We start from the raw sequence: 57,671 nt of genomic DNA, 5'->3' as shown, positions 1-57,671 counted from the left end.
TATGGGAGTTATTCAAGCAACCCAAAAAGACATTGAATTACTTGCTCGACTCATGCGCGCTGAGGCTGAAAGTGACGGAGACATGGGAATGTTACTCGTCGGAAATGTTTGCGTAAATCGGATTTTAGCTAATTGCCACGATTTCAAAAACATTAACACCATTCCATCAATGGTTTATCAATCACCTGGGGGGTTTGAAGCCGTACAATTCGATTACTTTTATCAACGCGCAAGGGATAACGAAATAAGATTGGCTAAAAGGGTCATTAACGGAGAGCGTTTCGAACCCGCAACGACTGCGTTATGGTTTTACGATCCTTTTCAACCATCGTGTCCCGCCCAGTTTTGGGGACAATGGAATTCAGGTCGATATGGAGATCACTGCTTCTACATTCCGCTTGAATCCGAACATTGTTATGACTAATCGTATCTTGAAAGGAGAGACACTATGAATTATTATTATTCTTATCCTTACGGGGGACCCGTTCCAAATCCAAATGATCCATATTGGAGATATCAACAACCAAATCCTATGGGGGCTAATTACACAAACGTAAACCCTAGCACAGTGGAACCACCATTCCCATCTGGAGCACCAATTACGCCTCAAACACCTACAGAGCCAGGTCAAACACCTGCAGCCTCTAGTGGAGTAAGCTATGCAGGATTCGAACTTCCAGTAGGAAATGTCATTTCAATGGCTCAAGGTAGCAGTTATTTCAGTCAAGTTTTAAGACTTAACCGCGGAAAAATGGCTACCGTATACATGACATTTAGCGGAAATGATGCGGCAACTGCGCAACGTAGCTTCTTTGGTGTGATTGAAGCAGCAGGACGCGATCACATTATTTTAAGTGATCCAAATACTGGGCACCGTTTCGTCTTATTAACTGTTTACTTAGATTATGTTGAATTCCCTGAAGAAATCAACTATTACTATCCACAAGATAACACAATCAACATTGTTGATCCTGATTTATTTGAAAAATTCCCATCATTAGGGGCACTTTACAACTATCAAAAACAACAAGATGAACTTTACAAACAAAAATATCCTTACTATAACCAAATGCCTGAAACACAACACGGGTATGGAAATTCTGATCAACACTAAATAAAAAAAGACTCCTTTTAAAAAGGAGTCCTTTTTTTATTTAGTTAAGGTCCAATCAATAGGGTGAATCCCTTTAGAAACTAAGAATTCATTAGTTTTTGAAAAGGGGGCACTTCCGAAGAATCCACGATGCGCCGACAATGGAGAAGGATGAACCGATTCTAGCACTAAATGCTTCCTTTGATCGATTAATCTTTTTTTACTCCGTGCATGATTTCCCCATAAAATAAAAACAATAGGGGCATCCTTCTCATTCAAACAACTTAGAATATGGTCTGTAAACCTTTCCCACCCCATCGAAGCATGGGACATCGGTTGGCCTGATCTAACCGTTAAGGTTGAATTAAGCAATAAACCCCCCTCTCTTGCCCATTTACTTAAATCTCCGCTCGTTGGATAAGAACACTTGATATCCGAAACCAACTCCGTAAAAATATTTCGAAGTGAAGGTGGAATTTTTGTTGTTTCTGTTACGGAAAAACTAAGACCATTTGCCTGATTCTCACCGTGATACGGATCCTGACCTAAAATCACAACCTTCACTGCTGAATAAGGGGTGAGTTCAAATGCCCTAAACACAGACTTTTTAGGTGGATAAACAGTCTCAATTTCATATTGTTCGTGTAGCTTAGAAAAAAGCTCCTTCATATACGGCTTTTCAAATTCTCGTTCTAAAATAGGTGCCCAATCATTATGGATAAACAATTAAATCACTCCTTTCATTAAAAAAGCACTAAAGTAAAATAACTATAGCCAACACTAAAATACCATAAACTAACAGACAAACATCACGCATCCTAAACTGTAATCGATAAATAGATGTCCGTTGCTCACCTACAACATATCCACGACACTCCATAGCCTCAATCATCATCATTAGGCGTTTAACCGTATTTGAAATAGCAGGTATAATAATGGATAACAACTTTTTAAATTTATCTTGTAACCTTAATTCACTAAAGTCTAGACCCCGTGATTGCTGAGCATTATAAATCAACTTAACTTCCTCTAAAATCATTGGAATTAAACGGATAGAAAGCCCTGCCATAAAGGCAAATCGCTCAATCGATGGGCTTTTAAATAATGTCCTCACACCGGCCACGATTTCCCCCGGTGACGTTGTAAAAGTTAACAAAGCACCCAGAATAACAAATAACATCATCTTAGTAACATAAAACGCTCCTATCCACAATCCGTCTAGACTGACACGAAAGATTCCGATCTTCAATAAAAAGGTGGTGCCCTCCGTTAAAGTAAAGAACATCAAAAAAAAGAAATACATATATTTTAGAAACATCGCTTGTCTTAAATAAAACGAAAAAGGAATTTTACTAAGACAAAGTAAAGAAAAGGTAAAAAGCGTGACACATAATAGCTGTTCCCAATTGACAGTACAAATAATCATTAGGAGATTAAGCACCATCATCACTAATTTCGATCTAGGATCAAACGCATGGTAAACGGAAGAACCGTCAATATATCGACCAAGCCACAGTTTTTTCATCATAATTCCCTATACTTCCTGTAATTTATAATGTTTTTTGAATAATTCAAATTCATTCAATCGTGGCATGACGAGTTTGGCAACAATCCCAACAACTATTCCCGTCACTGCACCAAGAGGTAATAAAAACATCATGTAATAAGCGACCGCATTGGTTTTAATTAAAATCATTGCCACGATAATTTGACCAATATTATGCATCACGCCCCCTAAAACACTAATCCCTAATAAACTTATTTTGTCCTTCAATAATTTAAAAGCCGTCATCATCGTTGCATAACTTAACAACGCACCGACAAACCCATAAGCAAACATCGAAAATGTTCCAAGCAGTAGTGTTGTTAAAAAGGTTTTTAAGATAATGACAGTTAGCATATCTTTTCCATCTAAATAATATAAACCAATCACAATCATAATATTCGCCAACCCTAATTTAGCACCTGGAATGGGCAATCTAACCGGGATCATCGCCTCAATAATCCCCAAAACAATGGCCAAGGATCCAATTAAAATAATAAGCATCATCTTTTCTAAGTTTTCACGATTCCTTTTTTGATTCATTGGTTAAACCCCTCCTACTTAACTTCGTCTCTATTATATCATGAGCGGAAGACTCAAATCCCCCTTTTGTTGACAAAATGTTAGCACTTTAAAAATTAATTGAGTTTTGATAAAATTAGGTCGTAATCATATAATAACTAATTTAACATTCCTTTTAAGTTCTCACTTTTGGGGGACTCATCACGTCCCATCATAAAGATGAACTTCATGGGTTGACTGGAGGCATAAACATGCAAAAATGTATCTTCTGTAAAATTAGCAACAAGGAAATTCCCGGACATATTATTTTTGAAAATGAACACGTGTTGGCTTTCCTCGATATTTCTCAAACAACACTCGGTCATACATTGGTGATTCCAAAAAAACACGTTGAAGATGTTTTCTCAATGACTGAAGAAGATATGACTCACGTCTTTTCAATTATCCCTAAACTAGCGACTGCTCTTAAAAAAACATTTCATGCAGACGGAATGAATATTGTAAATAACAATAAGCCCGTAGCGGGACAAACGGTCTTTCATTACCATGTCCACCTCATTCCAAGATACTCATTTGAAGATTCTTTCAATGTTCATTATGTCAATAATGCAGCGTTATATACACCTGATTCACTTTCTGAATTAAAAGAAGAGATTATTTCTAACCTTTAATCTTTCTAAATTTTGTATACAATGTCCAGTCCTTGGAATACTAAGGTTATCCTTATTAGAAACGGTGGATTAGACATGATTAAAGACGTAATAAATGAAATCACGCAACAACTTAAGCAAGTAAACATCACCCATATTAGCGTTAACCGTGCCCCACTTCAACGTCTCTATCAGACATTAGAGACCCACGCTATCATCCCGGAAAATTATTTTTCTTACTTCGTTTCCTATGGACTTCTTTTTCTTCATTTAGATACCCATCAAAAGTTGAAGGAAAACTCTGATGATCGGCAATGTAAAAAAATTATTTTGTACGGTGATTTATTCTATAGCCTATATCACGACTATACCATTCGCCACGCCTTCCCGTTGATTAAAAATAATATTTTTCAACATCTAAAAAACTATGAAATCACATCGATGACACACAGTGGCGCGGATAAAGTTTTAAACGGATGGGTTCGCATCATCGCAGAGGAGGAGGGGTATGATGGGATATCTAACTAAATTCGGATATGATGAACGTTATTTTAACGACCTTCTCATCCAAACGATTGCGGAAGATCCTGTATTAGAAAAAGAAGATGACCTAAAGACTTCCCTTTGCGAACTTATCGCCAACGGAGGGAAACGGATTCGCCCTCTCTTTTTATTAATGGCAACCGAGTTGGGAGATAAAATTTCTAAAGAAGATCGCTACTTAGCTGCAGTTGCCATTGAACTTCTGCACCTTTCCTCTCTTATTCACGATGATATCATTGATCATTCATCTGTAAGACACAATGTCCTTACTCTTCATGAACGTTATAATAAAACAATAGCGCTCAAATTAGGAAATTATACACTAAATAGAAGCCTTGAACTTTTCGCTTCATTTCCTTTCCCCCCCCTCCACTTGCAACTTGCGGATACAATGAAACAATTATGCCTGGGGGAGCTTCAACAACAAGATAATCTCTTTAACTTTAACCTCTCATTAGAAGACTATATCAAAAAAAGTGATCAAAAAACGGGAACCTTAATTTCGGCTAGCCTAGTGATTGGGGGAATACTTGCCCATGCTAACGAGGAAAAGTTAGATGAATTAAAAAAACTGGGAAGTTCTATCGGAATAGCTTATCAAATAAAGGATGACATTTTAGATTTCAGTGGTGATTCTCCCCGTCTTGGAAAACCCGTCGGTCACGACTTAAAAGAGGGCGTTGTGACTCTACCGACGATTTTCGCCTTAGAAGATGATCTTCTCAAAGATGATTTATCTCAAATTTATCAACAATGTAATTGGGATACTCCACTTCTTGATCTTCTTTGCCAACGCATCAGTCATGGAGAATCAATCAAAAAATCGGAGGAACTATGCCAAACTTATATTAATATTACCCGGTCTATCGCGAAGAACTTTCCGCTTTTACAACCAAAAATAAACCATTTAATTAGCTTAATTTTTAATTAACACGAAGGGAGAGCTTTATGAGTAATTATAAAATGATTGTTTTAGACTTAGACGGGACGCTTATGTCTTCAAAAAACGAAATTTCGCCCAAAACAAAGGAAGCCTTATTAAAGGCACAAGAACAAGGTGTCATGATTGTACTTGCCTCAGGTCGTCCAACTTACGGAATGACAAAGGCCGCAAAAGAATTACGTCTTGATCAATACCCTGGTTACATTTTATCTTACAATGGTGGGCGTATTATCGAATCTCATAGTAATGAAATGATTTACGATAAGTCACTTACACCTGAAATTTGTCATGAATTATACGACTTAGCCCGCGAGATGAATGTCAATATTATGGCCTATGAAGATGCCGCTATTGTTACGGCTGATAATGATCAATATATTCAAAAGGAAGCCAATATCAACGGGATGCCTATTAATCGTGTAGAAAATTTCAAAGATTCTGTAACTTTTAATTCTGTAAAATGCTTATGTACAGCTGATCCTGAATATTTAGAAAAAGTTGAAATCAAAATGAAGGAACGTTTAGGAGAACGTCTAAGCATCACTCGCTCTTTACCATTTTTCTTAGAGTTTATGCCTCAAAATATTAATAAAGCCTACTCTTTACAAAAACTTTTAGATCACGTAGGACTCGATCAATCTCAACTCATCGCTTGCGGTGATGGATACAACGATTTATCAATGATAGACTTTGCGGGACTTGGTGTGGCAATGGGAAATGCCGTATCTGAAGTAAAGAAAGCCGCCAACTATATCACCTCAACTAATGATGAGGATGGAATTGCCCACGTCATTGAAAAATTTATTTTTACTGCTTAACAGGCGGCCCTTGGGCTACCTGTTTTTTTTATTTCATAAAAACTAAAGATAGCTCTACTAATTGGTTAATCTACGCTCATCAAGTAAGCCCCTTTTTACGATGCAAAAAAACAGGCCTCTAAAAGGAGGCCTGTTCCAAAAGCTTTAAATTGCTTTACCTAGAATCTCTTCGGCATGTTTTACAAGTTCATCACTTGGAGGAAGTTGTCCTGTTAAGGGATAATCATACCCCAATTGTTTCCACTTGTATTCACCCATTGTGTGATAAGGTAAAACTTCAATTTTTTCAACGGTTTTCAGAGTTTTAATATATGCGGCAGTGTTTTCTAAGTCTTCTTCATCATCGGTCAATCCTGGTACTAGTACCCGGCGAATCCACATAGGAACCCCGGCTTCAGATACTAAGCGACCAAATTCAAGTATGTGTGTGTTATCTTTTCCTGTTAACTCTTTGTGTTTCTTAGCGTCGAACATTTTAATATCAAGCATTAGCATATCAGTAACAGCTAATAACTCTTTTAATTGTTGCTGGCGTTCTGGTGTATTAAACTTTAGATCACCAGAAGTATCGATGTTAGTATGAATTCCATGTTTTTTACACTCTTTAAATAGTTCAGTTACAAACTCCATCTGCAGTAAAGGTTCCCCGCCACTCACTGTGATTCCTCCACCTGAGGCGTCAAAAAACTCTTTATATTTCACTAATTCAGAAATGATTTCAGAAATTTCCGTTAATTTTCCGTCTTTCATTTTCCATGAATCAGGATTATGGCAGTATGCGCATCGCAGTCCACACCCCTGAACAAAGACGATGAATCTTAGTCCTGGTCCATCAACTGTCCCGAACGATTCTACCGAGTGTACATATCCATTCATACTATCACCTTATCTTCCCTTTTCCCAATTACATTTTTTCGTGCATTGTACGATTAATAACATCTAATTGTTGAGCACGTGTTAACTTAATAAAGTTTACAGCGTATCCTGATACACGAATTGTTAATTGTGGATATTTTTCAGGATGTTCCATCGCGTCTAATAAAGTATCACGGTTAAATACGTTGATATTTAAGTGATGACCTTTTTTAGCCACGTACGCATCCATAATCGCTACTAAGTTTTTATTACGTTCTGCATCTGTACGTCCTAAAGCTTTAGGCACTAATGAGAATGTATTAGAAATTCCATCTTGTGCTGATTCAAATGGTAATTTAGCTACTGATGACATTGAAGCAATTGCTCCGTGAGAATCACGTCCGTGCATAGGATTCGCACCTGGTGCAAATGGTTCTCCCTCTTTACGACCACATGGAGTTGTTCCTGTTTTCTTACCGTAAACAACGTTCGATGTAATCGTTAAAATTGATTGAGTTTGTAATTTAGCACGGTATGGTTTATGTTTGCGAATTTTTGTCATAAAGGCTGACATAACATCTACAGCAATTTGGTCTACACGATCATCGTTATTTCCGTATTTAGGGAAGTCTCCTTCTACTTCGAAGTCTACTGCAATCCCAAATTCATCACGGATTGGTTTAACTTTAGCGTATTTAATCGCTGATAATGAATCTGCTACTACTGATAATCCGGCGATACCAGTTGCCGAAACACGTTCTGCATCTGTATCGTGTAACGCCATTTCGATACGTTCATAACTATATTTATCATGCATATAGTGGATGATATTTAATGTATTTACGTATAAATCAGCTAACCATTCCATCACTTCATCGTAACGTTCCATTACTTTATTATAATCTAAAACTTCATCAGTGATTGGAGCCCAATGTGGACCAACTTGCACTTTTGATTTTTCGTCTTTTCCACCGTTGATCGCATATAATAATGCTTTAGCTAAGTTTGCACGTGCACCGAAGAATTGTAATTGTTTACCTACTTTCATTGGTGATACACAGCAAGCGATCGCATAGTCATCACCATAGATTGGACGCATAATATCATCATTTTCATACTGAATTGCTGATGTTTTAATTGACATTTTTGCACAGTATTCTTTGAATCCTTGAGGTAATTGAGTTGACCATAATACCGTTAAGTTTGGTTCTGGTGCTGGCCCTAAATTATCTAATGTATGTAACACACGGAATGAGTTTTTCGTTACTAATGGGAATCCATTCGTTGACATACCTGCGATTGACTCAGTTACCCATGTTGGATCTCCTGAGAATAATTCATTATAATCAGGTGTACGAGAGAATTTTACAAGACGTAATTTCATAACGAAATGGTCCATCATTTCTTGTGCTTCCTCTTCTGTAATCACACCATTTTGTAAATCACGCTCAATATAGATATCTAAGAATGTAGACGTACGCCCTAAAGACATCGCTGCACCGTTTTGTTCTTTAATCGCTGCTAAGTATCCAAAGTATAACCATTGGATTGCTTCTTTAGCTGTTGTCGCAGGTTTTGAAATATCAAATCCGTGTTTAGCAGCCATTTGTTTTAATTCATTTAAAGCACGGTATTGTTCTGAAATTTCCTCACGTAAACGGATATTTTCTTCGTCCATAATACGTGACGTATTATTATGATCTTTTAATTTTTCTGCCATTAAACGGTCAATTCCGTATAAAGCTACACGACGATAATCCCCGATGATACGTCCACGTCCATAAGCATCAGGTAATCCTGTAATAACCCCTGATTTACGTGCTGCACGCATTTCTGGCGTATAAGCATCAAAAACACCTTGATTGTGAGTTTTTCTATACTCTGTAAAGATATGAGAAACTTCCTCATCTACATGATATCCGTAAGACTGTGCTGCTTTTTCTGCCATACGAATTCCACCAAATGGTTGTAATGAACGTTTAAATGGTTTATCTGTTTGGAATCCAACAATTTTTTCTAAATCTTTGTTTAAATATCCTGGTTCATGAGAAGTAATGGTAGAAACGATTTTTGTATCTAAGTCTAAAACTCCCCCAGCTTCACGTTCAGCCTTAGTTAATTCCATTACTTGTTCCCATAATTTTGTTGTTGCCTCAGTTGGTCCTGCTAAGAAAGAGTCGTCCCCCTCATAAACAGTGATGTTTTGATTAATGAAATCACGCACATCAATTTTTTCTTGCCAGTCAGTACCTTTAAAGCCTTGCCAAGCTTCCATAGATAATTCCTCCTTATAGTTCGCACTAGAACCGCTCTCTGAAATTTCAAATCTCATTAACACACACTCATTTTACAACGAGACTTGACCTTTTGTAAAGGGTTTTCATTATACGGATATAACATTTGTTAACATCTATCAAACGTTATAACGTATATATCTTTTTTACACTCTTATTATATTGCCCTAATTGGAAAAAATCAACTTAAACGCACGATTTTTTTTATTTTTTTCTTCTTACACTTAGGAATCCTTTTTTCAACAGGACTCTACTTAGTTATCCATAGAAATCCAATTAATCCTGCTCATAATTCACGCTATATATAATAAGGATATACTTAATTAAAAAAGATGGCGTGCATCCCCAATAAAATAACCATTAATCCCCCTAAGATATTAGCCTTATTTCCAATGAGAGATCCTAGTTTTTTTCCGAATGTCAATCCAATATACGAAAGAAATAAAGCAACAAAGGAAACACATAAAACGGCTACTATAAAGAAATCATAAATCAATCCGTATGTAATTCCAGCGGCTAAGGCATCAATACTCGTTACAATACCAAAAGCTGCTATAACTTTAAATGATAACTGTTTCCCTTGACTCAACTTTTTCTCACTTACCTCAATATACCCTTCGCCCGATTTATCTAGTGCCTCCTTTATCATTCGAACACCGAGCACAATTAAAATTGCACCTGCAATTAGGTGATTATAAACCGTCACCTCACCACTGACAAATCGTAACGAAAGTAGACCTAGTATGAATAACAGGCCCTGAAAAAAGCCAAATGTTCCTGCTATTTTCAAGCGATTTCCCCATCGATGGGCCATGCCATCCATTCCAAGTGTCACTGATACCGCAAAAGCATCCATGGCAAGGGCAATAGACATAAGCATAACGATTACTAAATAGTTGTTCAACGACTTTCACCCCAATTTTAGTTTAAATTTATCTTTATATCATATCGAAGCTCTAGCCAATATATGCTTAAAACTTTCTTCGTTTAACTGTTTCATCAATTTTTACTAAATGGTGCCTTGACTTTCCATTATTTACATCTAAAATAAGTACTACATGCAATTTGAAAAAGGATTAATCGTTGAAAAATCAGATTTATTTAACTGATCCGTCTCACAAAAAGACTAACGATTGTGGTGAATCTACTGTCACCACTGAGATAAATTTCTTTTTCTCGGGAAGTCATTTCCTAAAACAAAGAACCGTATCCTAGTATTCATCACACACAACTCAAAAAAAGGGGGGAAACTTTTGATTACTTTAACGAATGTTCAAAAAACTTTTACTGTGAACGACACGACTATTAAAGCTGTCAACAACGTTAATTTATCCATAAGAAAGGGAGAAATTTTTGGAATTATCGGATATAGCGGAGCGGGAAAAAGCACATTAATCCGAATGCTCAATCTACTTGAGCGTCCAACAGGCGGGACAATCCTTATCGACGGGCAAGACTTAACTCAAATCTCTGCAAAGGAGCTACGACTCGCTCGCCAAGAAATTGGGATGGTTTTTCAACATTTCAACCTCCTATGGTCTCGGACCGTGTTTGAAAATATTGCTTTTTCATTAGAAATTGCAGGCGTTAAAAAGGCAAAAATCAAAGAACGTGTCACCGAATTGATCGAATTAGTCGGATTAAGCGGGAAAGAACATAACTATCCTAACCAGTTGAGTGGTGGTCAAAAGCAACGCGTTGGAATCGCGCGAGCTTTAGCCAACAATCCACATGTTTTACTTTGTGACGAGGCCACATCGGCACTCGATCCACAAACAACAGATGAAATTTTAGATCTTCTCGTTCAAATTAATAAAAAATATCAACTAACTATTGTGCTTATTACACATGAGATGCACGTGATTCATAAGATTTGTCATCGTGTTGCTATCATGGAAAATGGAAATATTGTTGAACAGGGTGACGTCCTAGATATTTTCTCTTCTCCGAAACATTCCGTAACCCAGCGATTTGTAAAGCAAATTTCCCATGAAGATAACTCCCTCAAAACGGCTCGTCATCTCGCACATGAGTTTCCAAATGGAAAAGTGGTCCTACTCAAATTTTTAAAGGAGAAAGCGGAACAGCCCTTTATCACGAATATCATTCGTAACTTCAAAGTTGATATTAACATTATTCAAGGTAAAATTTTGCATACCCAAGAGGGAGGCTATGGATCTTTATACATTCATTTAACGGGAAGCGAAATTAATCCTGCCCTAGACTATTTAACACGGGAAGGTGTAGAAATCGAGGTGATGACTTAATGATTTTATCAGTATTACCCCATGTTAATTGGGATAAGATGCTATCGGCAACTATTGAAACATTATATATGACACTCGTTGCCTCAGTATTTAGTTTCTTATTAGGAATCGGTCTTGGACTTATCCTATTTCTAACGGGGCCTGGGCAACTGTTAGAAAACAAATGGATTCATCGATTTTTTTCGGCATTCGTTAATATCTTTCGATCAATTCCGTTTGTCATTTTAATTATCCTTTTATTAGATTTCACTAAATTACTAGTTGGAACGATGCTTGGGCCAAATGCCGCTTTGCCCGCCCTTATTATCGGAAGCGCCCCGTTTTATGGACGTCTCGTTGAAATAGCGTTCAGAGAAATCGATAAAGGCGTGATTGAGGCATCACTTTCTATGGGAGCCTCGATAGGCACAATAATCAAAAAGGTTCTGATCCCTGAAAGCTTACCGGCTCTAATTTCTGGGATTACAGTCACAACCATTTCACTCGTCGGTTACACGGCAATGGCGGGTGTTATCGGAGCCGGTGGGCTTGGAAATCTTGCCTATTTAGAGGGATTTCAACGTCACCGATTTGATGTCGTTATTGTCGCAACCATCATTATCTTGCTTATTGTTTTTGTGATTCAATGGATTGGGGACACTTGTTCTCATTACCTCGATAAACGTTAAAAAATTAATTCTTTTGTTAAATCCTTAATCAACGATTAAGATTTAAATATATGATTTTACAGGGGGAGATTTAAGATGAAAAAACTAGCCTTAGGTTTATGTAGTTTTGCAGCAGCGATTTCACTCGTCGGTTGTGGGCAAAAAACCGATGAAGCAACAAAATTATCAGTGGGTGCCTCTGCGGTACCTCACGCAGAAATTTTAGAACAAGTTCAACCTATTCTTAAAGAAAAGGGAATCGATTTAGACATCACTATCTTCCAAGACTATGTCTTACCTAATACAAGTGTAGAAGAGGGAGAACTTGATGCAAACTATTTTCAACACATTCCATACTTAGACACCTTCAACAAGGAGCACGGAACTCACCTCGTGAATGTGGGTGGAATTCATATCGAGCCCATCGGGATTTACTCAAAAAATTACACTTCATTAGATCAACTACCAGATGGAGCGACCATCATCATGAGTAACTCTGTTGCCGACCACGGCCGCATGTTAACCCTATTACAGCAAAACGGTCTTATTAAATTAAATCCAGATATCGATTCAACCACAGCAACAGTTGAAGACATTACTGAAAATCCTAAAAATTTAACTTTTAAAACAGATATCGATCCTGGTCTTTTAGTCACTGTTTATGAACAAAATGAAGGTGATGCCGTTTTAATCAATACGAATTACGCCCTAGACGGAGGGTTAAATCCAATGAAAGATGCCATTGTTCTAGAGGATAGCCAATCACCTTATGTTAACATCATCGCGGTCAAAGAAGGAAACGAAGACAATGAAGCCGTTCAAGAGCTCATTGATGCTTTACACTCAGAAGAAATTCAAGATTTTATTAAAGAAACTTATAAAGGTGCCGTTGTTCCTGTTTCAGAATAATCCCAACAAAAGAGAGAGATTTTTAATCTCTCTCTTTTTATTTTTAAATCATATTTCTCATAAAAATGGAAAAAATAATAGTAAATTACTGTCGAAATTTGAAATATAGTATATAATATTGAAAAAGGAAAGGGTGAGATCTATGATTCAATTTAAATCAGATTTAAATCTAGAAACCGAGGAGCGTCCTCTTATTATTGGGGTTTTCTCTGATTTCTCACATCAAGATATTTTTCAATTAGATCATTTATTAAACAACCAATTAACAACAGCTATAAAAGAAGGCTTTATTCCAACAAAATTTAAAGCAGTCACTCCAATTTATCCTCTTGGAAAAATTAACAGTAAAAAATTATATTTTATCGGATTAGGAAAATCAACAGAATTTACATTTGAGAAGGCTAAAGAAGCAATTGGAAAAATCGCTAAACTAATTAAAAATGAGGCTATATTATTATTAGAAACTTTTCAATCACCAACTACCTCTATCAACGAGTTGGCTACCTTATGTGCCGAATCCATTACATTAGCGACCTACAAATTTGATTGTTATAAAACGGAGCATCCACATACTGAGCCTGTCACCTTATCTATTTATGCACAAGAAGATGTAACTTCTGATTTAACTCGTGGTGTCGTTTACGGAGAAGCAACCAATGATGCCCGACAATTATTCAATCAACCTAGCAACCATCTGACAGCCACTCATTTAGCCGATCATATCAAAAAATTTGCTAATCATCATCACTTAGACATTCATATTGTCGAAAAAGACGAAATGAAAAAACTAGGGATGGGTGGAATTCTCGGAGTAAACCAAGGATCAACTGAACCACCAAAACTTATCGTTGTAAAATACCAAGGAAATGCAACAAGCAATGAGGTTACTGCCTTAGTCGGTAAGGGAATCACCTTCGACACTGGGGGCTATTGTTTAAAACCCCGTTCAAGTATGGAAGGAATGAAAGGAGATATGGGTGGAGCTGCTTCTGCTTTCGGTGCTTTTCAGGTTGCCGTGCGTCTTCAATTACCTGTTAATTTATTACTTGTTATTCCGGCTACAGATAATGTGATTAGTTCTCACGCGATTAAACCCGGTGATGTTCTTAAAACCATGGACGGAAAAACAGTTGAAGTGACAAACACCGATGCTGAGGGACGTCTCATTTTAGCCGACGCTCTAACATTTGCTAAGCAGTTAGGGGCCACTAAAATTATTGATTTGGCAACATTAACTGGGGCCATCATCGTTGCACTCGGGTCAGATATTACGGGTGCATTTACAAACAATCAAGCTTTCTTAAACGACTTCCAACAGGCGGCTGATCAAGCCATTGAATATATTTGGCCAATGCCTCTCCATCCTCGTGATCAAAAATCAATTCGTAATAGCGAAGTCGCTGATTTAAATAATGCTCCTCTTGGAAAACCAGGAGCGATTATGGCAGCTGCATTCCTTAAAGAATTTGTAGGTGATACCCCTTGGATTCACCTTGACATCGCAGGAACTGCCGAAGCAAAATCTGCTTACGATTTAGGTCCAAAAGGTGGAACCGGGGTCATGGTTCGTACGATTGCAAAATATTTAGAATTACATCATTAAAATAAAAAGGTTCTATAATATTTGGTGTGGGTGATGCCCACACCTCTTTTATTGGAATTAAAAAATAAGTACAAAAAAAGAGACATAACGTCCCAAATTCTATACAATGTAATCGACCAAAAAAACACGAAAGGATTGGGTTTATGTCTCACACTAATTGTATCTCAACTTTACTTGATTTAAAAGATAAAAATATTACTTTTTCAAAAAATTGTATCCAAGAAACTCAGATTAAGAATGTTCGTTCTAAACTTATTTTGGGAACTCTTTCTTTTCAACCGACTCGTTGCTACCACTGTGGTCATTCTTTTGACTCAAATATCATTAAACACGGCTTCAAAACTTCACGTATTAAGCTAGTCAAAATTTCCGGATTTGATGCTTATCTAGACTTAAAAAAACAACGTTATAAATGCCGTCATTGCGACCGAACATTTACCCTAGAAACATCTCTTGTTAACCCTAATTGTTTTATTTCCACTCCCGTAAAACAAGCCATCTTTTTAGAAGCTAGTCATAAGAAATCCGAAACAGATATTGCACGTGAGCTTAACGTTTCTCATTCAACCGTTAACCGCGTCATTCATTCTTCCTATGAAGAACAGCCGCTTCCCTTTAATTCTCTCCCAAAAGTTCTTTGTTTTGACGAGTTTAAGTCGGTTAAATCGGCCGAGGGAGCAATGTCCTTCATTTTTTGTGATGCGTCCAATGGAAAGCTAATTGATATCGTTGAAGACCGTCGCTTAAGTACACTAAGGACTTATTTTATGCGATTTTCTAAAGCAGCTCGTGAAGGTGTAACCCACGTCGTCATTGACATGTACGCCCCTTATATGACACTCATTAAAGAGGTATTCCCTAAGGCTAAGATTGTTTTAGATAAATTTCATATCGTTCAACTAGTCTCTCGTGCTCTTAATAAAACACGCATTCGTTTCATGAATCAAAATAAAGAGTTTTATAATAAATTCAAATATTATTGGCGACTTCTCTTAAAAGCCCAAGAAGATCTTAATGCCACTCATTACTTCTATTCCAACTGCTTCAAAAAGATGATCTCTCAACAAGAAATTATTGACTTTTTATTAGCCCTAGACCCTGAACTAAAGGAGACTTATGATTTCTACCAAACTGTCCAACAGGCTATTAAACTTCGTAACCTTGAAATATTTCATCATGCCATTCAACACCCCTCTGACCTGCTTTCACACGAAATGAAAACAGCCTTAAAAACACTCACTCATTATCAAGATTATGTCAAAAATACTATCGAAACTCCTTATACAAATGGAGTACTCGAAGGAATTAACAATAACATTAAAGTCATTAAACGTATTGCCTTCGGATACCGTAGTTTCTACCATTTCAAAGCAAGAATTTTGATTATTCATAAATACACTTTTGAACAAAAAAAGAAGAGGAACCAAGCCGTCTAAAGAATGGCCTAATTCCTCTTGATTACATGTATAGATTTTATTCACCCACACGATTTGACAAAGAGCCAATAAAAAAGGGATATCGTCTAAAGATATCCCTTTTTCATATTTTTATCATATTCCTCATGTACTATCATAAGCTAGATACTAACTATGAAACAATGATGGGGGATTTAATATGACAGAAATCGTCAAAAACTTTGAACACATCCTATGGTCCTACTTGGCTATTCCAACCTTAATGTTAATTAGCCTAATCTTCACCTTCTATTTTAAAGGAGCGCAATTTAAATTTAAAAAAATGCTTCAATGCTTAACAAAAAAAAATCCTCATAGCAACGTGTCGTCTTTCCAATCCTTTACGATGGCCCTCGCCGCACGTGTCGGTGTCGGTTCTTTAGCAGGAGTTGCTCTAGGAATTTACATTGGCGGCCCGGGAAGTGTCTTTTGGATGTGGGTCAGCGCCTTAATTACCGCCGCTTCTTCTTTCGTCGAGAGCACACTTGCCCAACTCTACAAAAAAAAGGATGGTGATCTTTACGTTGGGGGACCTGCCTATTATATTAAATACGGAATGAACCAAAAAGGATTTGCAATCATCTATGCCTTTATTATCGTTTTAACCTATACCTTTGGTTTTAGCGCCATTCAGGCAAATACGATTGCGACCTCTTTTCGAGACGTTTTATCGATCCCACCTTTATTAACTGGGGTTGGTTTAAGCCTCATTACTTCAATGATTATCTTCGGTGGTGCTTCAACGATTGCTAACATGACCTCAAAAATCGTTCCAATTATGGCACTATTTTATATCGGGATGGGACTTTTCGTGATGATGACCCACCTCGACTATGTCCCAACCTTTTTTATCACCATTTTTGAGGATGCTTTTCGACCTTCGCCTTTAATTGGAGGAACCGTGATGTATACCGTCATCACAGGTGTTAAACGAGGCGTTTTCTCAAATGAGGCAGGGATGGGATCTGGGGCACATGCCGCTGCAATGACCAATAGTGACTCTCCAACCGATCAAGGATATATTCAATCTTTTGGAGTCTATGTCACAACTTTATTTATTTGTACCATTACTGCCTTCTTGATTATGGTCACTCATGCGACAGAGGTTGGAAGTTTATCAAGTAACGGAATTGAACTCACACAATACGCCCTCACTCAGCTATTTGGTCCCATCGGCGGAATCATTCTCTCTATCTCCATCTTTTTCTTTGCCTTTAGTACGATTCTCACTGGATACTACTACGGGGAATGTAACGTCAAGTTTTTATGGAAAAATGAAAAGATTTTGACAGTTGTTCGAATCATTGTCTTACTCGTTATTTTAGTGTCATCTATCGGATCGGCCTCGCTCATTTGGTCACTCGTAGACGTTGGGGTCGCCCTTACTGCAACGATTAACGTGATGGCTCTGTGCTATCTTGCTAAAGAAGTTAAAAAAATCATGAATAAGAAAAAGTCGTAAAGCTTATGCTTTACGACCTTTTTCTATTTCGATGAAGTTTCTAAGAATTGAACTAATGAATAAGGTTCCTCTTCTTCGTATAAACGAACTGAATCTTTCACCGTTTTATGAATCTCTTCTTTAATTTCGTCTAATTTTTTTAAAATAGTATCCGTATGGAACGTTTCCACGTTGTAATATAAGAACAAATCTTCAAACGCGTTAGCTGTCTTGTTCAACTCCTGATTTACTTTAATAAAGGAGTGAATATTTTTACTTTTCGTTGCATTTTCAAAGTGCTCTAAATCACGACGGATCATTTCAACCACATCTTCTTCGTTTTCGTATTCTTTTAAAGGAAGAGGATACGGTTTAAGACGCTCTAGGAAATAATGATTGGAACGATTAATGTTATAAACGTACGACAGTCTAAAATCCCCCACCATAAATCTCACGTAACAACATCTTGAGTTTAATTGGAGAACTTCTCCTCCCATTTGACGTAACTTCATTTCGTGTTGTTCAGCTTCCATGTTTAAAACATTTCCATTCGTAAAGCTAGAAGCATTCGAATAATAATTTCTATTTGCCATAATTTGATTTCCTTTCCGATTCAACATCCCTATTTCTAATTTTAAAATTCCAATTTAATTATACATAAAAGATAATTAAATAAATCATCGAAATAAAGACTGAAATGAGCATTAATGGGAAACCAATTTTTAAGAAGTCACCAAATGTTAATTTATAACCTTTTTTATGTAACATTCCGCTGACAATAACGTTAGCAGTTGCTCCAACGACACTACCATTTCCTCCAAGGCAAGCCCCCAATGCAAGTGCCCACCAAAGTGATGTTGTATCCATCCCTGTGGCACCGATGCTATGAATCAGTGGAATCATCGTCGCAACAAACGGGATATTATCTAAGAATGCTGAGGCAATGGCTGCTACCCATAAAATTAACATCGTCGTCACAAATACATTACCATGAGTTAAACTAATTAATTGATTAGCTACCACCTCGATAACCCCTATTTCTTCTAGGGCACCAACCATAATAAATAGTCCCATAAAGAAGAAAATAGTCGGCCATTCCACCTCGGTTAAAATTTCTTCTACATCTACTTTACTGATTAAGAGTAAAATTCCAGCTCCTAATAAAGCAATCGTTGCCGATTCAAGTCCAAATGATTGGTGAATCGCAAATCCAATAATTGTCCCTAACAAGACAATCCCGCTTTTTTTCAGTAGGACAGGGTCGGTAATTGTTTTCGTTTCATCAAACTCAGCTATTTTAGCCTTATTTTCTTCACTAATTTTCAGTTGAGATCCGTAAATAAATTTCAATAATAGTAGAACCACAATGAAAATCACAACAACAACTGGTCCTAAGTTAATAAGGAAATCCATAAATGAGAGATTGGTAGCTCCACCGATCATAATGTTAGGTGGATCTCCGATTAACGTCGCCGTTCCACCAATATTAGCCGTTAATACTTCGGTAATTAAAAACGGAACAGGATTTAGTCCCAGTGTTTCCGTAATTACAAATGTAACCGGAGCAATTAATAAAATTGTCGTCACATTATCAAGTAGCGCTGATGCAACGGCAGTAACAACAGAGAAGTAAAGCATAATCTTCCATGGACTACCCTTCGACAGTTTAGCAGTTTTAATCGCAATATATTGAAAAATTCCTGTTCTTTTCAATATATTAACGATAGTCATCATTCCGACTAATAGCCCAATCGTATTAAAGTCAATGACGTGAAAAGCTTCTTCTTGCGATAAAATATGAAATACAACCATCGCAATTGCTCCAAGTAGGGCAACAACTGTGCGGTTTAGTTTTTCAGAAATAATAATTCCATACGCAACAAGGAAAATAATAATAGCTGGTAGAAAATTCGTATTTTCCAAAAGTCTCACACCCTTAGTTTGCTAAAATATCTATACTCAAATAGGCTTTAGTAAAAAGATGCTATGAATTAAATTTCATAACCATTAATCTATGAAAATTAATAAATATGAAGCTTAATCCATACCTTTTCATACCCCCTATTTGAACTATTTTACCGAATAATGTAAAAAAAAGTCAAGATAATTGAATGTTTTTCTAGCATTGCTATACCCTTTCATAAAAATTATCTTTTTTTTATACTCTTCTATTACTATCTATCGTTTTACGTTTTTTATTCATTCTTTTGCAACTTTATCCAATAATATTTGATCCTAAATCTTTACCTTTCTCTAACTCATCATCCTATCTGAAATTTTATTGAATAAAATTAATAAATACCTATCAATAGAGCCATCCAAAATCGCCATACTATATAAATGAAAATTATTATTTATCTATTGAAATCCACTACATTCATTATGAGGTAAATATATAAGTCGTAGGCGTTTCAATTTAATTAACGGAGGCTAGATTCATGAAGGCACCACGAGACAGTCATTTTCTCGGAACAGAGAAGATTAATAAATTACTTTTTTCGTTATCCATGCCCGCTTTTATTGCAATGGTCGTTAGTGGAATCTATCCTATTGTTGACACCATTTTTGTTGGAAAGGGAGTCGGTGCATTAGCGATAGGTGCCATTGGAATTGTTTATCCAATTCAAACGATGTACACTGCTTTTGCACAAATGGTTTCTATTGGGTGTGCATCCGCTCTTTCCCGTAGTCTCGGTGAGAAAAATAACGAGCGCGCCAACCAAATCACCACAAATGCCTATATACTAACCCTCATCATTTCTCTTCTATTAATGGTCATTAGTTTCTTTTTTGCTGATAAACTACTTTACCTTTTCGGTTCTAATGAAGAATTAATCCCTCAAGCAAAAAAATATTTTTTCGCTGGGATTTGGGCGATTCCCTTTAATGCGCTCGCCCTACTTGCAAGTGCCGTCTTTCGTGCCGAGGGCAATATCAAGATTTCGATGATCACTGTTTTAATCGGAGCGCTATTTAATATTGCACTTGATCCATTATTTATTTTTATATTTCATCTTGGCATTACCGGGGCTGCGTGGGCGACGGTTATTTCTCAGGCACTCGCTACTACTTTCTCGCTCTTTTTTATTTTAAGCCATCGAAGTATCGTGAAATTTGAGCGACGTTTTCTTCTTCCCAACCCTAAAGTCATAACTGCCATTATTAGCGTTGGATTTTCCGCTTTTGCCAGAAATGCCGCGAGTTCTCTCTTTGCACTTATCACCAACGCTACATTAAGAAGTTTAGGTGGAACCGTTGCTCTTACCGCCTTTGGAACAGTCAATCGTATCATTTCCCTTTTCTTTTTACCGATTATGGGAATCAACCAAGGATTACAGCCGATTGCTAGTTACAATTATGGAGCCAAACAGCCAGAGCGAATTAAACAGGTCGTTAAACTAGCACTTATTTACACAACCATTATCGGAGCCGTCGGTTCCATGACAGGATTTTTATTCCCCCAATGGTTAATCAAACTCTTTACCAAGAATGCTGATTTAATTTCCCAGGCAACTTTCGTCTTAAGACTTCAACTCCTTTTCTTTTGGACTATCGGGCTCCAAACCGTTGCCTCTACATTCTATCAGGCACTTGGTCGGGCACTTCCCGCCCTCTTTCTATCCATTCTAAGACAATTCATCATTTTAATTCCTTTGATTCTTATACTACCACGATTCACCACCCTTGGACTCAACGGTGTCTGGTATGCCTTCCCAATATCCGACTTTACCGCCTTTTTAATCTGTGCCCTTGTCTTATGGAAAGCTTGGCACCACCTCAAGAAAAACGAATCTCCTGTAAAATAAAAAAAAGCCAAAAATTACTGGCTTTTTTCCTTATTATAAAAGCAATCTTCGAGTTGGGTACTCAATGAAATTAATGTTTTATATAACCACTCAACTTCAGTAGAATTGTATAAGCAATGATTATTTAAGCCTCAAGATTAAACCTCCTCTATCCTAATAGAGTGGCTATAATTCAAAATTATTTGGAGCATTGTAATAGATTGTTTGAGCATAATCACCATATAGAGTAATAGTAGCATTGTTATCATCTTTCCATTCAATTAAAACATTCGAATCATCAAAGTTCTCGTGGCAAACTAAGTTCACTTCTATTCTTGTCCCATCATCAGTTTCTATATAAAACATATATTTTCCGTGAAAACTGATACCTCTTTGGATAATTGAAAGAGTATAATTTTCATTAGGAGAAGAGCTTTTAAAAATAACTATTTCGTTTGTTACTTCTCTAGATATAGACTGAAAAAAGAGGAAAATGGGAATTAAAAAACAAATAAGCGGAATAAGACATCCACCTAAAGCAAGAAGGCATCCACATCCATTAGCTTTTAATTTATGTTGTGCCTCTAATTCATTCATAAATAGGTCTCTCCTTATTATTTTATATTCTACTATTAATGTGCAATTTTTAAGAAAAATTTTCCAAGGAATGAAAATACACTTACCCTATGCAATTTTCAACTCTTCAAAAATGGTTTTTAATTCCACACCTTTTTGAGCTTTATGATAAATTAATTTCACTAATTCTTGTTTTTGCTTTCGTTGACACTGGCGTAAACTGTCACCCAAACAACGATTATTTAACGTTATTCGTTTTAAATAAAGGTAAACGAATTGAATCATTAACATCAATCGTTTAATCCCTTGTAAAGTTCGAATTTGATAGTTCCCCATTCCGAAATTTTGCTTCACTTCTCGGAAGAAAATTTCAATAGGCCAACGTTTAGTATAGTGTTTAAGTAGTTGTTTGGCAGACATTTTCAAATCATGACTCATAAAACAACGTAAAGCTTTTTCTTCCAAAGGAGCCGTTTGGGGCCAACTTAAAATGATTTGGACGACATGTCCCCCTCTTATTCGTCCCTTATATAGATACGTATAATAACGCTCAGATCCGACGGTCACTAAGTCGAGATCATGAAGGGATAATGTTTTCGCAAATTGTTTCAGTTGAATTCCGTTGGGACGGTAACCTTTAGGAAGAATGATTCGATTCGTTTTAATCGCTCCTAAATAATGAAACCCGACTTGCTTAGCCGTTTGAAGGAGAGCTTCACACGTATACCAACTATCCGCTAAGACATAGCCTTTATAGGGAGGTTTGGGTAATTCCATCAGAGCTCTTCGAACGAGTTCGATTTTACTCTGTTTCTCTTTTTCATAGGGAATGATTTGATAAGGAAGAATTAAATCCTCACATTGAAGCATCAAGGCGACAAATTGATGACCATAAACGTGTTGATGATGAAGATGAGAAAAGTGCCAGCTACATCCTTGAATAGGATGTGTTGCCCGTGACGAAGGTTTAGTTTTAACACAAGTCGTATCATCAACCATCACGTAAATAGGTTGTTGAGTTTGATAAGAACGCTGATAGATACAGGATAAAACATAGGTTTGAATCTGGTGACTGATCGCCTCCTCATCCCAAGGACTATCCGTTAAAAATCGTCCAAAACTTGTCCGATGACAGTGTTTAACGGCAGAGATTTTCCCCTGATAATTTTCCTGAATCATCAAGTTTAGAAACTGGTTAACATGATTAAACTGAGGTTTAGATAAGAATAAATCTAAATCAAGTTGTTTTAAAAATTTGAAAATTGAATTTGAATCTGATATAATACTATCCATGAACATTAACTTAATTCCCCCTCGTTAATTGGTTGTAGGAGACTTAATTATACAGGGATTTAAGTTAATGTTTTTTCTTTTTTTACTGGTATTTTATAGCTGGAAATTAATTGGAAGTAGTTTTGCACATTAATAGTTAAAAAATGGATTATCTATTTTCCCAATCTTTCAAGAATACGGTGCTGAAAATTCTGCCTTTAATCAACAACAAGGATATACCCATGCTCAAAAGGCGGTTCAGGCAGCTTATGACTTATGTATTCCAAGCGGAACAACGATCTATTTTGCGGTAGATTACGATCCACAAGAGGCTGAAATCACCAATTACGTCTATCCTTATTTTAAAGGAATTAACCAATACTTTTCCCAAATTGACTCTCCCTACAATATTGGAGTTTATGGAACACGGAATGTATGTAGACTATTAAGAAAATATGAAAATGCCACATTCAGAATTGATAATCTTTTTGTTTCAGATGCTTCCTATGGATTTAGTGGAAATTTAGGATTTACAATGCCAGAGTTATGGGCATTTGATCAATTCGCAACTGATATCACCATTGGTGAGGGAAATGGAAGAATTAGCATTGATAAGGTAGCTATATCTAGACTTGATAAGGGATTTAATTTATTAAGTAAGCCTACACAAATTGGGCAAGTCTATAATTCATTAATAAAAATTGAAAGGGTTGCGCGTACTTATTTAGAAAATAAGGGTACAAGCGCAACAGCACAAAATATCAATTCATTAACTTTACAGTACTTAAGAAAATTAGGAGGCTACGGTGAAGAGTATACACCAACTCAAATAGCAGATTTTACTGCTACACTTGAAAAAATCAATCTCAAAATCTCTTATGTACAAACAGAAGAAGAAAAATATGAACTTTTAAACAAATTTATTACGCAATATAATCTCAAACGAAGTAGTATGAACACTTTGTTATGGTATTGTACTGCTGGTCCAATTGATGGTGATTTCTGTAAATTAGTTGACAGTGAGCTAACAGACTTAACACTTAATTTTATTGATCCTGTCACTTCTTTAAATTATGACTTCTATCATATGGCAGCAACCGCGCATGGAATAGACTATATGCACCCTCTTCTTTCTTTTATTGAAGAACAAATTAATTTGTTTTCAGGATGGGGAGGAGATTTAACAACCTTTGCAAAAGATGTTTATAACGGAACTGAAGGAAGTAAAGATATAAACTTTTTAAATCAATTTGCAAAATCACATATTTGTAATCCACAATACGATACTTTATTCAGTCTTGAAGATTATATTAGTGACATTGATGCCGTAAACATTGGACTCTTGTTAAAAAGAGATTATTTTTCAGCTTTATTTCAAGAGTATTTTATTACTAATGCCAAAACAAATTGTTTTAAGCGATCAACACTATATATTAAAAATAATTTTTCTGGGGATATTAAGCAATTTTATAACCTCTGCGATGAAATAAATAAAGGAGATGGGATATACTGGGGATTTAGATTTGTGCTAAACGGGCCCTTTCTAGACACAATATATTATGATGCTGCAAACGAAGCCTTTAAAAATTTTGTTACAAATGAGGTAAGTAATAGTCGTTAATTGTTAAAAATAAAAAAAGGAACCTAATAACCTATTTATGGTCTATTAGGTTCCTTTTTCGCTTAATATCTTGGCTCTTTGGTACTATAACACTTATAGAGAAGTACTAGTTCTATAATTTTTTGGGGGGTGAAATTACCTGGATCAAAAATTATATAACCAATACAGTGCGACGTTAATATAAGCACTAATAAAAGTCATAAGTGGAATACCAATGAAGAGTACGAGTAGTGATTTTTTCCATCCAATCCATTTATCGGCGAGATATGATTTGTCTAAAATCCGTTTTATCAACAATATTTCGCAAAAAAATATCGCATACCATACTAATTGAAGTTGGATGAGGAAATAATCTCCGTGAACGTAATCTCCGTTATTGACGACCAACGTCGATGCTAGAAGTCCCCCAATTATCATTATAAAAATTAAAAACAACCAAGCGATTAATTTATCGTTTTTTAAAATTTTAGTAGAACAACACCATCCAGTAATCAATAAGAAAATAACATAAATCGGGTTAGAAATAAAAGCATAACCGTTCCAACCTAAGCTAGCACTTATCTCCTTCATAATGTATACACTGATGTAAAAGATAGATAGCTTACCACACAAAAAAGCATTAACCATCCAAAAAGCAACAGAGAGCGGCTCTCTTTTTCTTACCGATTTTAAATACCGATAAGCTAAATAAATCAAACAAAGACCATATTGAAATACATCTACAAACCAGGTTACGTATAACAGTAATACACCCAGTGCTAAAAAACTAAAATCAGTATCCTTAAAAATAAAATACGCTAACGTGGGAAACAGAATATGTACGATAAGCATAAGTGCTGGAATAGATGCTATGACTGGTAATAGATGATATTTTTCTATAAATTTTAATCGTTGATATTTACTCCTCATATGTTCATCCCCTCCCTTTTTAATAATCATAAGTATAGCACTAAATAAACGAAACTTGAAGGACCGTCCATTAATTATCCAAGCATAATCAACAAAAATCATTCCCATCTGTTGTATTCAAACGGATGGGGATGAAACAACTTTTTACCTTGACCAAAAATTATTCAAGACAATTATAAATAAAAAGCAAGATTCAGTGCACCTTTAGTGTACAGCAAATCTTGCTTTTTTTCGATACGTGTTATAATTACCCACTTACAATTAAAGTATGGATTGCTAGTTTCTATTTTTAAGTTCATTATCAAGTTTTATCTCAAAGAGAGTTTTTATTTAACACTTCCTTAAATAAAAATATTTCAGCAAAAAATGAAATGTTTGCAAATAAAAACATAATTGTCTGATGCAATTCAATACCATAAAAAAATGCATTCAAAAAATGATATATAATAAAAATAAATATTAGATTAATTATACGGGTTTTATTTTTAAATCTTGTTACCGAACACCCCCACCCTATGCTCAATAAAAGAAGACCATAAATAAACTTATTAAAAAAGCATGTATCATACTGAACAGGAAAAATATATCTATTATAATCAGCAGTTATTATAAAAATATGGATCTAGGTCAATATTTTGGACACAAAAAAGTTAAGTTTTTAAGCAATTTGTCGTGCAAGTTGCTCACATTCTTCTGGCGTTAAATAATTAATGGAACCATGAATCCTTTTGCGATTATACCAGCCTTCAATATATTGAAATAGGGCCATTCTAGCCTGTTCAAATGTCACATATGTAGTTTGATACACTTCTTCTTTCTTTAGAGTGGCATGGAAAGATTCGATACAAGCATTATCATAAGGACATCCTTTACGACTGAAAGACTGGATCATCTTAAAGTCTGAAGTTAAGTCTTTAAACTCTTGGCTAGTATACTGTGATCCTAAATCAGTGTGGAGAATAATCTCATCTTTAGGTTTTTGAGAAACATAGGCATTCTTTAAAGCTTTTACGATAATATCTGTGGTCATTTGTTTTGAAAAATGATAACCAATAATTTTCTTTGAATGTAAATCCATCACTGAAGCTAAGTAGCACCAACCTTCTTTTTGAACGTAAATATAAGTAATATCGGATACCCATTTTTGATTAATTGAAGTCGTCGAAAAATCCTGTTCTAGAATGTTATTACGTTCTAAAACAAGTTCCTTAGACTGTCTATAAGGAGTATATTTTCTTTGAATAATCGAAGCTAAACCGCTTGATTTCATTAACCGTTGAACACGTTTCAAGCTAACAGTGAATCCCTCTTTAATCAATTGATGGTGTACCTTAATAGCACCATACCGACACTTACTTTCAAAATAAATTTCTTTAATACGTTCAAGTAGTTTCTGATTTTCACGTTCCCATTTTGATTCAGTTTGATGCTTCGATTGATAATAAGTACTTCTTGGAACACTTAAGACCTCACAAAGTTGCTTAATATCGTGTTCCTGATGGTGTTGATTAATAAACTGACATAATTCAGATTGACTTACTTTCTCGCGAATATGGTCATAGCCTTTTTTAATATTTCATTCTCCTCTTGCAGACGTAACATTTCTTGCTTCATGCGTTTAATATCCTCTAGGGTAATTTCTGTATCATCTACCGAGGCAATCGGAGAAATTTGTTTAATCCATTTGTAAATTGTTACTTCTGAAACACCATATTCACGACTTAGATCTTTAACTGAACGTCCATTTTTATAAAGTTCAACAATCATTGATTTAAATTCATTATTATATTTTTTCATACAGACACATCCTTTTATTAAGTCTATTGTAACGACTTAACTTAAGTGTGTCCATAAAACTATACTAGCACCAATAATTAATAATATACTAATAAAAACTCTATTAATTAACCTAAAAGTAGGAGATAAGGGAAGTTTCCTCCTTAAAGTGCTAAAATACATATATATTAGATAAGGAAAAAATACAAATAAATTTACCAAATATAAACACCCAATAGTTGGAATCACCAATATAAAAATAAGTAAAGCCGCCTCATGTGATACATCAAAATTTAACACCGAGAAATCAGGTAATAATTGGTATAAGATAAATGTGATTGCTGGAATAGATGCTATGACTGGTAATAGATGATATTTTTCTATAAATTTTAATCGTTGATATTTACTCCTCATATGTTAATCCCTTCCTCCTTTTAATAATCATAAGTATAGCACTGAATAAACGAAACTTGAAGGACCGTCCATTAATTATCCAAGCATAATCAACAAAAATCATTCCCATCTGTTGTATTCAAACAGATGGGGATGAAATAACTTTTTACCTTTGTCAAAAATAATTCCAGAAAATCGTAAATAAAAAGCAAGATTCAGCGTACAGCGAATCTTGCTTTTTTTCGATACGTGTTAATTACCTGCTTATGTCCTATTTATGGTCTATTAGGTTCTTTTTTCGCTTAATATCTTGCTAGCCCGAATAGGATATAAAAACTAATAAAAGTCATAAGCGGAATACAAATGAAGAGTACGAGTAGTGTTTTTTTCCATCCAATCCATTTATCGGCGAGATATGGTTTGTCTAAAATCCGTTTTATCAACAATATTTCGCAAAAAAATATCGCATACCATACTAATTGAAGTTGGATGCAGAAATAATCCATATTAAATGCGACCAACGTCGATGCTAGAAGTCCCCCGATTATCATTATAAAAATTAAAAATAACCAAGCGATTAATTTATCGCTTTTTAAAATTCTAGTAGAACAACACCATCCAGTAATCCATAAGAAAATAACATAAATCGGGTTAGAAATCAACTGATAACCTTCGTTACCTATAGTAATCCTCGTCCCCTCCATAATGTATATACCGATGTAGAGGATAGATAACTTACCACACAAAAAGGCATTAACAATCCAAAAAGCAACAGGTAAAGGTTCTCTTTTTCTGACCGACTTTAAATACCGATACGCTAAATAAATCAAACAAAGACCATATTGACATACATCTACAAACCAGGTTGCGAATACCAACAATACCCCCAGTGCTAAAAACCTAAAAGCAATATACTTAAAAATAAAACCCTCTACTGTAGGAAACAGAATATGTACGATAAGCATAAGTGCTGGAATAGATGCTATGACTGGTAATAGATGATGCCTCTTGATAAACCTCAATCCCTTATTTTTACTCTCCATCCGCCTTTTCTCCCCCTCAACTTTATTCTTTCACCGATTCTACAGGCAAATCTAACTCCTCTAAAAATAAGTTTTCCTCTTCCTCTGATTTAAAAAGATACTGTGGAACAACCGCAATGCCCTGATGATATTGATCATACAAATAATACTTATCGTTAAACTTGATCAGGCGTTAGGCCTCAATCCCGAGGGTTCGCTCCTCATAATAAGCCGTCACTCTTCGTCCCTTGATTTCAACGACCTTATCTTTTAATAATCCAGGATAAGTACGCACCGCCCGTTTAATCCTCCCCTTAATCAAGAACCGTCGCCAACACTTACTCATCCCCTTTACGAGAACGTGCATCTCGATTAATTCATCCATTGTCGTTCGATATTCTAATCTGATCATCCACTCGCACTCCCTATTCCTTTTAATTATTTATATTATAACATTCTTTTCTCTTTTTTATGATTCATCTTTTCCTAACCATCTGCCACGACTTTACAAACATCCCCCCTCCCTCTTCTTAAGATTTAGATTTTTTCTCGTTCAAGACCTCTTCTGTTATGAGTGAAATCTTTCTCTGTTATAGGGGCACACTCTCTCTTTTTCTCATGAGAAATTTGTCACTCCTTAAAAATCTTGTCATATATTAAGATTAGGCAAGTTGATGATGCCTACAAGTTTAAAGAATTTGAGAACTTTGGAGGAGGTTCACACATTTTTTAAACTTTCTAAATGGAGGTAATGCCTCCCATGTTTGGAAACAAGCATGGAGTGAGAGTCGTACTCTTCAACATCCTTTGAATTGCTGGAATCTCCTAAAGCTCATTCAACCACAACGTAAAAGCGAATAGTTTTAAGCGTGAAGGTGACGAAAGTAGAAAAAATGAATGAGATGGCATATGGTTAAATCCTAAGTGTTCGTGCAATGGACGATCAGCAGGTAAGCCTCGAATAGAGGAAACTTCAACGACTATCCCGAGAGGGAGTAGGTCATAAGCGATGGATGACCGAAGTGGAGGATCCCCCTTTTAGATGGGGAATGATATAGTCTGCACTCATATGAAAATATGAGACGTTCTTATGAGAACTGCACGAGCGTAGCGCCCTCGTGTGAACATCATCAAAACGAAATTGTTTTGATTAGGTGTAAATGTGATTTATAATCCTTATAATACAACGGTTCAAACTCCCGGTGTTGCCCAACCTGGTATGATTGGACAACCCACACCAGCATTAGGAGCTTATCCAACAACTCCGGTTCAAGCTGGTTTCCCTATGATGCAACAATCAGTAATGCCTGTGGATACTTATCAACAGGTGATGACTCAACAACCCGTTACTGCCACTACCTATCAGCAAGTAACGACTCAACAACCTGTGGCTTCTGCCCCTTACCAACCAGTAACGACTCAACAACCTGTCGTACCAACAACTTATCCACAAGTTGTTGCTCCTGCACCCGTTTGTAAAGCACAGCCCTATGTGGCTCCAGTCCAACAACCGGTGATGCCTGTAGATGTTCAACCTAAACCAGTTGCTCCAGTGGCACAACCTGTTCAAAAAACAGAACCACAAGTCGCTAGTACCCAAACAACAACAGCTAAACATAAAAAAACAACCTATGTTGAAGCTTACTTAGAACCTGTAGATGCAAAAGTTCCATTAATGCAACCAACCGTTTCAAAACAAGTTGTGGATAAAAAACAATATCCTGTCAGTGATGAATTAGTTTACGTTGATCAACAACCACTCAAAAGTTCAACCCAACAAGATTATAACTTATACTTAATGCAAAATGAGTACTACGCAAATAGTCAAATGGGTTACCAAGCAACTGTTGCTTCACAACCAAGAGCTGACCAAGTAGGAATGACTTGCGAAACTCTTCCGTTAGCAACAACTTATGTTAAATCTCAAACTTATCAAGGATACAACACGCCTGCACAAACGATGCAACAAGGAACAGGATTCAATGAACTTTATTCTCCTTATACCCCTAAAAAAGTTTCGGCACCAGCGGTTTTCATTTTTAAAGGAGGTCAACACTAATGACTAAAGATCAATTATTAACACAAATTTCAGCGATTAGTTTAATCGTGCACGACATTCACCTATTTCTTGATACACATCCCGGTGATGCTAAAGCATTAAAAGACCACAAAAAACTTTCAGAAGAACTTCAAAAGTTAGTCCGAGAATATGAAAAAAAATATGGGCCTCTTATGAACTTTGGTCACCAAACTGTTGACGCAGAAGGCAATTGGATTCAAGGAGCTTGGCCTTGGCAAAATAAATAAGGGGGAAAGAAAAACATGTGGATTTATGAAAAAAGACTACAAATGCCAGTCGATATTAAAAAACGCGACCCTAAAATGGCACAAAGTATTTTTAGCGCTCTTGGCGGAGCCGATGGAGAATTATCTGCTTCAATGGAATATCTTCAACAACGATATACCATGCCAACCGATCAATCTATCGCAACACTAACAGATATCGGAACGGAAGAACTTGCACACCTTGAAATGTTATCTGCTTTAATTTATCAATTAACCGATGGAGCTCCAATAGAAGAGTTAAAACAAGCGGGGTTTGATTCTACTTACTCACTTCACGGAAATGGAATCTTTTTAGCCGATCCAAATGGAGTTCCCTGGAATGCCGGTTATATCGCGGTGACTTCTGATCCAGTTGCTGACTTGACTGCTAACCTAGCGGCTGAACAAAAAGCGCGCGCTGGATATGAACATTTACTTGATATCGCAACAGACGAAGACGTTAAATCTGTGTTACGTTATCTTCGCGAACGAGAAATCGTCCATTTCCAACGCTTTGGTGAAACATTAATGGATGTTCAAGACCACTTCAGTACCAATCGTTATTTCTTCATGAAAGACGAAGATTAATAATAAAATAAGGGGCTATCTCCGAAGAGACAGCCCCTTTTTCTGATGCGATTTAAAATCACCCTATTAATTATAACGTTTTTCTCATCACGACGTACTCTTTTCCACCCTTTACAAATCGGTTTTCCGTCCTAATCAGCCCAAATTTAGCATAAAATGAACACTTCGTCACTCGGGCATTGCAAAAAATAGCTTTCGCTCCTCGCCCCTTGGCGTAATCCATCGTATATTGTAACAATTCACTCCCATAACCCCTATTTTGAAAGTGTGTCTGTGTACAAAACTTTCGAAACTGCGCCTCATCTCCATCGATAAATAACGAAATGACACTTACAAGACTATCCTCAACAAACAATCCTAAATGAATTCCTTGATCATCATTCGGTAATTGAATATATTCAATCGATTGATCCGGCCACATCACCTCGTGGCGCATCTTCCAAACCTCATCCAATGAAATTCGGCTAATTCTTTTCATGATATCCTCCTGCTGCCATCCCCTATTCTCATAACTTCTTACCGACACACCAGCTGTTTCGCACGTTCAACCGCCTGATCAAAATAACGACACACTTGCTCACGACCAATCTCCCTCACCAATCCAACACGCTTAACCACCTGATAAGGTTTATCGTTAATTTCACTCAAGATAAGGGTTGTGTTCGAACGACGACAAGTATCCTGTAACAACTCCAGTGCATGAACCGCTGTGGCATCAATCACCGGAACATTTCGAAGTCGAATGATTAAAACTTTAGACGGTCCTTGTAAAGATTGAATCGAATCTAAAAACTTATCCGCGGCTCCAAAGAAAAATGGACCATTCACTTCATAAATTAAAATTTCATCGGACAAGACCTCCTTTAACTCTTCATCTAAAAGTTGGCCTTCCTCCTCCTCATCGTGCAACTCAAATCCTTGAACATTCGTCACATCCGTCATCCGTTTCATAAATAAGAACGACGTTAAAACCATTCCCACACTAATCGCAAGCGTCAAATCAAATAATACCGTTAAGAAAAACGTCACAAGTAAAACTGACACATCACTTTTAGGTGCACTTAACAACCTTTTAAACATTCGCCACTCACTCATATTGTAAGAAACCATAATTAACACGGCCGCCAACGTTGCTAATGGAATCATTTTCACTAATGGCATTAAAAATAACAAGATAAATAATAACGTCACCGCATGAACTACCCCTGCAATTGGAGTGCGTCCACCATTTTTTATATTAGCCACCGTTCGAGCAATCGCCCCTGTTGCCGGCATCCCCCCGAACACTCCCGACGCAATATTCGCAACACCTTCAGCGACCAACTCCATATTCGAACGATGCTTACTTCCAATCATTCCATCTGATACAACCGCCGAAAGCAGCGACTCGAGTGAACATAAAAAAGCAATTGTAAACGCCGGGGAAATCAACATCTCAATCTTATTCCACGTCACCTCTGGGAACGAGGGCCTTGGAAAGGTGGATGAAAGATGAGTATACTGTGTTCCAATCGTTGGCACATCTAAATTCAAGAGTGCTACTAGTACCGTCGTCACAACAATCGAAACTAAAGAGGCTGGAATTTTTTTATTTATTCTTGGCCAGATCATTAAAATGATCAATGCAATCAAACCGATAATAAACGGCATCCAATGAATTTGATTGGCCGATGAGAAATAAAGTTTCCACTTATCAACAAATCCCGTCGGAACATTTTCAAGCGTCATCCCAAAAAAGTCCTTAATTTGTGAACTAAAAATCGTCAAGGCAATCCCACTCGTAAACCCGACAGTAATAGGATATGGAATATACTTAATCATACTCCCTAATCGTAACAATCCAAATAATATTAAAATAATTCCAGCTAATATCGTAGTAAGTAGCAATCCTTCTACACCATGACTAGCAACAACCCCATAAACAACTACCATAAATGTAGCGCTTGGTCCCCCGATTTGAACTCGACTTCCACCAAGTAATGAAATGAAAAAACCAGCAATAATCGCGGTATATAATCCTTGCTCAGGTGAAACACCTGATGAAATAGCTAAAGCAATCGATAACGGGAGTGCAATTACTGCAACAATCACTCCCGCTATGGCGTCTTTAACGAACTGCTCTTTTGTGTAAGTTTTCATAACTGATAATAATTTAGGCTTTAACCGCGTTGACACTCTTCATACTCCCTTTCATATGATTCTTAATCAAAAGAAAAAGCCTTCATAATTATATTATGAAGGCTTTTGAATTACTTCCCTTTTGGCATTGACGCTCCAGGTGCTGTTTTTTCAGCACGAACTGGTTTTCCATTAATTAATTTCGAATTTAATTTACGGATAATTGCGTTTGCATGTGCTTTATCAACATTGATGAATGAGAATTTTTTATAAACATCAATATCACCAATCGCACGTGCTGGAATATCTGATTTTTTCGTTAACATTCCAACGAAGTCTTTCGCTTTAACTTTTTGTTTAGAACCAACATTTACGAATAAACGAACTTCGTTTTTACGCATTCCTTTAGACTTCGTATTAGCTGATACCTCTTGAATTGGTGCATAATCTTTTGTTGATTGCCCAATGTTCATACGTAATAATCCAGCTGCTACTTGTTCTAAGCTATATCCTTTTTCTAAAATCGCTGCAATTAACTCGTTTTCTTTTGTGAAGTCTTGTCCCTCAAGGTTAGAAATAACATCTTCAATCACATGATTTGAACGTTTCTCTTGAATTTGTTCTACGGTTGGAATTGGCATCTTAGACATTTTTGTTTTTGTATATTCTTCAATACGACGAATACGGAACATATCTTTTCCGAATACAAATGTAATTGATAATCCCGTCATTCCTGCACGACCTGTACGTCCGATACGGTGTACATAATTTTCTTCATTTAATGGGATATCATAGTTAAAAACAGCTTCAACGTTGCTAACATCAATTCCGCGAGCCGCGATATCTGTTGCAACTAAGATATTAACATTTTTACGACGGAAACTATTCATAACACGGTCACGTTGTGCTTGTTTTAAATCTCCATGTAATCCTTCTGTTACATATCCTTCTTCTTGTAACTTAGAAACTAACTCATCAACTTCACGTTTTGTATTTGTGAAGACAATTGATGATGTTAATCCCATCATGTCGATGCAACGAATCATTGCATGAACACGATCTTGACGACGTACTTCTACGAAGTATTGGTCGATTTTTTTATTTGATAACTCTTCTGAAACTACTTTAACGATTTCAGGAGATTTTTGATAAGTTTTCGCAATGTTCATGATTTCACGAGCCATTGTTGCTGAGAACATAACTGTTTGACGAGATTCCGGTGTTTTTTCTAAAATCTCTTCGATATCATCTTTGAATCCCATGTTTAACATTTCATCGGCTTCATCTAAAACTAACATTTTTAAGTTATCTAACTTTAACGTTCCGCGGCGCATATGGTCCATGACACGACCTGGTGTTCCGACAACGATTTGTACCCCTTTCTTTAAGGCACGAATTTGAGGATCATATGATTGCCCTCCATAGATTGATAAAATGTGTACGTCACGCATATTACGTGCGAACTTTTTAGATTCTTCATGAACCTGAACCGCTAATTCACGTGTTGGACATAATACTAAGGCTTGCACGTGACGGCTTTTGTGGTCAATTTTCTCTAAAATTGGTAACATAAACGCAGCCGTTTTCCCTGTTCCGGTTTGGGCTTGTCCGATAATATCTTTTCCAGATAATACAACTGGGATAGCTTCTGCTTGAATTGGTGATGGATTTACATATCCGATTTCTTCAATTGCCTTTAAAATCGCAGGCGATAAAGCAAGATCATTAAATTTAATTTGAGTCATTCTTTGCTTCCTTTCTATCTAAAACACAAAAAAACGTAAATGAATCGATGATCACTTACGATAGTGCATGTTTTTACGAAGTGTCCACTTATTATACAATATTTTTTAAAAAGTTGCAAGATAGGTCTTTTGATGATATCGTTTCCCCTACGTAATTTCTGTGTTACGATTTAACCATTCTAATCTTCCTTATTATGGGCCACTTCCTCGATTCTCTTTCATATTTTTTTTATTTTCACAAAATATCTAAATCTCTCACAACAACTATATATTAAGGATAGCATTTTTTCTATTCCTCTTTTTTTATGTTCTTTATCAGAAGAAATGGTTCCTCTTAACAACTTGTCCAAACTTCTAACCTTTTCTCTATATTTTTTAACCTCGCACACGGCTTTTTCGACGACACTTGCAAAAGTATGATATAATGTTTCAAGATAAATTACACGGAGGTGTTGTTACATGCTTACAGTATCTAATGTCGGTTTACGATATGGTGATAAAAAATTATTCGAAGAAGTTAACTTGAAATTTACACCAGGAAATTGCTACGGAGTAATCGGGGCAAATGGGGCTGGAAAATCAACTTTTTTAAAAATTTTAGCTGGGGAAATCGAACCTAATACAGGTCACGTGAGCTACCCTAAAGATTTACGTATGTCAGTTTTAAAGCAGGACCACTATCAATACGATGAATTACCTGTTTTAGAGACTGTTATCCGTGGAAATGAACGTTTATTCCAAATCACTGAAGAGAAAAATGCGTTATACATGAAACCTGATTTTAATGAAGAAGATGGGATTCGTGCAGCAGAGCTTGAAGGTGAGTTTGCGGAATTAAATGGATGGGAAGCTGAATCAGATGCTGCGTCTTTATTACAAGGATTAGGAATTGGAGCAGAATTACACGATAAATTAATGAAAGATTTAACAGGGGCCGAAAAGGTTAAAGTTTTATTAGCACAAGCTTTATTTGGAAATCCTGATATTCTCGTTCTCGATGAGCCGACCAACCACTTAGACATCAAGTCAATTAACTGGTTAGAGGAATTTTTAATTAACTTTGAAGGAACAGTGATCGTTGTATCCCATGACCGCCACTTCTTAAACAAAGTCTGTACGCATATTTGTGACGTGGACTTCGGAAAAATTAAGTTATTCGTTGGAAACTATGACTTCTGGTATGAGTCAAGTCAGCTTTTAAACCGCATGGCAAAAGAAGCGAATAAGAAAAAAGAAGAACAAATTAAAGAATTACAGGATTTCATCGCTCGTTTCTCGGCTAACGCCTCAAAATCAAAACAAGCGACTTCTCGTAAAAAATTATTAGATAAAATCAAATTAGAAGACTTAGAACCATCAAGCCGTCGCTATCCATACGTTGGATTCAAGCCAGAACGTGAAGTAGGAAACGATATCTTAATGGTTGAAGGACTAACAAAAACAATTGATGGCGTTAAAGTTCTTGATAACGTTAGCTTCATGGTCCGCAAAGACGATAAAATCGCCTTTATCGGAGATGAAATTGCCGTGACTACTTTATTCAAAATCTTAAATGGAGAAATGGAAGCAGATAGTGGAACCTTCAAATTTGGAGTTACAATCAAAACTGCTTACTTCCCGAAAGACAACTCAGAGTTCTTTAATGAGTCAGAACTTTCATTAGTCGATTGGTTACGTCAATACTCTGACGATCAAACAGAAAGCTATGTTCGTGGATTCTTAGGACGTATGTTATTCTCAGGAGAAGAAGCTTTAAAACAGGCTTCAGTTTTATCTGGAGGAGAAAAGGTCCGTTGTATGTTATCACGCATGATGTTAGCAAACGCCAACTTATTAATGCTTGATCAACCAACCAACCACCTTGACCTTGAGTCAATCACCGCATTAAACAATGGATTAAAAGACTTCTCAAGTAACGTCTTATTCGCTTCACATGACCACCAATTCATCCAAACCATCGCTAACCGCATCATCGACATCAAAGAGGATGGATCAATCGTCGACAAACAAACAACATACGACGAATACCTAGCCCTTTAATATAATATAAAAAGTTGAAGGTCTCGCTTTGTTTACTCGCATAAGTCTAAGCGAGGGAACAAAATTCACTAAAAGAATTTTGTAACACTCGAAGACTTAGAAGAGAAACTGAGGCCTGAAACTAGATTATATAAAAAATTGAAAATCCCGCCTAGTTTGATTGGGGGTTCCCTGTCATTTACGAAGTAAATGTATCCTCCTTTAATAGGGTAGGGTCTCCTTTGCTAAGTGGGGTGTGAAACGATACCCTTAGCTTTCCTCAACTAATAGGACTTTAAAGTGGGGAAGTAATCTCGCAAAATATTTATAGTTAAATTTTAAATCGCACACAAAAAAGCACTGGCGTTGCCAATGCTTTTTCTTTTATAAACGAAGTTTTCCTAATCAAGCTTTCATAATCTGCCACAATCATTTTTACTGAATGTTTTTTGTTCTTAGCCGTCCAGTAAATCAGTTATCTCAAAATTTATTTTGAGCGTTGTTAGGACCTTTATATTTTTCATAAGAAAATCTTCTTCCGCTTTGATGGATACTCCAATTATAGTAGAGAGATAAAGTAACGATTCTATTTATTTTTGAAAACGGAGACTAACTTGAAAAAAAACTGAAAAATAGTTATAATATAACTATAAAGTACATAGTATAAAAAAAGAGCCATAGATTGTCCATGCGACTTTCTGCTCTCACTTAAATGTTTCATATGAAAAGTAAAAGCTATTCTAGTCCGGCAAGACAATTAGGTGCTTTTACTTTTTTTTATTATCACGAACATTTTTAACTAATTGAAAAATTCCATTAGCTACATTAACTACTAATCATACAAATGTTAATAAAGCGTTCATGAGATCACCCCGCTTTTGAGAGCGAGATTAAAAGTCGCACCATATCTATGACTCCCTTTATTATTATACATGAAAAAAAGAAAATTGTAAAAAATCCTCGATAATATGTTGACGTTTAATTATTCAATCCTCTATATCCAAAAAAAAAAATCTTTCCCCTATTCAACTGAACCATTCATTTAGTCAAAAAAATCCCTTTTTTAAAAGGGATTTTTTAATTTAATTTCTCCAACAATAATAAAACTCCTATTTTCAAGACTCGGCAAATGACGATTAGCAATACGGTTGCTAACAAAATCACGCAGATACTGCTTAATAGATTATAACAATATGCAATAAAATTCATATAAAAATTCTCCGTTTTTTTGAAAAAACTCATCCTCAGCCATCAAAATAATAACTATTTACCACTGTAAGTGGAATTTATATTTCCCTGAGACTGACGGATTAGCTCTTACATGGTGTGATTTTCCCCATCCTCCACCACTTTTCGCACTCCAAGATGAACCTTTACCGTATTGTGTTCCCTTAGAACTAGCAATCGTTTTACCGTCGCTACCCACAATTTCAAAAGACGCCTTTGCTCCACCCTCTGGAACTTCCTTTACCGTAATGACAATACAATCGCTATCCCATTTATTAATAGAATAGATTTTATCAAATCTATCTTGCGTCAAAGAAACTAAACTTGTCGTCGTGCTTGTTCGAGTAATCCCTTCTTCATCAGTATATTCATATACCACCTGACCATTATCATCAAGCGTCATCTCTACCTCCACACTATGCTCGGTACCGGCTTGATCATCGGCAAATATGCTTGTCCCAAAAGAGCTACACGCTAAAATAGCCGTCCCCCCTGCAACTAACAATTTCTTTTTAATCATACACATCCTCCTCCCACTTTAAGTCTAATCATATCATAAATGGAAATATTTACATAGAAAATGGTTTTATATTGCATACAACTTTCTTATTCAACAGACTAAAGTCTCCAATAAAAATACGCTATTTAAAATTAAGAAGTAGGGGTTATAACATAAGCATAGGAATGCTAATCATTAAAAAGGTGATTAGAAAGATTATTTTATAGCTAATTTCTCTATGCGTATTGGTTTTTTTCTTTTTGAAATAAATGAGCACATAAGATAAAGAAGATATGATTAACGCTATAGCTAAAAAAGTTTTCATATAAAATCTCCTTTCTTTTATATAGGCTCTACATCAAAAACAAGAGCCTAAGTAACACCTACCTAAACGCCTTTCCCTTTGTTAGTTGCTGCTACTCGAACTGCTAGTAAAGTTCAATCCCCATACATTCCCTCAATCTGTTGCCTCCTCATCATAACAAATCAGTTCGCAAACAAGAATAGCGATTCCCTATTCGGTCATTGAAAATGCCTGAACGGTTCATTTATACAAAAAAATCCCTTTTTTAAAGGGATTTTTCTGCCGCATTGAGTAGTAATCGTTCCAATTCTTTGACGAGCCGTCGTGAGACGAAGCATGATTCTCCATTCTCAAAATAGACCTTTTTTTCTTTTTTATCAATTCTCACCACATTTTGAAGGTTAACGACATAAGATTTATGGCATTGAAACAACCGTTCATGAAGAGGTTCCACCTCACGTAACTTCCCATAAAATTGCGTACTCGCCTTTTTAGTCACTAAATGTAGTTTATGGGACCCGGTCAACGTCTCAATATATAAAACATCCGCTAAGGGAACACTCAAAGTCGTAAATTTATTATTGATCACAAGTTCCTCTTTTTCACCCTGTCTTCCCTCGTATTCCTTCGCCAGCCTTAAACAGGCCTCCACTTGCTGAGAAAAGGCTTCATTTGGTTGATCTTTTTCAATAAAATCAAGTGCCGACACTTTGTAAGCATACGTTTTGGGTGCCAACTCAGAATGGGTCGTCACAAAAATAACCATTCCATGAGGATCTTTTTTCCGAATTTCCTGTGCAACCTCTAATCCCATTCGTACCTCATGATTTATTTCAAGGTCGAGAAAATACACGTGATGGCTATCAATAACATCTAACTTGCTTAACAGCACCTCTGGGTCATGAGTTGCAATTAGTTGTTCACAAAAGATTTGGAGTGTGTCTTGTAACTTGGTGATTATGGTTTCCAAGCGTTCCCTTTGAACGGGGTCATCCTCTAAAATAAATAGTTTCATCTTCTCATCCCTGCCTTTTTAAAATTAAAACTTGTCTAAAAACACCTGCATCATAAAACGTTTGAAGGGTTATATAATGATCCGCCTCCATCAGTTGTTGAACCGTCGCCAACCCGATTCCGCGATTCTCTCCTTTCGAGGAATACCCCGGTTGATAAATCTTTGTTAAAGAAATCTCTTCCTCTTTGCATGAGTTTTCAATTTCAATTTGTTGAATCCCTTCCCCTTGCAAAAATGAAATGGATAGATAGGGGATTGTTGCCTCTTTTGCTCCCTCAATCGCGTTATCCAATAGAATAGCCAACACCCGATAAACAGGAAAGACATCGACATAGAGGGTATCAATTAGCTCTTCTAGCTCCAACCTCACGTCTATTTGCTCTGTTTGTGCCCGAACCATTTTCTCAAAAAGTAAACTTTTAATTTCGAGAACGCCCATCTGATAGAGCTTTCCAAAAATATAATCACGACCCTTCACCAGTTTTTCAGTGGGTTGAATGACTCGGTCATAAATCCCTTTAATCCCATCTAAATCCTCTTGGCGAATGCTCTCACCTAGGCTCACCAAAATATTTAGATAATCATGTCGAAAATGATGGAGTTCTTGATATAGTTGCTCAAGTTTATAAGCGTAGTCATAGATTTGCTGATTCGCCATCCGCTCCTGTTCTAGCTTGGCGTGTTTAATAACGACCAATAATAAGTTTCCAGCACTCCAAATTAGTAGTCCTCCATATGCAATAAATAAAAGGCTCGTTAATTGAATGTGCTGCGAACTAAAACCTTGCTTCTCCCCCGCGTAAATATTCGCATACAATAAAAGGATTAATAAACTGACTTGCACTAAGACTAAGCGTCGATAACGTTTTTCTAGTGCTGGAAAGCGATTCATTTTTTTAAATAAACTTTTTAAAAAATAACAACAACTTAAGGTGAATCCCCCCATCATTAATGTTTCAAGAACAACTGACTGCTCCCACGTTAAATATAAAGACGAGGATTGTCCTGAAATTCCAAGGATCAATTGCGATAAATAATCCCCGATGATCATCGTAATCAATGGTACCCCCGACGCAATCACGCTTAAAAAAAATTTCTTTGTTTTAAATAGTCGGTAAACCAAGAGATAAAGCACGACGAAAAATATCGCAAAAAATTTAATCGTTGGATAAAGCCCTTGACCTATTAGATTGATGATGAGCAACTGAACCCAAAATTCACGTCGCCCCATTTTTTCATTCAATAGCCATTGGCCCCCTAAAAACAATACAACTAATTGAAAAAAAGGTATAAAAAAAGAAACCATCAAATCATCCTCCCCGACTTAATGATTCCATTATATCAAATTATCGTTTTTTGTAAAATTATTAACTATTTTCCTTAATTTCGTCTGTTTATCCTTTTTATCAATCATTTTAATGAGGTAGATTATTTCTTTTATTAAATTCCCTATATAATAAGGATAGCATTTTTTATATTAAATGAACCCATGGCAGATTGCGTCAAATGTTTAAAGTTTATCACTACTTTTGCGATGCTGTATAAACAGCCACTTACGTGATTATAATGAATATACAACGCTAATCGTTTTATAGGGGGAATCAAAATGATTACATTACGACCGATTTCAAAAGATAATCTTTGGGAATGTCTCGATTTAAGCGTACATCCCAATCAACAACAATACGTCGCTTCCAATGCGATTTCCATCTCACAATCTAAGGTCCAACCAGAATGTATCCCGCTTGCCATTTACCATAACGAAGTAATGGTCGGATTTTTAATGTATTGCCTAGACTCGGAGGATGATGAATACTGGATTTATCGCTTAATGATCGATCACCACTTTCAAAATCAAGGGTTTGGAACAGAGGCCCTTCACCAAGTCATCGAACTCATTAAGGGAGATAAAACACGCCACCAAATTTTTCTTGGTGTAAATCCAGAAAGTGCACCCGCTATTCATTTATATGAAGAAGCCGGTTTTGAATTTAACGGTCAAATCTTTGGACAAGAGCACGTCATGGTTCTGACTTATTAGCCCTTATTTCGGCAGAACATGAAGACGTTAGACTGAAATCATGCAAATGAGTAATAATTTTTTCACCCTTTTTAAATTATTTAAAAAAAATAGCTCGAAGAAGTCATATCTTTTATGACTTCTTTTTTAGTTATATTGTAATTTCCCTCTATTTCCTCTAAAATAAAAAGTATACAAAAAGTGGTAGGGGAGTCTACAAAATTACATGATTTTGAGACAAAACAACAACAAACTTATGATTGATATTGAGGAATTTGGAGGAGTCTTATGAAGCGCAATATTTCAAAAAAACCGGTCATTGTACTTGGAACATTACTAACCCTTTTAGTCACCGTCACGGTTGTCTACGGTGTCTCTCATCTAGAACCAAAGGATGTAGAACTTAATCAACTAATTGAATCTCCTTACGAAATCTTAGACGTTCGTCGACACAAAAAGGAGAAAAAATATGAAGTCGATATTAAAGCCGACCTCAACTATGCTGATAACATTTTATTAGCGAATAAATTACTTTCTGAGCTACAAAAAAATGATTCAAAAAATGTGACGCAAGTGCACATGAATGTCTATGAAAACAAGACAGACCAACAAACCGTTGATTTTACAGATCCCAATTATCGTTATACCATCGAGACAAATGGATCATATACTTATCAATACGAACCCATTTATACAGAAAATTTCAGTGAAAACTTATTATTTACAGCCGAATGGAAGATTGAAGACTCAAAATTAACCAAAAAGAACCTTTCATTTAATACCATCGTCCCTGATCATTTATCAACAGACGAAATCAATTCCCTGCTAAATGAACTATCGGACGAAATGATTCGCTACAATTTTGAAAATAGGGAAGGGGCAACAACAACCATCCAAGCTAAAGTTAACACCTCAGATACTTATTATCATCTATCAGAAAATAAAAATTATCTTATCCATAAAACACGTTTAATTGGTTAGGGGGACCAGTATCATGAAACATTCATTTCTTTTTTTACTATCATTTTTTCCTTCCTTTTTAATGGGGGGACAAGATCCAATTACATTAACAACCATAACACCTGATATTCATGAGAACCTTGCTTCTATCGATGACGTTATGTCTTCCTTCGAGGGTTCAGTGGCCTTTGATGAAGAAACAGGTACCTATACTTACACAATCAATGATCAAGAAATCATTTTAAATCTTAACTGCGGATATAGTCTCATCAACGGTGAAAAGGAAGCCCTATTCCTTGAACGAAACGATGAAACGGCGTTAATGACGATCAAATGGGTAACCCCAAAATTGATTGACGATGAAGTGTTCGTTCCCGTTCAATACATTGAGCGCATCTTTAATGCTACATACTCAGAAGAGGGCTTTACATTAAACGGCGATGCTTCGAACACGATGACCGTCTTTGAAGATAAGGAAGACTCGGGGGATTCTGCTATTGGAAAACGATTAACGGTTGAAGAGACAGAAGGTGAAAAAGAGGTAAGTCAAACGACGAATAAAAAGCCGTCCACATCAAAACCAACTCCATCTATCACCCAAAAGCCAGAAGTATCGAAGCCGACTCAAAAACCATCAACGTCTAAACCAAATCAGAATACGACGCAAAAGCCATCCACTTCTACGCCGGTGAAGCCACAAGAACCAACGGATTCACCTCAACCGCCGGTGGGGGATAAGCCAGAAGAGATTGTCCCACCGACACCAGAACCGGAACCGACTCCAAAACCTGAACCACCAGTAGAGGATCAACCCTCTGATGTCACACCACCGACACCGGAAGGACCCTCTCCACTTCCACCAAGTGATTCTGAAACTGGGGATAACTCAAATTCACCTGAATCCGAAACATTTTAACTGAGTCACTGGGATTGTCAATCAATCCCAGTTATTTTATTAATCTGAAAGGGGAGTACTTATGAATAAATCGGCACTTCATTATACGTTAAAATCCAGTTCGTTCTTTATCATCGCCTCAATCGTTATGTGCCTTATCATTAACGAACGCGTCAATCCATCCTTAATCCTCATGTGGATAAGCTATTTTATGATTTGCTATCTCATGATGCATCTTAAACAACACCAAAAGAATCAATCCAAATAGATTGATTCTTTTTTTATCTCTTCCGCTCATTCTACCCCAATGTCTTTTCCCGTAAGTTCCCTCTATACAAACCCTCTTCGCATTGACCACACCATAAAAAGCCTTGCTCTTCATAATATTGATTCAGCCTCTCGTTATCCATTGCACAATCTAACCTTAAACAGTGCTTCTTATGTTTCCGTGCCACCCCTTCTATCTCCTTTAACAAAATGTGTCCAACCCCTTTTTCACGGTAATCCGTCACCAAATGATGCAGATAATAAGCAGACACTTCCTTCGTATCACACCATCGCTCGTCTTGATCAAAGCAAGCAACAGCCCCTATGACTCGATGTGTTTGATTTGATTTTAAAACATATAGGCGACCTTGTCTCATCAATCGTTCATAATAAGTTTTAGGATACACCTCACAATAATTCGTTTCATTCCATTGCTTAATTCCTACTCGATTCATCCACTCGATCCTTTGTTCAATCAGTTGAAAAACAATCTCAAGATCAGATTTACTGGCAACCATCAGTTGATACATCGTAAAAACTCTCCTTTAGCAAAAAATGAAAACCCAAAATGCTCGGTTTTCATTTTTTTATTTTTTAATCGTGATGCCGTCTTGTGATTTTTGCTATGAGTAAGCCAGCTACATCCAATATACCGCTTAAATAAACGATTAACACTGTACAAATAACCATGTTTACCCATATTGCTTTCATTTTTATCTCACCACCACCGCTGTGCCGTATGCCACCATTTCCGCTGCCCCCGCCATCACAGCAGATGACATCAATCGAACACCAACAACCGCATTAGCACCTAACCGTGTTGCATCATCTGCCATGCGACCTAATGCAATTTGACGAGCCTCAATCAGCATTTCATTATAGCCATTTAACTCTCCACCAACAATCGTTTTTAAGGAAGCCCCAATATCCTTTCCAATATGTTTTGACCGAACCGTGCTTCCTTTCACAAGCCCTTTCACCTCTACAATTTCTTTCCCCACAATCGAATCTGTTGTCACCATTAACATGAAACTTCCTCCCTCCGTAACCTACTACATCATATGACAAATCCAATAAATATATGTCAATCTATTGCTTCTATTCATCGGTTATTCCTCTCCAATCGTTAAATCTATCTTCATGAATAAGAAAATTCGCTTCCCATTATCCAAACCAAAAAGAAAACTCATTTTAGTTTTGCTCCTTTCTAATATTTCAGACCTCTTCCATGGAAAGTCCGGTTTTTAACGCAATCGTAGGTTATCTAAAACATCCGCTAAATTTTTTGCAATTTCAATCTTTTCATGCTTAACCCCTTTTTCTGAAACAATATCTTCCCTCAATTCCCATCCTTGCCTCAATATACGTCACAAAATGAGCATGAAAGAAGCTTCCCCTTTTTTTAAAGAGCACTATCTCCTCATAAAAATCTTGCATCTCTCTTGTTTGAACCTCATTTTTCATATAAAATGGGACTATATCTAATAAAAGGGGAGGCATTCACATGGATTTAAATAAAAAAATCTGCTACTGCTTCAACGTAACAGTAGGGGACATCAAAAAAGAAGTTGAAACAGGATCAACAACACTTGCTGAAATTCAAACAGAAACAAAAGCTGGAACAGCTTGCAAAGGTTGTGTGAAACGAATTCAAGAAACAATCGATGCTTTATTAGCTGAATAATCTACTCCTATAACCAAAAAGAACCGAGCAATCCTGCCCGGTTCTTTTTATATCCATTCAAAGAATTCTTTCCTTCTTAACCACCAATTAAAAAGTCAAAAATATTTTCCAAATCACTCGTTGATCCTTTATAGATCTCTGTATATTTACACTTGGTGCACGTAATCGTTGTAAACTTCTTATTTTGGACATCAAACAACTTCGAAAATCCGGTTCCTGTCGCGCAAAATTCATCTACTTCATAGTGATGATTTCCACACTTCATACAGGTATAATTTTTAATCTCCATCTAATCATCTCCTGTGACCTAGTTTTCTGTTCAAACTTAGGTTACCAAATTAACCCACTTGTGTCAAATACTCTTTCTTTTTTTCACCCCTAGACGACCATAATAAGGATAAAACTTGAAAAGATAGGAGAAAGGGGGGTATAATAAAGAGAGGTAGATAACAATAAAATTAAATATTAGGAGTGATACCCCATGGGTCGTAAGTGGAATAATATTAAATACGGTAAAGCGGCTAAAGATGCTGCCCGTTCAAAAGTTTTAGCGCGTTTCGGAAAAGAAATTTATATGGCTGCCAAAAATGGTGATCCAGATCCAAGTTTAAATCGTAACTTAGCTTCTGTTATTGACCGTGCAAAGGTTGCTGGGGTTAACCGCGAAATCATTGACCGTGCAATCAACAAAGCAAAAGGTGGATCAGACGAAAACTACGATTTCATCCGTTATGAAGGATACGGTCCGAACGGGGCTGCAGTTATTGTTGATACATTAACAGATAACGTAAACCGTACAGTTGCAGAAGTTCGTTCCGCATTTAATAAAAATGGTGGAAAAATCGGGGTTAGTGGTGCCGTGGCTTTCATGTTTGAAGCAACAGCTTTATTCGGATTCAACGGAAACTCTGCCGATGAAATCTTAGAAGGATTAATGGAAGCAGATGTAGACGTTCGCGATGTTGAAGAAGAAGATGGAGAAATCACTGTATACGCGGACCAAGACCAATTCCATGCCGTTCAAACAGCATTAAATGCAATGGGAATTAACGAATTTGAAGTGGCAGAATTAACAATGCTTCCAACGTCAACTGTTTCATTAGAGGGAGATGCCCTTACTAAATTCTTAAAATTAATTGACGTATTAGAAGACTTAGATGACGTTCAACAAGTCCACCATAACGTTGACTTACCAGAAGAGGAAGAATAAGACTAGGCTTCCACTTCTCACAATTACGTGATCAAAAGCGAACACCTCCTCTTTTGTTGGAGGTGTTTTATTTTAAGAAATTATTTTACATATTAAGCAAAAATTGGTCGATACTAACACTAGTTCTTCTGTTTTTCACGAAAGGATGTTGAACCTATGGAAATTAAAACAAAACACAAAAAATTTAAAACCTTTTCCGATCTATATCAATTTATGTGCGAGAGCCACCTCGATGAAATTAACGTTACCATTAAATACCCTGATAAAAGCAAAAACAACGGAACAATGCCAATCGAAATGGTTCTTTCCCTCAAATGCATTGAAGAAGTTAAAACGATTGATCAAGACTTAAAAGCACTTGCTTCGTCACACCAAATTGATATCGAAATCGCTCGTGAAATCGCGGAAACCTATCACGAACTAAACCACTTCGATGACGAGGATGGCACGCTTTCAGCCCAACTCGAAGAAATCGATGCCACATCGGAAATCAAAGAAGAGATTCAACAATTAGTGGCGAGCCGTCTTCAATAATAAAAAAACAAAATTCTTTGTATAATTTTTTTACCTTTATCAAATACTATTTATTGAGTCTAGGTGGGACTCTTCTCAAACTAGTTTCACTATCAAGAAAAAACGTCTATCCCTTCCCGGAATAGACGTTTTTTTATGCGATGAGACGCCAATTAAAGAGTAAAAACTCCCCTAAAATAGATAATACAACATATACTATGGGCTCATATTTAGCAAGTAAAATTGATTTTTCCCCAACCTGTGGAAAAATCTTTTTCAATCCTACAAACATTAAATACCCAAATAATGCACCCAATGTATTCATTAATAAATCATCAATATCTGTTGTCCGATAATTAAACAACTGAAAAAACTCAATTAAACCTGAAAACAATAACCCTATCCCCATCACCTTGATGCCATTTCTATACGAACGCCAAATCAGTGGGACTAAAAAACCAAGTGGCATAAACATAATAATATTAAGCACCGTGGTTAGCCCGATTCCCTCTGAGAATGGAAGAAGGTGAATCTCATCCCCGCGAATGATGGTCTTAAATGATCCAATATCCCAAACACTTCCGATTCCCGCTACGTCTATCGCCAAGTAAAGATAAAGAACACATACATTAACCCAAAACAAATGATAACCTAAATGGGCTGTTCGCCCCTCTTTTTTTAATAGCCATCCTTGATAAATCAAGCAAGGAATAAACACGCATAAAAAGCCGTAAAATCTTTCAATCAAAATCCCCATCAATCATCCTTCTTTCTTCTTCACTCATTTTCTTCCAACTCAGTGTCCTCGCCTGTTTCAGGAATTGCACACTTTTCTTGACTATTCAACTTCCTAAATAACCACTTATCGGTCATCAAATAAACGCCAAAACCAAGCATGCCGCCTAATGTATTTAAAATTAAATCATCAATATCCGCTGAACGTCCAATAAAATATTGAATAAATTCAATCGAAAAAGAAAAAGTAGCCACCCCCATCAATGTTTTGTACGGGGATTTACATGATTTAAATACGAAGGGAAGTAAAAATCCTAACGGTACAAACATAAGGATATTTCCAATCACCTGAGAAATCATCGCTAAAAATCCCATGGCCCACGTTTCCCTCACCCAACTAAATGGAACTAAATTCAGAAAATGATAGGGGGGATTGAACGCGTATCTTCCTCCAAGAAGGAGATCAAACAATCCCGTAGCTACTAAAATAACAAAAATAATTCCCACAAAACAAACCCAGCTCATCTGTTTTAAAAGCGGAATATTTTTCTTTCTTAATAAAAAGAAAATTGGAATATAAAAAAGAAAAACAACAAGCATTAACAATGATCCAGTCACTACGTAATCAATGACTTTCATCACTCCCACTTCCTCTCATTAAATGACTCATACAGTTAGTATACCCTATAGATATTAAGAAAAGGGTCACTAATTTATGAAGATTTTATTAAAATTTGACCTTTTCGGACAACAAAAAAAAATCATGGATTATTCATCCATGATTTTTTATCTTTATCTATTAGCCTCTTTAGTAAATTGGCTTACTCTTATCTATTACACATTAAAAAAGAAAAAATAAGCAAGCACGATAATTCCTAGAATAATACGATACCATCCAAACACTTTAAAATCGTGCTTTTTAATATATCCCATTAAGAATTTAATCGCTAAAATAGAAACAAAGAAGGCAACTAATGTTCCAGTTCCCAGAACCACTGCTTCAGACGCTGTAAAAACTAAACCGAACTTTAGAATTTTTAATAGACTCGCACCAAGCATAACTGGGATAGCTAAGAAAAATGTAAACTCTGATGCAACATAACGTGAAGCACCAATTAAAATTGCACCTACAATCGTTGCCCCTGAACGTGATGTTCCTGGAACAAGTGCTAATAATTGAAAGATACCAACCATTAAGGCAAATTTATAAGTGATTTGTGATAAATCATTAACCATTGGACGGCGTCCCTTATTTCGGTTTTCAATCACAATAAATAATACCCCATAAAGGATTAACATTAAGGCAACTGTCACTGGATTGAATAAATATTCATCAATCACGTCGTCAAATAATAAACCAATAATCGCTGCAGGCACACAAGCTACTGCAATTTTAAACCATAAATTCATCGTATCCGTCTTAACTTTGAAGCCACCTTTAAATTCAAACGGAAATAATTTATCCCAGAATAAACAAACGACCGCCATAATAGCACCTAATTGGATAACGACGAAAAACATCTCCATAAATGCTGGTGTCATGTTTAATTTAATAAATTCGTCAACTAAAATCATATGCCCCGTACTACTTACAGGTAACCATTCCGTAATCCCCTCTACAATCCCAAGGAAAATTACCTTCAATAATTCAATAAAATCCACAACTAACCCTCCTAAGTAAAAATCTTTAATCAATCCCAAAACGTATTGATTTCTTCCATAACCCTTTTATCATACTACGGATTGAGGATGAATAAAATACTAAATTTGTATAAACTATACACAAAACGAAAAAAGTGATGGGAAAATGTCCTCCCATCACTTTTTAACATCCGTGGATAATCATTTTATTATAATTTTTTATCCTCTACTTGCTCTAACCACGCCTGGATATCAGAAATAATTGAACTTACACATCCTTCTTCAAATGGCGATTTCAAATGGGCATATTCAACAAGTCCTAAGAAAGATTTCGTTCCTCCGGCCTCACATAATCGAACATAATCCTTCCATGCATCTTCTCGATCATCATGCATTCGTTTCCAAAATTGTAAGGCACAAATTTGGGCAAGTGTGTAATCAATATAGTAGAATGGACTATTAAAAATATGAGCTTGTTGGAACCACCAACCTCCTCGCTCTAAGAAGTCACACCCTTCATAATCTTTATGCGGTAAATACTGTTTTTCTAATTCACGCCAAGCAGCTTTACGTTCTGCCGGTGTTGCCTCTGGATGTTCATAAACGAAATGTTGGAAAGCATCTACAGTGATTCCATAAGGAATAAATTTAATCGCACTACCTAAATGAACAAATTTATATTTTTCTGTATCTTCTTTAAAGAAGAGATTCATCCATGGCCATGTAAAGAATTCCATACTCATTGAGTGAATTTCACAACTTTCGTAAGTTGGAAAGTTTAATTCAGGAATTTCAATCCAACGTGATGAATACACTTGAAAAGCATGACCTGCTTCATGGGTTAACACATCGATATCTCCCGATGTTCCGTTAAAATTTGAAAAGATGAATGGAGATTTATAATCCGGTATATATGTACAATAACCTCCACCCGCTTTACCTGGCTTATTAACTAAATCCAACAACTCAGTCTCTACCATATAATCAAAAAATTCTTTTGTTTGTGGTGAAAGTTCATGATACATCTTAACACCATTTTCTAGAATCCAGTCTGGTTCACCTTTCGGTGTCGCATTTCCTGTGGTAAACTCAAACTTTTCATCAAAATATCTAAGTTCTCCATATCCTAAACGTTCTTTTTGACGTTTATATAATGAAGATGCAACGGGCACAATATAATCAAGAACTTGTTGACGGAATTTTTTTACCATCTCCGGTGTATAGTCACTGCGAATCATCCGAATGTATCCAAGCTCCACGAAATTTTCAAATCCTAACTTTTTAGCAATACGGGTACGCACCTTAACGAGTTGATCATAAATTTCATCAATCTCCTGCTCATGTGCTTCAAAGAATCCATACTTCGCATTCGAAGCCGCTTCACGAACATTTCGATCTTCACTTAATAAATATTTTCCCATTCCGGGAATTGTTCGTTCTTCACCATCAAACATAATTTTAGCCGAGGCGATTAATTTCGTATAATCACTAGATAATTTATTTTCTTCTTGTAAATCCGAAATAATCTCCGGAGAAAAAGATTTTAAGCGATAATCTAAAATCGTAAAAAACTGTTTACTAAACTTGTCCTCTAAAGTTTTACGATAAGGTGAATGAACAATCGCTCCATAAAAACTAGAGTTAACTTCTTCATACAGTGGACTATATTCATCCCAATAAGTTTGTTCCTCATCATAAAATTTATCGCGCGTATCAATACTATGACGAATAGAAGCTAATGTCGCCATCGTTTCAACATGACTACGCACCTTATTAATTTTTGCTACAAGTTCTAACTGAGCGTCTGCATCAGATGCTTGTTTAAATTGATTCGTTAATTCATCCATAGTTTTCTTATACTGATCAAAATCTGGTCTGGTGTATTTAAATTCCGAAAATTTCATATCACTCACTCCTAACTTTAACAAAAAATTCTGTTTAACTTATAAATAGTATGTTCTTTATCAAACAAATCATGCTTAGGTTCTTTAAAGCCTCCCCATTTCCTAAGGTGATATTTCTATTATATGCCATTTAAAATTGTTTTGTAAGTTTTTGCCATGAATTTTTTGAAATTTTCTAGGCTATCGTACAAAAATGTAAGGTTCTAGAACGATCTTAGTCTCCTCAGTCCCACAGAACGCTCATTTGTTTCATCACATTAAGCACGTAGTCCTCAAGAATTAATTGATCATTATAAATAGAGGTCGCCGCCTCAGTTCCTACATAACGAAGATGCCAAGGCTCATACTGATACCCGGTCTCATCAACGCGATTCTCAGGGTACCTGATAATAAAACCAAATCGATGGGCATTTTCGGCCACCCACTTTCCTTCATCAGTTTCACCAAATGTTTCAGTTAATCCCCCATGAACGGAGTCGGATGTAATATCAATCGTCAATCCTGTTTGATGCTCGCTATGCCCAGGTCTCGCACTATAAGTATCAGCTGCCTCTACCCCATCTTCTTTAACGTAACGGTCGTAAAGCATCACCTGTGTGTCATACGAACGATAGCCGCTTCGCGCGATTAATTCATACCCCTTCTCATTATAAGCGGCTTCAAATAAATTCTTTAAGGCACGTGCAGCCTCTTTTCTTAAATAGTTTGCCTCATTATTCTTATCCTTATTATAAAGGGGCACGTCTAAAAGAACTAAATCCGATGGTTCATAATCAGCAGGTAAACGATAATTTTTATTAACTAATGCACGGAAACTAGCCGGATTTTCTATCTCCACAACATCCTGATAAAAGGTGGGAATGTCTGTTTCCTTCTCCTTCAGTTGCGTTTGAAATAAAAACACGGTAATCATCCCTATCGTTAAAAATAGTCCACTCATTGCAATTAAAAACATTCGCATTCGATTCATTATCACGCGCCTCCTCTTCAATTCACTAGTTTCTTTATTATTGAGCATCTTTTTTTAATTTTAAACATTCCCTTCACTCAAAAATAACGATTCGTTTTTTCTTACACAGATGAATTGAAGGATTAGTTAATAAATGACAAATTCCCTCCTAATTTAAAGACAGCAATATTTTTAACCACAAATTAAAAAATAATTTTAAAAGCAAAATTTTATAAAATTTCTAATTATTATCTAGTCGACCTAATTTCTGCTTGAACTATCCAACTATTTCGCCGTATAGTTACCCAAGACAAACTGATACTAGTAATAGGCAACCGCCTAAATTTTCAGGAGATGGAGTGATTCACATGCTTAGAAAACTCGATCATCAATCAATGGGTGGCGCTGAATTTGACTGGTTATCAACAGTCTATCACTTTTCATTTGCAGACTATTTTGATGAGACAAAAATTAACTTTGGCGTATTACGTGTTTTAAATGACAACCTTATCTCTCCTCATTCCGTCTATAAGACAACAACTAATAACAATATCGAGACACTTACCTACGTTGTTGACGGCGAACTAACCTATACCGATCAACACGGACACAATTGCGTTCTCAAACGCGGACAAATGCACTACATGAGCGCAGCATCAGATGTTGAACAAATCCGATCGAACAACACGGCTCAACCCACTCGGGTTTTAGAGATTGGGATTTCCCCACAACCCCATCATCGTCACCAAACACACGGGGATTACCACTTTGACTTCGAGGCACGTCACAACCAATGGCTCCACATGGTTTCTGATATTCATGGGGATGCGCCCATCACCATAAACCAGGACGTGAACATCTATACTATTATTCTCGATGAGAAAAATACAGCAACCATTAACGTCCCTTTAGGTCGACAGGCCTATCTCATGCAAATTGAAGGTTTTTCCGAAGCGAACGGAATTGCCCTTAAAGAACAGGATGCCCTTGAAATTATCGAAGATGAAATTCATATAGCGGCAACCCATACTTCCCACTTTATCGTCATCGAGATGCCTAAATCGAGTCATCCTTATATGTAAAAAAAGAGCGATTTAATCGCTCTTTTTTTATCTGTTGATTCTTATTATCTTTTGTCAAATCTCAACCGTTTATTAATTTTTTAGATTTAAAAAGCTAAAGGAAATGATGCCAAGCGACTATCGATTGCTTCATAAAAAGTAGGATATTTTCCCCCTTTCGAATCACATCTAGACATGGTATGTTAATTCGTGAAGGGGGAATTTTTATGAAACCATTTCAACTCGTTATCGGAAGTGTTTTAATCCTTATCGGGGGACTATCACTCCTTACTTACGCCTTCCATTTAGATACCGTCATCCTCGATAATCTTTGGTTTTTATTTGTTTTAATTCCGGGGCTCTATTTTGAAATCAATTATTTTCAAACGAGAAAAAACCCCGGTCAACTTGTACCCGGGGGGATTTTATCTGCCATTGGATTAATCTCTCTTTTTGAAATTTTAACCAAGTGGCAATATTCAGATTTTACCGCACCACTTTATTTATTAACTGTTGCTTTTGGTCTTTATCAGCTCTATTACTTTGATGTCAAGGATAAAGGTCTACTCATTCCTATTACAATCCTTTGCACCATCGCCCTATTCCTCTACTTAAATTTTTTCGTTTCTTATCTATTTTTATTTTCAATTTTTCTTATTGGTTTGGGACTTTATATTTTATTCAAGAAGAGATAATCGTCTCAAACTCGATAGGAGATTTTTAAATGACACAAAAAAAGACTTAAGCAAGTGCTTAAGTCTTTTTCATTTAATTAAAATCCTGGTAAGAAAATTTCAATACCTGGCCCTAATGGTAAACGTAGTACAAACCAAACAACTAATAAAATCGTCCATCCAATTAATAAGGCAATTGAATACGGCACCATCGTTGAAACCAATGTACCAATTCCAGATTTTTTATCGTACTTCGCTGCAAATGTTACGATTAAGGCGAAGTAACTCATTAATGGTGAAATTAAGTTTGTTGTTGAATCACCAATACGGTAAGCCATCTGAGTGAATTCTGGCGTGAATCCGACCTTCATTAACATTGGCACAAAAACTGGTGCTAGGATTGCCCATTTAGCTGAAGCTGATCCCATGAAGATATTAATGAATGCCACCACTAAGATAAATAAGATAACAAGTGGAATTCCTTGTAATCCAATCGCCGTTAACAAGTCAGCCCCTTTAACAGCAATAATTGTTCCTAAATTTGAATAATTGAAGTAAGCAACGAATTGAGCGGCAAAGAAGACTAAGACAATGTATGATCCCATTGATGCCATACTTTTACCCATCAAATTCATTACATCTTTATCATTTTTTACAACTTTAGCTCCAAATCCATAAGCGATTCCGGCCACTGCAAATACTAACGCAATCACAACAACCATTGAATTCATAAATGGAGAATTTAAAACCCCTTGAACTCCCGCTTCCGTTCCGCGTAAGAAACCATTCGCTGGAACAACTAATACAGCAAATAATATAATCATTAACAGTGTCGCAATTCCAGCAAAACGTAATCCACGTTGCTCCTCTGTTGAAACCTTCATTTCATGGTCTTCAACTTTTGCGTCACCTGTATATTTTCCTAAACGAGGCTCAACAATTTTTTCAGTAATAACCGTTCCGATGATTGTAATTAATACTGTTGAAGCAATTAAGAACCACCAGTTAGCTTGAATACCAACAACATAATTTGGATCCACTAATTTCGCACCTTCTGTTGTTAATCCAGCCAGTAATGAATCTGTTGGCCCGACCATCACGTTAGCACTAAATCCACCAGATACCCCGGCGAACGCTGCTGCTAATCCGGCCAATGGATGACGTCCCATACTTAAGAAAATGATCGCTCCTAACGGAATTAAAACAACATATCCTGCATCAGATGCAATACTTGATAAAACACCGGCAAGCACCACAACAACCGTAATTAAACGTTTTGGCGTACTCATTACTAATTTTTTTAATAATGTTCCAATTAATCCTGTTCCTTCGGCAAGTCCAACTCCGAGTAACGCGACTAAGACTGTCCCCAGTGGTGCAAACCCAGTGAAGTTCGTTACTGCAGAACTAAATAAATACTGAACCCCTTCTTTTGAAAGTAAACTGTTAACCGTTACTGTCATCATTTCAACCGCATTATTATTCGCACGATTAATCCCCTCATACGTAACTGATAACCCGGTTGCTGATAAGATCGCTGATAACACAACGATAACAACTGATAAAATTAAGAAAATTGTTGCCGGATGCGGCAGGGCATTCCCAATCCTCTCCACCCGATCTAAAATACCAATCTTTTTCCTTTGCTCACTCATATTATTCCTCCTTGATTCCCTTTCCCATTATTTGGGATTCCCGTTTAAATAGTTAAACATAATTAATTATATCCCCTTAAAACGCTTTCTGAAAAGAAAATTCTGATTGTACTTGTAATATTTTTTCATTATTTTATAAAATGAGGTAAAAAATTGCATATTATTTGTGAAATACCTTTGTTTCTCCTATAATAATCACGCCAAACTTATTTATACAACTTTCTTTTTTCTTCCTACTCCCCTACCTATTTTTTTGAAGGCTCGTTTGGATTTATCAAATAGATAGGCAATAAAAGTAAGGCTCGTGCTCTTTTAACTCGGAAAAAAAACTTCAAGGAGGGTTTTATCATCATGCATTTAATTATTTTAATTTTATCGTTAGGAACCATTATGTTTCTTGCATATAAGGGGTACTCGACGATTATCACGGCGCCGATCGTCGCCCTCGTCACGCTGCTTTTAACGTTTGGGTTTGATAGTCATCTCATGGCAAACTATACGCTTGTATATATGGATGGATTTGCTGGATTCGTAAAAAATTACTTTCCACTTTTCTTAACCGGAGCCATTTTTGCAAAACTGATGGAGGAAACGGGATATGCCCATGCGATCGCCCACACGATTATTCGGTGGTTAAAGCCTGAACGTGCGATTTTAGCTGTTGTTCTGTCTGGTGCCTTACTGACCTACGGGGGTGTCTCACTCTTTGTCGTCGCCTTCGTTCTTT

The 57,671-nt window shown here is 36.3% G+C and carries 57 protein-coding genes and 1 pseudogene (1 of these 58 only partly in view); 29 read left to right on the top strand and 29 right to left on the bottom strand.

Going from position 1 to position 57,671, the window contains the following annotated elements; translation table 11 throughout:
* Position 1 precedes the first annotated feature (1 nt).
* Both AC6I0I_RS00550 and gerQ read left to right on the top strand, forming a co-directional pair.
* The gene (locus tag AC6I0I_RS00550; RefSeq protein WP_161832409.1) at positions 2-424 is read left to right on the top strand and encodes a cell wall hydrolase; all 423 of its coding nucleotides are present in this window, start codon (positions 2-4) and stop codon (positions 422-424) included.
* Between the two features lie 24 nt (positions 425-448).
* Positions 449-1,114, top strand: a complete 666-nt coding sequence (gene gerQ, locus AC6I0I_RS00545) for a spore coat protein GerQ (RefSeq protein WP_161832410.1) — start codon at positions 449-451, stop codon at positions 1,112-1,114.
* Between the two features lie 36 nt (positions 1,115-1,150).
* On the opposite strand, the gene AC6I0I_RS00540 is transcribed toward gerQ, so the two are convergent.
* From AC6I0I_RS00540 to AC6I0I_RS00530, 3 genes are read right to left on the bottom strand one after another with little or no spacing between them, the layout of a single operon-like run.
* Positions 1,151-1,819 carry a uracil-DNA glycosylase gene (locus AC6I0I_RS00540; protein WP_161832411.1) on the bottom strand — a complete coding sequence of 223 codons (669 nt, stop codon included), beginning with the start codon at positions 1,817-1,819 and terminating at the stop codon, positions 1,151-1,153.
* A 28-nt stretch (positions 1,820-1,847) separates the two neighbouring features.
* On the bottom strand, positions 1,848-2,621 hold the full coding sequence (locus AC6I0I_RS00535; protein ID WP_237658959.1) for an energy-coupling factor transporter transmembrane component T family protein: 774 nt from the start codon (positions 2,619-2,621) through the stop codon (positions 1,848-1,850).
* 6 nt (positions 2,622-2,627) lie between these two features.
* Complete coding sequence (locus AC6I0I_RS00530; RefSeq protein ID WP_161832412.1) at positions 2,628-3,179, bottom strand: Gx transporter family protein; 552 nt, start codon at positions 3,177-3,179, stop codon at positions 2,628-2,630.
* Positions 3,180-3,409: 230 nt separating this feature from the next.
* Between AC6I0I_RS00530 and AC6I0I_RS00525 the strand changes: the two genes are divergently transcribed.
* From AC6I0I_RS00525 to AC6I0I_RS00510, 4 genes are all read left to right on the top strand, one after another.
* Positions 3,410-3,829 carry an HIT family protein gene (locus tag AC6I0I_RS00525; protein ID WP_161832413.1) on the top strand — a complete coding sequence of 140 codons (420 nt, stop codon included), beginning with the start codon at positions 3,410-3,412 and terminating at the stop codon, positions 3,827-3,829.
* Positions 3,830-3,904: 75 nt separating this feature from the next.
* Positions 3,905-4,336: a hypothetical protein gene (locus AC6I0I_RS00520; protein ID WP_161832414.1), complete on the top strand. Its 432-nt coding sequence runs from the start codon at positions 3,905-3,907 to the stop codon at positions 4,334-4,336.
* Complete coding sequence (locus AC6I0I_RS00515; protein WP_237658960.1) at positions 4,317-5,282, top strand: polyprenyl synthetase family protein; 966 nt, start codon at positions 4,317-4,319, stop codon at positions 5,280-5,282. The genes AC6I0I_RS00520 and AC6I0I_RS00515 overlap by 20 nt, the downstream gene beginning before the upstream one ends.
* A 17-nt stretch (positions 5,283-5,299) precedes the next feature.
* A complete protein-coding gene (locus AC6I0I_RS00510; protein WP_161832415.1) occupies positions 5,300-6,112 on the top strand; it encodes a Cof-type HAD-IIB family hydrolase in 813 nt (270 codons plus the stop codon).
* A 144-nt stretch (positions 6,113-6,256) separates the two neighbouring features.
* On the opposite strand, the gene pflA is transcribed toward AC6I0I_RS00510, so the two are convergent.
* From pflA to AC6I0I_RS00495, 3 genes are all read right to left on the bottom strand, one after another.
* The gene (pflA, locus tag AC6I0I_RS00505; protein WP_161832416.1) at positions 6,257-6,988 is read right to left on the bottom strand and encodes a pyruvate formate-lyase-activating protein; all 732 of its coding nucleotides are present in this window, start codon (positions 6,986-6,988) and stop codon (positions 6,257-6,259) included.
* A gap of 28 nt (positions 6,989-7,016) precedes the next feature.
* A complete protein-coding gene (pflB, locus tag AC6I0I_RS00500) occupies positions 7,017-9,242 on the bottom strand; it encodes a formate C-acetyltransferase (RefSeq protein ID WP_262953617.1) in 2,226 nt (741 codons plus the stop codon).
* Between the two features lie 338 nt (positions 9,243-9,580).
* Positions 9,581-10,165: a manganese efflux pump MntP gene (locus AC6I0I_RS00495; RefSeq protein WP_237658961.1), complete on the bottom strand. Its 585-nt coding sequence runs from the start codon at positions 10,163-10,165 to the stop codon at positions 9,581-9,583.
* A 349-nt stretch (positions 10,166-10,514) separates the two neighbouring features.
* Here AC6I0I_RS00495 and AC6I0I_RS00490 point away from each other — a divergent pair, with 349 nt between their 5' ends.
* The 6 genes from AC6I0I_RS00490 to AC6I0I_RS00465 all read left to right on the top strand — a co-directional run bounded on the left by AC6I0I_RS00490 (position 10,515) and on the right by AC6I0I_RS00465 (position 17,603).
* Positions 10,515-11,528, top strand: coding sequence for a methionine ABC transporter ATP-binding protein (locus tag AC6I0I_RS00490; RefSeq protein WP_262951158.1), 1,014 nt, complete (start codon positions 10,515-10,517; stop codon positions 11,526-11,528).
* Positions 11,528-12,196, top strand: a complete 669-nt coding sequence (locus tag AC6I0I_RS00485; protein WP_161832419.1) for a methionine ABC transporter permease — start codon at positions 11,528-11,530, stop codon at positions 12,194-12,196. Before AC6I0I_RS00490 ends, AC6I0I_RS00485 begins: the two co-directional genes overlap by 1 nt.
* A 75-nt stretch (positions 12,197-12,271) precedes the next feature.
* Entirely contained in the window at positions 12,272-13,084 is an 813-nt protein-coding gene (locus AC6I0I_RS00480) for a MetQ/NlpA family ABC transporter substrate-binding protein (RefSeq protein ID WP_262953616.1), read from the top strand.
* A 142-nt stretch (positions 13,085-13,226) separates the two neighbouring features.
* A complete protein-coding gene (locus AC6I0I_RS00475; RefSeq protein WP_161832421.1) occupies positions 13,227-14,687 on the top strand; it encodes a leucyl aminopeptidase in 1,461 nt (486 codons plus the stop codon).
* 143 nt (positions 14,688-14,830) lie between these two features.
* Positions 14,831-16,123 (top strand): ISL3 family transposase, encoded by a 1,293-nt coding sequence (locus AC6I0I_RS00470; RefSeq protein WP_338506149.1) that lies wholly within the window; start codon positions 14,831-14,833, stop codon positions 16,121-16,123.
* 178 nt (positions 16,124-16,301) lie between these two features.
* A complete protein-coding gene (locus AC6I0I_RS00465) occupies positions 16,302-17,603 on the top strand; it encodes an alanine/glycine:cation symporter family protein (RefSeq protein WP_202618780.1) in 1,302 nt (433 codons plus the stop codon).
* A gap of 23 nt (positions 17,604-17,626) precedes the next feature.
* On the opposite strand, the gene AC6I0I_RS00460 is transcribed toward AC6I0I_RS00465, so the two are convergent.
* Entirely contained in the window at positions 17,627-18,175 is a 549-nt protein-coding gene (locus AC6I0I_RS00460) for a hypothetical protein (RefSeq protein WP_262951156.1), read from the bottom strand.
* A 58-nt stretch (positions 18,176-18,233) separates the two neighbouring features.
* Positions 18,234-19,505 (bottom strand): ArsB/NhaD family transporter, encoded by a 1,272-nt coding sequence (locus AC6I0I_RS00455; protein WP_262953870.1) that lies wholly within the window; start codon positions 19,503-19,505, stop codon positions 18,234-18,236.
* A 515-nt stretch (positions 19,506-20,020) separates the two neighbouring features.
* Between AC6I0I_RS00455 and AC6I0I_RS00450 the strand changes: the two genes are divergently transcribed.
* Positions 20,021-21,388, top strand: coding sequence for an MATE family efflux transporter (locus tag AC6I0I_RS00450; protein WP_262951154.1), 1,368 nt, complete (start codon positions 20,021-20,023; stop codon positions 21,386-21,388).
* Positions 21,389-21,553: 165 nt separating this feature from the next.
* Here the strand turns inward: AC6I0I_RS00450 and AC6I0I_RS00445 are convergent, their stop codons facing one another.
* Both AC6I0I_RS00445 and AC6I0I_RS00440 read right to left on the bottom strand, forming a co-directional pair.
* Positions 21,554-21,964, bottom strand: coding sequence for a hypothetical protein (locus tag AC6I0I_RS00445; protein ID WP_262953871.1), 411 nt, complete (start codon positions 21,962-21,964; stop codon positions 21,554-21,556).
* Positions 21,965-22,051: 87 nt separating this feature from the next.
* Positions 22,052-23,242 carry an IS701 family transposase gene (locus AC6I0I_RS00440; RefSeq protein WP_161832744.1) on the bottom strand — a complete coding sequence of 397 codons (1,191 nt, stop codon included), beginning with the start codon at positions 23,240-23,242 and terminating at the stop codon, positions 22,052-22,054.
* A gap of 145 nt (positions 23,243-23,387) precedes the next feature.
* Here AC6I0I_RS00440 and AC6I0I_RS00435 point away from each other — a divergent pair.
* Positions 23,388-23,822: pseudogene (locus tag AC6I0I_RS00435) on the top strand (glycoside hydrolase domain-containing protein); the annotation flags it as partial.
* 345 nt (positions 23,823-24,167) lie between these two features.
* Positions 24,168-24,836, top strand: coding sequence for a hypothetical protein (locus AC6I0I_RS00430; protein WP_497993666.1), 669 nt, complete (start codon positions 24,168-24,170; stop codon positions 24,834-24,836).
* Between the two features lie 144 nt (positions 24,837-24,980).
* On the opposite strand, the gene AC6I0I_RS00425 is transcribed toward AC6I0I_RS00430, so the two are convergent.
* From AC6I0I_RS00425 to AC6I0I_RS00410, 4 genes are all read right to left on the bottom strand, one after another.
* Positions 24,981-25,745, bottom strand: coding sequence for a hypothetical protein (locus AC6I0I_RS00425; protein WP_161832743.1), 765 nt, complete (start codon positions 25,743-25,745; stop codon positions 24,981-24,983).
* Between the two features lie 658 nt (positions 25,746-26,403).
* A protein-coding gene (locus AC6I0I_RS00420; protein ID WP_262953963.1) for an IS3 family transposase occupies positions 26,404-27,542 on the bottom strand; the annotation gives its coding sequence in 2 pieces (ribosomal slippage) (positions 26,404-27,317 and positions 27,317-27,542; 1,140 coding nt in all).
* Positions 27,543-28,216: 674 nt separating this feature from the next.
* The gene (locus AC6I0I_RS00415) at positions 28,217-28,792 is read right to left on the bottom strand and encodes a hypothetical protein (RefSeq protein WP_161832742.1); all 576 of its coding nucleotides are present in this window, start codon (positions 28,790-28,792) and stop codon (positions 28,217-28,219) included.
* A gap of 337 nt (positions 28,793-29,129) precedes the next feature.
* On the bottom strand, positions 29,130-29,348 hold the full coding sequence (locus AC6I0I_RS00410; protein WP_161832741.1) for a hypothetical protein: 219 nt from the start codon (positions 29,346-29,348) through the stop codon (positions 29,130-29,132).
* Between the two features lie 750 nt (positions 29,349-30,098).
* On the opposite strand from AC6I0I_RS00410, the gene AC6I0I_RS00405 reads away from it, so the two are divergent.
* From AC6I0I_RS00405 to AC6I0I_RS00395, 3 genes are read left to right on the top strand one after another with little or no spacing between them, the layout of a single operon-like run.
* Positions 30,099-30,995: a spore coat associated protein CotJA gene (locus AC6I0I_RS00405; protein WP_262953754.1), complete on the top strand. Its 897-nt coding sequence runs from the start codon at positions 30,099-30,101 to the stop codon at positions 30,993-30,995.
* Positions 30,995-31,243 carry a spore coat protein CotJB gene (locus tag AC6I0I_RS00400; protein ID WP_262953755.1) on the top strand — a complete coding sequence of 83 codons (249 nt, stop codon included), beginning with the start codon at positions 30,995-30,997 and terminating at the stop codon, positions 31,241-31,243. The genes AC6I0I_RS00405 and AC6I0I_RS00400 overlap by 1 nt, the downstream gene beginning before the upstream one ends.
* Before the next feature lie 15 nt (positions 31,244-31,258).
* A complete protein-coding gene (locus AC6I0I_RS00395) occupies positions 31,259-31,849 on the top strand; it encodes a manganese catalase family protein (protein ID WP_262953756.1) in 591 nt (196 codons plus the stop codon).
* 70 nt (positions 31,850-31,919) lie between these two features.
* On the opposite strand, the gene AC6I0I_RS00390 is transcribed toward AC6I0I_RS00395, so the two are convergent.
* From AC6I0I_RS00390 to AC6I0I_RS00380, 3 genes are all read right to left on the bottom strand, one after another.
* Entirely contained in the window at positions 31,920-32,327 is a 408-nt protein-coding gene (locus AC6I0I_RS00390; RefSeq protein ID WP_262953757.1) for a GNAT family N-acetyltransferase, read from the bottom strand.
* Between the two features lie 38 nt (positions 32,328-32,365).
* Positions 32,366-34,024, bottom strand: a complete 1,659-nt coding sequence (locus AC6I0I_RS00385; RefSeq protein WP_262953758.1) for a SulP family inorganic anion transporter — start codon at positions 34,022-34,024, stop codon at positions 32,366-32,368.
* Positions 34,025-34,098: 74 nt separating this feature from the next.
* A complete protein-coding gene (locus AC6I0I_RS00380; RefSeq protein WP_161832736.1) occupies positions 34,099-35,712 on the bottom strand; it encodes a DEAD/DEAH box helicase in 1,614 nt (537 codons plus the stop codon).
* Positions 35,713-36,171: 459 nt separating this feature from the next.
* Here AC6I0I_RS00380 and AC6I0I_RS00375 point away from each other — a divergent pair, with 459 nt between their 5' ends.
* Positions 36,172-37,752 carry an ABC-F family ATP-binding cassette domain-containing protein gene (locus tag AC6I0I_RS00375; protein WP_161832735.1) on the top strand — a complete coding sequence of 527 codons (1,581 nt, stop codon included), beginning with the start codon at positions 36,172-36,174 and terminating at the stop codon, positions 37,750-37,752.
* 1,246 nt (positions 37,753-38,998) lie between these two features.
* Here AC6I0I_RS00375 and AC6I0I_RS00370 read toward each other — a convergent pair.
* The 3 genes from AC6I0I_RS00370 to AC6I0I_RS00360 all read right to left on the bottom strand — a co-directional run bounded on the left by AC6I0I_RS00370 (position 38,999) and on the right by AC6I0I_RS00360 (position 42,082).
* On the bottom strand, positions 38,999-39,478 hold the full coding sequence (locus AC6I0I_RS00370) for a hypothetical protein (RefSeq protein WP_161831535.1): 480 nt from the start codon (positions 39,476-39,478) through the stop codon (positions 38,999-39,001).
* A gap of 548 nt (positions 39,479-40,026) precedes the next feature.
* Positions 40,027-40,776: a LytR/AlgR family response regulator transcription factor gene (locus tag AC6I0I_RS00365; RefSeq protein ID WP_262953759.1), complete on the bottom strand. Its 750-nt coding sequence runs from the start codon at positions 40,774-40,776 to the stop codon at positions 40,027-40,029.
* Between the two features lie 4 nt (positions 40,777-40,780).
* Complete coding sequence (locus tag AC6I0I_RS00360) at positions 40,781-42,082, bottom strand: GHKL domain-containing protein (protein WP_262953760.1); 1,302 nt, start codon at positions 42,080-42,082, stop codon at positions 40,781-40,783.
* A 300-nt stretch (positions 42,083-42,382) separates the two neighbouring features.
* Between AC6I0I_RS00360 and AC6I0I_RS00355 the strand changes: the two genes are divergently transcribed.
* From AC6I0I_RS00355 to AC6I0I_RS00340, 4 genes are all read left to right on the top strand, one after another.
* The gene (locus tag AC6I0I_RS00355; protein WP_262953761.1) at positions 42,383-42,817 is read left to right on the top strand and encodes a GNAT family N-acetyltransferase; all 435 of its coding nucleotides are present in this window, start codon (positions 42,383-42,385) and stop codon (positions 42,815-42,817) included.
* 267 nt (positions 42,818-43,084) lie between these two features.
* Complete coding sequence (locus tag AC6I0I_RS00350) at positions 43,085-43,777, top strand: hypothetical protein (protein WP_161831531.1); 693 nt, start codon at positions 43,085-43,087, stop codon at positions 43,775-43,777.
* Positions 43,778-43,790: 13 nt separating this feature from the next.
* On the top strand, positions 43,791-44,672 hold the full coding sequence (locus tag AC6I0I_RS00345; RefSeq protein WP_161831530.1) for a stalk domain-containing protein: 882 nt from the start codon (positions 43,791-43,793) through the stop codon (positions 44,670-44,672).
* Positions 44,673-44,733: 61 nt separating this feature from the next.
* A complete protein-coding gene (locus AC6I0I_RS00340) occupies positions 44,734-44,919 on the top strand; it encodes a hypothetical protein (protein WP_161831529.1) in 186 nt (61 codons plus the stop codon).
* 31 nt (positions 44,920-44,950) lie between these two features.
* Here the strand turns inward: AC6I0I_RS00340 and AC6I0I_RS00335 are convergent, their stop codons facing one another.
* Complete coding sequence (locus AC6I0I_RS00335; RefSeq protein WP_161831528.1) at positions 44,951-45,448, bottom strand: GNAT family N-acetyltransferase; 498 nt, start codon at positions 45,446-45,448, stop codon at positions 44,951-44,953.
* A gap of 183 nt (positions 45,449-45,631) precedes the next feature.
* Positions 45,632-45,946 (bottom strand): YbjQ family protein, encoded by a 315-nt coding sequence (locus AC6I0I_RS00330; protein WP_161831527.1) that lies wholly within the window; start codon positions 45,944-45,946, stop codon positions 45,632-45,634.
* Between the two features lie 476 nt (positions 45,947-46,422).
* On the opposite strand from AC6I0I_RS00330, the gene AC6I0I_RS00325 reads away from it, so the two are divergent.
* The gene (locus AC6I0I_RS00325; RefSeq protein WP_161831526.1) at positions 46,423-46,602 is read left to right on the top strand and encodes a (2Fe-2S)-binding protein; all 180 of its coding nucleotides are present in this window, start codon (positions 46,423-46,425) and stop codon (positions 46,600-46,602) included.
* 76 nt (positions 46,603-46,678) lie between these two features.
* Here the strand turns inward: AC6I0I_RS00325 and AC6I0I_RS00320 are convergent, their stop codons facing one another.
* Positions 46,679-46,891: a zinc ribbon domain-containing protein gene (locus tag AC6I0I_RS00320; RefSeq protein ID WP_161831525.1), complete on the bottom strand. Its 213-nt coding sequence runs from the start codon at positions 46,889-46,891 to the stop codon at positions 46,679-46,681.
* A gap of 192 nt (positions 46,892-47,083) precedes the next feature.
* Here AC6I0I_RS00320 and AC6I0I_RS00315 point away from each other — a divergent pair, with 192 nt between their 5' ends.
* Together AC6I0I_RS00315 and AC6I0I_RS00310 are read left to right on the top strand one after the other, a co-directional pair.
* On the top strand, positions 47,084-47,812 hold the full coding sequence (locus tag AC6I0I_RS00315; protein ID WP_161831524.1) for a YebC/PmpR family DNA-binding transcriptional regulator: 729 nt from the start codon (positions 47,084-47,086) through the stop codon (positions 47,810-47,812).
* Between the two features lie 156 nt (positions 47,813-47,968).
* Entirely contained in the window at positions 47,969-48,346 is a 378-nt protein-coding gene (locus tag AC6I0I_RS00310) for a hypothetical protein (protein WP_161831523.1), read from the top strand.
* A 133-nt stretch (positions 48,347-48,479) separates the two neighbouring features.
* On the opposite strand, the gene AC6I0I_RS00305 is transcribed toward AC6I0I_RS00310, so the two are convergent.
* From AC6I0I_RS00305 to AC6I0I_RS00285, 5 genes are all read right to left on the bottom strand, one after another.
* Entirely contained in the window at positions 48,480-49,082 is a 603-nt protein-coding gene (locus tag AC6I0I_RS00305; RefSeq protein ID WP_161831522.1) for a VanZ family protein, read from the bottom strand.
* A gap of 20 nt (positions 49,083-49,102) precedes the next feature.
* Positions 49,103-49,699, bottom strand: coding sequence for a VanZ family protein (locus AC6I0I_RS00300; protein ID WP_161831521.1), 597 nt, complete (start codon positions 49,697-49,699; stop codon positions 49,103-49,105).
* Positions 49,700-49,894: 195 nt separating this feature from the next.
* Positions 49,895-50,722 carry an undecaprenyl-diphosphate phosphatase gene (locus tag AC6I0I_RS00295; protein ID WP_161831520.1) on the bottom strand — a complete coding sequence of 276 codons (828 nt, stop codon included), beginning with the start codon at positions 50,720-50,722 and terminating at the stop codon, positions 49,895-49,897.
* A gap of 188 nt (positions 50,723-50,910) precedes the next feature.
* Positions 50,911-52,605 carry a M3 family oligoendopeptidase gene (locus AC6I0I_RS00290; protein WP_161831519.1) on the bottom strand — a complete coding sequence of 565 codons (1,695 nt, stop codon included), beginning with the start codon at positions 52,603-52,605 and terminating at the stop codon, positions 50,911-50,913.
* Positions 52,606-52,828: 223 nt separating this feature from the next.
* Positions 52,829-53,575, bottom strand: a complete 747-nt coding sequence (locus tag AC6I0I_RS00285; protein ID WP_161831518.1) for a M15 family metallopeptidase — start codon at positions 53,573-53,575, stop codon at positions 52,829-52,831.
* Between the two features lie 347 nt (positions 53,576-53,922).
* Between AC6I0I_RS00285 and AC6I0I_RS00280 the strand changes: the two genes are divergently transcribed.
* A complete protein-coding gene (locus AC6I0I_RS00280; RefSeq protein ID WP_161831516.1) occupies positions 53,923-54,636 on the top strand; it encodes a pirin family protein in 714 nt (237 codons plus the stop codon).
* A gap of 206 nt (positions 54,637-54,842) precedes the next feature.
* Complete coding sequence (locus AC6I0I_RS00275; RefSeq protein WP_262953762.1) at positions 54,843-55,310, top strand: hypothetical protein; 468 nt, start codon at positions 54,843-54,845, stop codon at positions 55,308-55,310.
* A gap of 77 nt (positions 55,311-55,387) precedes the next feature.
* Here AC6I0I_RS00275 and AC6I0I_RS00270 read toward each other — a convergent pair whose 3' ends face one another.
* Positions 55,388-56,944 (bottom strand): AbgT family transporter, encoded by a 1,557-nt coding sequence (locus AC6I0I_RS00270; protein WP_161831512.1) that lies wholly within the window; start codon positions 56,942-56,944, stop codon positions 55,388-55,390.
* 351 nt (positions 56,945-57,295) lie between these two features.
* Here AC6I0I_RS00270 and AC6I0I_RS00265 point away from each other — a divergent pair, with 351 nt between their 5' ends.
* Positions 57,296-57,671: the beginning of a GntP family permease gene (locus AC6I0I_RS00265; protein ID WP_202618713.1), read on the top strand. The gene runs 995 nt beyond the window's last position; the window shows 376 of its 1,371 coding nt (coding positions 1-376); the start codon lies at positions 57,296-57,298; its stop codon lies beyond the right edge, outside the window.

The organism is Turicibacter sp. St.80E1, assembly GCF_059728495.1.
The sequence above is the reverse complement of the archived record's forward strand: the minus strand, read 5'-3'. Positions and strand labels throughout refer to the sequence as shown.

Bases quoted from the DNA above. Each gene is read 5' to 3' on its own strand.
- AC6I0I_RS00550 (WP_161832409.1), top strand. From the start codon at position 2: ATGGGAGTTATTCAAGCAACCCAAAAAGACATTGAATTACTTGCTCGA.
- gerQ (WP_161832410.1), top strand. From the start codon at position 449: ATGAATTATTATTATTCTTATCCTTACGGGGGACCCGTTCCAAATCCA.
- AC6I0I_RS00535 (WP_237658959.1), bottom strand. From the start codon at position 2,621: ATGATGAAAAAACTGTGGCTTGGTCGATATATTGACGGTTCTTCCGTT.
- AC6I0I_RS00530 (WP_161832412.1), bottom strand. From the start codon at position 3,179: ATGAATCAAAAAAGGAATCGTGAAAACTTAGAAAAGATGATGCTTATT.
- AC6I0I_RS00525 (WP_161832413.1), top strand. From the start codon at position 3,410: ATGCAAAAATGTATCTTCTGTAAAATTAGCAACAAGGAAATTCCCGGA.
- AC6I0I_RS00520 (WP_161832414.1), top strand. From the start codon at position 3,905: ATGATTAAAGACGTAATAAATGAAATCACGCAACAACTTAAGCAAGTA.
- AC6I0I_RS00515 (WP_237658960.1), top strand. From the start codon at position 4,317: ATGATGGGATATCTAACTAAATTCGGATATGATGAACGTTATTTTAAC.
- AC6I0I_RS00510 (WP_161832415.1), top strand. From the start codon at position 5,300: ATGAGTAATTATAAAATGATTGTTTTAGACTTAGACGGGACGCTTATG.
- pflA (WP_161832416.1), bottom strand. From the start codon at position 6,988: ATGAATGGATATGTACACTCGGTAGAATCGTTCGGGACAGTTGATGGA.
- pflB (WP_262953617.1), bottom strand. From the start codon at position 9,242: ATGGAAGCTTGGCAAGGCTTTAAAGGTACTGACTGGCAAGAAAAAATT.
- AC6I0I_RS00485 (WP_161832419.1), top strand. From the start codon at position 11,528: ATGATTTTATCAGTATTACCCCATGTTAATTGGGATAAGATGCTATCG.
- AC6I0I_RS00480 (WP_262953616.1), top strand. From the start codon at position 12,272: ATGAAAAAACTAGCCTTAGGTTTATGTAGTTTTGCAGCAGCGATTTCA.
- AC6I0I_RS00475 (WP_161832421.1), top strand. From the start codon at position 13,227: ATGATTCAATTTAAATCAGATTTAAATCTAGAAACCGAGGAGCGTCCT.
- AC6I0I_RS00470 (WP_338506149.1), top strand. From the start codon at position 14,831: ATGTCTCACACTAATTGTATCTCAACTTTACTTGATTTAAAAGATAAA.
- AC6I0I_RS00465 (WP_202618780.1), top strand. From the start codon at position 16,302: ATGACAGAAATCGTCAAAAACTTTGAACACATCCTATGGTCCTACTTG.
- AC6I0I_RS00460 (WP_262951156.1), bottom strand. From the start codon at position 18,175: ATGGCAAATAGAAATTATTATTCGAATGCTTCTAGCTTTACGAATGGA.
- AC6I0I_RS00450 (WP_262951154.1), top strand. From the start codon at position 20,021: ATGAAGGCACCACGAGACAGTCATTTTCTCGGAACAGAGAAGATTAAT.
- AC6I0I_RS00445 (WP_262953871.1), bottom strand. From the start codon at position 21,964: ATGAATGAATTAGAGGCACAACATAAATTAAAAGCTAATGGATGTGGA.
- AC6I0I_RS00440 (WP_161832744.1), bottom strand. From the start codon at position 23,242: ATGTTCATGGATAGTATTATATCAGATTCAAATTCAATTTTCAAATTT.
- AC6I0I_RS00430 (WP_497993666.1), top strand. From the start codon at position 24,168: ATGAACACTTTGTTATGGTATTGTACTGCTGGTCCAATTGATGGTGAT.
- AC6I0I_RS00425 (WP_161832743.1), bottom strand. From the start codon at position 25,745: ATGAGGAGTAAATATCAACGATTAAAATTTATAGAAAAATATCATCTA.
- AC6I0I_RS00410 (WP_161832741.1), bottom strand. From the start codon at position 29,348: ATGATCAGATTAGAATATCGAACGACAATGGATGAATTAATCGAGATG.
- AC6I0I_RS00400 (WP_262953755.1), top strand. From the start codon at position 30,995: ATGACTAAAGATCAATTATTAACACAAATTTCAGCGATTAGTTTAATC.
- AC6I0I_RS00395 (WP_262953756.1), top strand. From the start codon at position 31,259: ATGTGGATTTATGAAAAAAGACTACAAATGCCAGTCGATATTAAAAAA.
- AC6I0I_RS00390 (WP_262953757.1), bottom strand. From the start codon at position 32,327: ATGAAAAGAATTAGCCGAATTTCATTGGATGAGGTTTGGAAGATGCGC.
- AC6I0I_RS00380 (WP_161832736.1), bottom strand. From the start codon at position 35,712: ATGACTCAAATTAAATTTAATGATCTTGCTTTATCGCCTGCGATTTTA.
- AC6I0I_RS00375 (WP_161832735.1), top strand. From the start codon at position 36,172: ATGCTTACAGTATCTAATGTCGGTTTACGATATGGTGATAAAAAATTA.
- AC6I0I_RS00370 (WP_161831535.1), bottom strand. From the start codon at position 39,478: ATGATTAAAAAGAAATTGTTAGTTGCAGGGGGGACGGCTATTTTAGCG.
- AC6I0I_RS00365 (WP_262953759.1), bottom strand. From the start codon at position 40,776: ATGAAACTATTTATTTTAGAGGATGACCCCGTTCAAAGGGAACGCTTG.
- AC6I0I_RS00360 (WP_262953760.1), bottom strand. From the start codon at position 42,082: ATGGTTTCTTTTTTTATACCTTTTTTTCAATTAGTTGTATTGTTTTTA.
- AC6I0I_RS00355 (WP_262953761.1), top strand. From the start codon at position 42,383: ATGATTACATTACGACCGATTTCAAAAGATAATCTTTGGGAATGTCTC.
- AC6I0I_RS00350 (WP_161831531.1), top strand. From the start codon at position 43,085: ATGAAGCGCAATATTTCAAAAAAACCGGTCATTGTACTTGGAACATTA.
- AC6I0I_RS00345 (WP_161831530.1), top strand. From the start codon at position 43,791: ATGAAACATTCATTTCTTTTTTTACTATCATTTTTTCCTTCCTTTTTA.
- AC6I0I_RS00340 (WP_161831529.1), top strand. From the start codon at position 44,734: ATGAATAAATCGGCACTTCATTATACGTTAAAATCCAGTTCGTTCTTT.
- AC6I0I_RS00335 (WP_161831528.1), bottom strand. From the start codon at position 45,448: ATGTATCAACTGATGGTTGCCAGTAAATCTGATCTTGAGATTGTTTTT.
- AC6I0I_RS00330 (WP_161831527.1), bottom strand. From the start codon at position 45,946: ATGTTAATGGTGACAACAGATTCGATTGTGGGGAAAGAAATTGTAGAG.
- AC6I0I_RS00325 (WP_161831526.1), top strand. From the start codon at position 46,423: ATGGATTTAAATAAAAAAATCTGCTACTGCTTCAACGTAACAGTAGGG.
- AC6I0I_RS00320 (WP_161831525.1), bottom strand. From the start codon at position 46,891: ATGGAGATTAAAAATTATACCTGTATGAAGTGTGGAAATCATCACTAT.
- AC6I0I_RS00315 (WP_161831524.1), top strand. From the start codon at position 47,084: ATGGGTCGTAAGTGGAATAATATTAAATACGGTAAAGCGGCTAAAGAT.
- AC6I0I_RS00310 (WP_161831523.1), top strand. From the start codon at position 47,969: ATGGAAATTAAAACAAAACACAAAAAATTTAAAACCTTTTCCGATCTA.
- AC6I0I_RS00305 (WP_161831522.1), bottom strand. From the start codon at position 49,082: ATGGGGATTTTGATTGAAAGATTTTACGGCTTTTTATGCGTGTTTATT.
- AC6I0I_RS00300 (WP_161831521.1), bottom strand. From the start codon at position 49,699: ATGAAAGTCATTGATTACGTAGTGACTGGATCATTGTTAATGCTTGTT.
- AC6I0I_RS00290 (WP_161831519.1), bottom strand. From the start codon at position 52,605: ATGAAATTTTCGGAATTTAAATACACCAGACCAGATTTTGATCAGTAT.
- AC6I0I_RS00285 (WP_161831518.1), bottom strand. From the start codon at position 53,575: ATGAATCGAATGCGAATGTTTTTAATTGCAATGAGTGGACTATTTTTA.
- AC6I0I_RS00280 (WP_161831516.1), top strand. From the start codon at position 53,923: ATGCTTAGAAAACTCGATCATCAATCAATGGGTGGCGCTGAATTTGAC.
- AC6I0I_RS00275 (WP_262953762.1), top strand. From the start codon at position 54,843: ATGAAACCATTTCAACTCGTTATCGGAAGTGTTTTAATCCTTATCGGG.
- AC6I0I_RS00270 (WP_161831512.1), bottom strand. From the start codon at position 56,944: ATGAGTGAGCAAAGGAAAAAGATTGGTATTTTAGATCGGGTGGAGAGG.